Genomic DNA, 55,952 nt, shown 5'->3' with positions numbered 1-55,952 from the left:
AACAAGGTGTGGAAGTGATGTTCGGGTATCCGGGCGGGGCGGTGCTTCCAATCTATGATGCGCTCTTCACCGAACCTTCCATCCGGCACGTGCTGGTGCGTCATGAACAGGGCGCCGGACACGCCGCTGAAGGCTATGCGCGATCGACGGGCCAAGCCGGTGTGGCGCTGGTCACATCAGGCCCAGGCGCAACCAATATGGTGACGCCGATTACGGATGCGATGATGGACTCGATTCCAATGGTCGTCATCACCGGCCAAGTGCCGACGCATTTGATCGGAACAGACGCGTTCCAAGAGTGCGATACGGTCGGCATCACGCGCTGCTGCGCCAAACACAATTACTTGGTCACAGACGTCAATGAACTGGCGCGAACGATCCATGAAGCGTTCTTGATCGCGACAACCGGGCGACCCGGTCCGGTCGTGATCGATATTCCAAAAGACGTTCAATTCGCCAGCGGATCCTATGTCGGAAAAGACGGTATTCACAAAGCGACATATAAGCCGCAAACCGAGCCAGATCCGAAGGCGATCAAGCGCGCGGTGGAAATGATGAAACAGGCGCGGCGCCCGGTTTTCTATACAGGTGGCGGCGTCATTAATTCCGGCCCAGGCGCGAGCGAAGGTCTGCGCAAGCTGCAAAAGCTTACCGGATTTCCGGTCACCTCCACTTTGATGGGGCTTGGTGCGTTTCCAGCCAGCCATGAGGATTGGCTCGGTATGCTCGGGATGCACGGATCCTACGAAGCCAACAATGCGATGCACGATTGCGATTTGATGATCTGTGTCGGCGCGCGATTTGATGATCGCGTCACCGGCCGGATTGATGCATTCTCCCCGGGCTCAAAAAAGATCCATATTGATATTGATCCCAGCTCGATCAACAAAGTGATCCGCGCAGACGTGCCGATCATCGGCGATTCCGGCAAAGCCCTAGAGGCGATGATTAAAGCTTGGGGCAAAGCCAAATCCAAAGACATCTCGGATTGGAAAGCGCAGATCGATACCTGGCGGGCGCGAGATTGTTTTGCCTATGCGGCCAGCGAGACCGAGATCAAGCCGCAATACGCGATTGAACGGCTATATGAGCTGACCAAGGACCGCGAGACCTATATCTCAACCGAAGTGGGTCAGCACCAAATGTGGGCGGCCCAGCACTTCCATTTTGAAGAGCCAAATCACTGGATGACCAGTGGCGGATTGGGCACAATGGGATATGGCTTGCCCGCAGCGGTAGGCATTCAGGCGGCGCATAAGGACTCTTTGGTCATCGATATTGCCGGCGAAGCGTCTGTTCAGATGGTTCTGCAAGAAGTCTCAACCGCAGTGCAGCACAATTTGCCGATCAAAATCTTCATTCTCAACAATGAGTGGATGGGCATGGTGCGACAGTGGCAGGAATTGCTCCATGGTGAGCGCTATTCGCACTCTTATTCAGAGAGCCTGCCAGACTTCGTCAAACTTGCTGAGGCTTATGGTGCCTTAGGGCTTGAGTGCAGCGACCCAAAAGAGCTCGATGCCAAAATCCAAGAAATGATCGATTTTGATGGACCTGTGATCTTCGATTGCCGGGTCACCAAAGCCGAAAATTGCTTGCCGATGATTCCATCAGGCGCGGCGCACAATGAGATGATCTTGTCGGAGATCACGGGCGATGAAATCGATGAGGCTGGCCGAAAGCTTGTTTGATGTCATTTGGCCTCTTTCCGCTCGCCTTCGCCTCTGGCAGAAGCGTCCCCTGGCAGGCTGGGATCGTCAGAGGGATTGAGAACATGTTGGCATGGCTCAACAATCATATCGAAATTGTCGTTGCTGTTTTGTCGGCTGTGATCGCCGTCTTCGGCGCGTTGGTTAGTCGCAATGAAACGCGCAAACAGCGGGCGCTACAGATGGAGAATTTGCGCCATAGCATTGATGCGCAAAGCCTATCCTGGGGCAATGCCTGTATCGATACGCTGAATCGTGCGGCCATGTTTGCCCGCACACGCCAGCATCAAGCCAATGACCAAAGCTTCTTTCAGCAGCGCGTGAACATGCTGCTCGCCATCTCGTCTCTCGTCGAGCGCGGACGGTTGTTTTTTCCAAATATCGACCCAGGCAGCAAAGGCGGCGAAAAAGAGGGCGCTTATCGCGGCTCCCGGCCCCCCATCTTGGATGCCCTCATGTATGCCTATTATGAAGTGGAAGCACTGTCTCGTCAGGGCGGGCCGACTGCAGATAATAGCGCAGAATATATCGAAGACTGCCGCCGATTGCTGGTGTCAGAGCTGCAAGCCCATCTTGACCCGCGGCGCCGCGATACGGTGATCGATCGATATGATGATCAACGGCTCGATCAGCGCGGGGATGCTATTGAGCGCGCTGAGGCGCTTCTAACCACGCTAAAATCGCGTCGCCCGGGCGTGCAGTTCGGGGAACGCAAGGAGACCGTACAGTGAGCGATAGCCCAGCCAGTGCCTATGATATGAGCCATGTCGAAGCAGATGATGAGCGCCGCACCCTCGCGGTCATCGTCGACAATGAACCCGGCGTATTGGGCCGGGTCGTCGGGCTATTCTCCGCGCGCGGCTATAATATTGAGAGCCTAACCGTGGCCGAAGTGGATCGTGATCGCCACCGCTCGCGGATCACCATCGTGACTGCCGGGACGGCGCAAACGCTCGAACAAATCGAAGCGCAGCTTCTCCGATTGGTGCCCGTCGCCAGCGTTACCGATATCACGCGATCCAAGCGCGGCATCGAGCGCGAGCTTGCTTTGATTAAAGTGGCTGGTGAAGGTGAGAAACGCGTTGAAGCGTTGCGGATTGCCGAGATCTTTCGCGCCCGCGTAATCGATACGACGAATAAGAGCTTCATCTTTGAGCTCACTGGCGCCAGCGACAAGATCGACCAATTTTGCGCGTTGATGGACCCGCTGGGCCTGGTCGAAGTTAGCCGTACCGGTGTCCTATCGATTAAGCGAGGTGCCGAAAAAGGATGAGCTCACCGTTCGACCGCGATGTCTGGGCTATCTTTGGGATGCCGCTCGACAATGTCACTCTTGATGGGGCCGCGCGCCTGATCGAGCGGGCGGTCGAGACGCGAACGCGTTTGTCTTTCGTGACACCGAATGTGAATTGGATGGTCCGCGCGCTGAAAAATGACCACGCCCTGCGCCAAGTCATCAACGCTGATCTTAGCCTACCCGATGGGGCGCCTGTGGTTTGGCTGGCGCGTCAACTTGGGATGCCGCTAAAAGAACGCGTGGCCGGAGCGGATCTGTTTGAGCGGCTACGCACAGATGGATCAGAGGCGGCGCTGCCGATACGGATCTTCTTTTTTGGTGGACGCGACGGGGCAGCAGAAGCAGCGCACGATACCCTTGAGCGAGAGCAGGGGCGTTTGATCGCGGCCGGATGGCACAATCCAGGATTTGGAGACGTTGAGAGCATGAGCTCCGCCGAGATCCGCGAAAAAATCAACCAGGCCAAACCCGACTTCGTCATTGTCTCCCTCGGTGCTGCGAAAGGGCAAGATTGGATCGAACGCAATCAATCCGAACTCGACGCGCCGGTGATCGCTCATTTGGGCGCCGTCGTCGATTTTGTCGCTGGATCTGTCCGGCGGGCGCCGGGATGGGTATCGCGTCTGGGCTTAGAATGGGCGTGGCGGATTTGCGCAGAGCCCGCGCTTTGGAAGCGCTATTGGAGTGATGGCAAAGATCTTCTCGCGATCATTCATGGCAATCTGGGGCCGCTCAAGAAAGCATCTCGACCGAAACGTGACGTACAGCCCATAGAAGCGGCCTTTAATGGTTCCGCGCTTTCGCTGTCCGGTGATCTGGTGGTCGAGACCCGAAATGGATTGCGAGAGAGTTTGGCTCTGGCTGCTGAAAAACCAAGCGATTGCCAGCTTGATCTGACTTCAGTTCAAACAATCGATGCCTCAGCGCTCGGCCAGTTGCGAATGCTGGAGCAAAGCCTGGCGCGACGCGGTAACCGCCTCGAAATTTTACCTTCAACCGAAATTGAACCGGCCCTGCAGGCCGCGAGAATGACCCTCTAAGGAGTAATGTAGAGATGAATATTTATTACGAGCAGGACGCAGACCTGGCCCTGATCCAGGGCAAGAAAGTTGGTGTTGTTGGCTATGGCAGCCAAGGCCACGCCCACGCACTGAACTTGAAAGACAATGGTGTGGATGTCCGCATTGGTTTGCAGGCCACATCAGCGTCAAAGCCGAAAGCGGAAGCCGAAGGCCTGACCGTGATGAGCCCAAGCGAAATCACCCAATGGGCTGACGTCGTGATGATCCTGGTGCCGGACGAGAAACAAGCCGTCCTTTGGGCTAATGAGATCGAACCGCATGTCCGCGACGGTCAGCACATCATGTTCGGTCACGGCTTCAACATCCACTATAATCTGATCCGCCCGCCAGCCGGTGTGGATGTGTCTCTGTCGGCGCCGAAAGGCCCAGGCCACACGCTACGTGCGCAGTACCAGATGGGCTTTGGTCTGCCTGGCCTGGTTGCGATCCATCAAGATGCAACCGGTACGGCGAAAGATGTTGCGCTGTCTTACTCAAAGGGCATCGGCAATACCCGCGCAGGCGTCATTGAAACCTCGTTCAAAGAAGAAACAGAAACCGATCTGTTTGGTGAGCAGGCTGTTCTTTGCGGCGGAATTGTCGAACTGATCAAATCAGGGTTCGAAGTTCTAGTGGAAGCCGGATACAGCCCTGAAATGGCGTACTTTGAGTGTCTTCACGAAACCAAGCTGATTGTTGACCTGATCTATGAGGGCGGCATCGCGAACATGAATTACTCGATCTCGAACACGGCTGAATATGGCGAATATGTCTCCGGTCCTCGCGTCGTCGACAGCGAGAGCAAGAAAGCCATGAAGGCCGTGCTTGATGATATTCAGTCGGGCAAATTTGCTCGCGATTGGGTGCTCGAAAACCAAGCTGGCGCGCCATCTTTCTTGTCGATGCGGGCGCGCACCAATGACCACTTGATCGAAGAGGTCGGTGAGAAGCTTCGCGGTATGATGCATTGGGCGCAGAATGACCGTTTGGTTGATAAAAGCCGGAACTAGTATCAGCTGAATTAAACCCAAATATGGGGCCCGGCCTGCGCAGGTCGGGCCTTTTCTTTTTGGCGCTCTATGAATTGGCCTTCGGGATCCCTCTGAAGCGTTGACACCGCTGTCACATCGGCGCATACCGAGCCTGGAAAAACGATATAAAAAGGGAGCGGTATGGCGGAGTTTATTCCCGTTGGCTCGTTCGACATTGTAATATTTGGCGGCACTGGCGATTTGGCGCGCCGGAAGCTTTTGCCGGCCTTGTATCATCGCTGGGCGGATGGACAGATCCCCGAGGATTCTCGAATCATCGGTGTCTCACGATCGGAGATGGACGATCAGGCGTTTCGCGCGTTTGCCTTTGAGGCTTGCGAAGAGGCGACACCCGATAGTCTCAACAAAACGGAGTGGAAGAAGTTCGAGAAGCACCTTCACTATGTCGCTATGGACGCGACGCAGCCCGATGCGGATTGGGACGATCTGAAAAATCTGCTAACGATCCAAGATGATCGGCCGCTGGTTTTCTATCTGGCGGTAACGCCGAAAATCTATGTGCCGATCTGTGAAGCGCTTGGCAAAGCTGGGTTGAATGCGGGCACGTCTCGCGTGGTTCTTGAGAAGCCTGTCGGCACGGATTTGACATCTGCGCGCGCGATCAATGCTGGTGTCGGCGCCGTGTTTGCTGAGGAGTGTATCTACCGGATCGACCACTATCTCGGCAAAGAAACGGTTCAGAACCTGATGGTGCTGCGATTTGCCAACTCATTGTTCGAGCCGCTTTGGAATCGCACCGCGATTGATCACATTCAGATCACCGTATCTGAACATTATGGGGTCGGTGATCGGGTCGGCTATTATGATGGCTCCGGTGCTTTGCGCGACATGGTTCAAAACCATTTGCTGCAATTGCTATGCTTGATTGCGATGGAGCCGCCAAACTCGATTGATGGCGATGCGATCCGCACCGAAAAGATCAAAGTCCTTGAGGCACTCCGCCCAATCGCTGCAGAAGATGCCGGTGAAAAGACCGTTCGCGCGCAATATGTGAAAGGCGCTGTGGATGGTGAAGCGGTGCCGGGTTATATCGACGAGCTTGGCGAGAAAAGTAACACTGAAACTTTCGTGGCGATTGAAGCGGCGATTGATAATTGGCGCTGGGCGCGCGTGCCGTTCTATCTGCGCACCGGCAAAAGGATGAAGGACCGGCATTCAGAGATTGTCGTCCAGTTCCGGGATACGCCCCATTCGATGTTCGGCGGTATTGAGAGCCAATCCAATCGCTTGGTGATCAATGTCCAGCCCGATGAAGGCGTGAGGCTATATCTACAGATCAAGGAACCGGGGCCGGGCGGTTTGCGGATCAAATCGCTGCCGCTGAACCTGTCCTATGCGGATAATTTCTTGGTTCGTTACCCAGATGCCTATGAACGTCTTTTGATGGATGTCGTTCGCGGAAATCTCTCGCTGTTTATGCGCCGCGAAGAAGTCGAAGCGGCTTGGAAATGGGTGGACGGTTTGCTCGCTGCTTGGGAGCAGGCAGATGTGCCAATGCGATCCTATCAGGCAGGCCTTGAAGACGGACCGGTCGAAGCCCGGCTGATGCTTCGCCGAGACAATCGAGATTGGTGGGAGGCTTAAGCCCAATGACCAAAATCCATGACACCATCGCCGAGGTCACAGCGCGGATTGAAGCGCGCAGCAAAGACAGCCGCGCGGCTTATCTTGAGATGATCCGGGCCCGGCGTCCCTCCGGCTTTGCGCGGGCAAAACTGACTGAGGGCAATCTGGCGCACGCTTCTGCTGGGTGCGCGGTCATGGATAAAACGCAAATCCTCGGCAATGGCTGGCCCAATATCGGCATCGTCACGAGTTATAATGACATGCTCTCGGCCCATGCGCCGTTTGAAAACTATCCTGAGATTATCCGCGACGAGGCACGGAAAAATGTCGCCACCGCGCAAGTCGCAGGCGGCGTACCGGCTATGTGTGACGGGGTTACTCAAGGCCAAGACGGGATGGAGCTCTCGCTCTTCTCTCGCGATGTGATCGCGATGGCGTCTGCTGTGTCGCTGAGCCATGATGCCTATGATGCGGTCCTTAATCTCGGGGTCTGCGACAAGATTATTCCAGGTCTAGTAATTGCCGCCTTGCGCTTTGGCTGGCTGCCGCACCTCATGGTGCCAGCGGGGCCAATGCCATCCGGTCTGCCCAATCCAGAAAAGCAGCGTATCCGACAAGAGTTTGCCCTCGGCAATGTCGGTCGAGACGAATTGCTTCGCGCCGAATCCGAGAGCTATCACACCCAGGGCACGTGTACGTTTTACGGCACCGCGAACTCGAACCAGATGCTGATGGAAGTCATGGGCTTCCATATGCCGGGTGCGGCGTTTCCAAATCCCGGCACACCGCTCCGCGAGGCGCTGACGCGCGCGTCAGTTCGCCAAGCGCTCTCGAATTCGATTAAAGGCACCTATCGTCCGACAGGCGAGTTGACCGACGCGCGAACCTTCGTCAACGCACTGGTCGGCTTGATGGCGACTGGCGGGTCGACCAATCATGTCTTGCACATTCCGGCTATGGCCGCAGCGGCGGGATATGAGGTCACGCTGGAAGACTTCGCGGATGTCAGCAATGTGGTGCCTCTACTCTGCCGGATCTATCCAAACGGGCCTGCGGATGTGAACCATTTCCACGCGGCTGGCGGCATGGGGTTTGTGGTCGGACAACTTCTGAAGGCGGGCCTCCTGCAAGGGGACGCACAAGGCGCCTACGGTCCGATCAGCACATATTCACAAGAGCCTTGGCTTGATGGCGATGAGTTGAAATGGCGCGAAGCCCCGACCGAGAGCGGCGATCTTGATATTATCCGTCCGGTCGAAGATCCGTTCTCGACCTCTGGCGGGCTGCAGATGCTCGATGGGCCACTCGGGCGCGGCGTGATCAAGACCTCTGCCGTCAAAAAAGAGCGCCATACTACCGAAGCGCCCGCGCGTGTTTTCGAAAGCCAAGATGCAGTGAAAGCCGCCTTCCAAGCCGGAGAGCTTGATCGAGATGTTGTGATTGTGGTCCGCTTCCAAGGCCCAGCTGCGAATGGCATGCCTGAGCTGCACGGCCTGTCCGGCGCGATCGGCGCCCTGCACGATAAAGGGCATAAAGTGGCGCTGGTAACCGACGGCCGCATGTCCGGCGCGTCGGGTAAGTTTCCCGCTGCCATTCATGTCGGTCCAGAAGCCAGTCGCGGCGGCCCCCTCGCGCGGGTTCAGGACGGCGACATTATTCGACTGGATGCGGTTGAGGGACGGCTCGACTTGAATGTCGACGAACGCGAATTTGAAGGCCGCAAGCCGGTGCCGTTCCGGCCAAATATATCGTCCATGGGATTGGGTCGAGAAATGTTTGGCGGGTTCCGGTCTTCGGTCAGCAATTCAGAGCAAGGCGGCAGTGTCTTCTCAATGTTGGGGGAACATAGTGCCAGATAGTGTATTAGTCGGGGATATTGGCGGAACGAATGTGCGCTTTGGGCGCGCGCGCCTTGGCTTTGCTGGCCATCCCGAAGTTGAAGATATCACCGTTTTACCAGGAGATGATTTCGGCTCATTCGATGACGCGCTGCATGTCTATCTTGGCCAATTGGGGAATAACCGGCCGCACCAAGCGCTGTTTGCGTTTGCGGGTCCCGTGCGGGATGGCGTGGTCCGTCTCACCAATCGCAATTGGACAGTGAATAGTAAGGAGATCGCCGAGAAAACGGGGCTAGAACGCGTACGCCTTGTCAACGATTACGCGGCGATGGCGAGATCTATTCCGGAATTGGGGGATGAGAGCTTTCGGGTCCTCAATGCCGGACGCACACCAGATGAACGCGCGCCGATCTTAGTGGCTGGCCCTGGCACGGGGCTTGGCATGGCGACTCTTCTACCGGAAGGCGAACGCGGCTGGCGTGTGATGACCGGTGAAGGCGGGCATGCCGCTTTTGCGCCGCGCTCTGACCGCGAATGGGAACTCACCAAACGCCTCCAGCAGCGCCATGGATATGTCTCGAAAGAACTCGTCTTGTCGGGCTCTGGCTTAGATGCCGTGCACGAAGCGCTGTGCGATATTGATGGTGTTGATTGGGTCTGCACCCCGCCAGCGGAAATCATGCGCCGGGCTGCGGAAGGCGATCAGATCTCGAGAGATATTTGTGAAATTCGTGCCGGCGCCACGCTAGATGCGCTTGGCGATGCAGCCCTGATCAATGGAACGCGGGGCGGCGTGGTGATCACGGGCGGTGTGGCGGAGCGATTGGTGGAATGGTTGGCAAGACCCGCAGCACTTTCACGCTTCTTCGAGCGTGGACCCATGAGCCACTACATGGAACCCATTCCAATTCGGCTATTGATGCAGGGCGAGGCGGCGCTTATCGGAGCGGCAGCGCTACATTTTGATGAGGATGCCGACATATGATCAATCTCGCTAGTTTTCGTGAGGCCCTGCACGGCGCACCCATCGTTCCAGTTCTGACGGTCACCGACGTCGCGCATGCAGCGCCGCTCGCCTCAGCGCTTATCAATGGCGGCTTGCGCAGCGCGGAGGTCACCCTTCGGACGCCAGATGCGCTGGAAGTCATCACCGAGATGAAAGCCGCCGAGCCAAGCCTTGTTGTCGGGGCCGGAACCATCTGTTCAGAAGGCGACGTGGATGCAGCGCTGAAAGCGGGCGCAGACTTTTTGGTCTCACCGGGCGCCGGTCCCGAGCTGCTCAAGGCTTTGGCTTATCATGATGGTGTGATATTGCCGGGTGTTGCGACCGCAAGCGAAGCCATGGCGCGGTTTGAAGAAGGCTATGGTGTGCTCAAATTCTTCCCGGCCGAGGCGTCGGGCGGCGCGAACTTCTTGAAGGCTTTGGCAGCGCCGCTGCCGCATATCGATTTTATGCCAACCGGCGGCGTGAAACCGCATAATGCAAAAGACTATCTGTCGCTTCCGAATGTCATCGCGGCTGGCGGAACGTGGATTGCCTCACCAGCGGAAATGGAAGCTGGCGATTGGGCTGGAATCGAGGCCAAGGTTCGAGAAGCGGCGGAATTGGGCAAGGATATCTAGGATGAATAGGCGAGCAGAAGGGCTGCGAGGACGATGCGCGAAAATCGTGGCAACCCTAGGACCCGGAAGCTCAGCCCCCGGCACAATCCGATTGCTGGCCGAAGCCGGTGTCGATGTTTTCAGACTGAACTTTAGCCATGGTGAGCAGGAAAAGCACAAGCAAACCTGCGAGACGATCCGAAGAACGGAAGAATTGCTTGGCCGCCCAATTGCGGTCCTCGCCGATCTTCAAGGTCCGAAAATTCGCGTCGGCAAGTTTCCGGGTGGAGCCCTGAAGCTAGAGATGCGCGGCGAGTATGAGTTGGTCGTGGGGGCCGAAACCGATGCGCCCAACACGATCGCAGTGCCGCGCAAGGAAATCCTCTCGGTCTTGGAAGAGGGCGACACAATCCTCGCCGATGATGGCTTGTTGATCTTCACAGTGATTGAGGCGGGTAAGAGCCCGAAAGTTCGTTCCGAACTGCCCGGCGTGTTGAAAGACCGAAAAGGCTTCACAGTGCGCGGCAAAGCGCTGCCAGTACCAGCGCTTTCAGAAAAAGATCGGAGCGATCTCGCGTTCGCCCTCGAAATGGGGGTGGATATTGTCGCGCTGTCCTTCGTGCAAACGGCTGAGGACATTCAAGAGGCCAGGAGCTTGATTGGTGATCAGGCGATGATTGTAGCAAAGCTCGAAAAACCTGCGGCGATCGACAATTTGGATGCCATTGTAGACGCCACGGACGCGGTGATGATTGCGCGCGGCGATCTGGGGGTAGAGTTCCCGCCCGAAGAAGTGCCGCTGATTCAACGCCGTATTGTTCGTGTGTCTCGCAATGCGGCCAAGCCGGTTATCGTAGCGACGCAGATGCTAGAAAGCATGGTCGAGAACGCCGCGCCGACGCGCGCTGAGGCCAGCGATGTTGCCACAGCCATCTATCAAGGCGTTGATGCGGTGATGCTGTCCGCTGAGACGGCTGTTGGACGCCACCCGGCGACAGCGGTTGCGATTATGAACCGGATCATCCGTGCGGTCGAAAAGGCCGACGATTATCGCCAGGCGTTGGTGCAATATGATGGCGGCGGCGAGGCCTATGACGATGTCGACACCACCGCGACGGCCGTGATGGCAATCGCCGAACGCAACGACACGCCGCTCGCATTGCGGACCGGAGACATTTTCCGCCTCGCACAATTCTCTCGCGTTCGTGGTACCAAACCCATTCTTTATGGCTCACTTGACCAAAAGCGCCTGCGCCAAGCGCAGCTTTTATGGGGCGTAAACTCAGCAAATATGGCGCCGGGTGACGACTGGGCGCGCCGATTGATGAGCACAGCGTCGCTCGAAGGCCCTGTGACTTATGCGATGTGGCGGGGATGTGAAGGCGTATGGGCTTGGGAAATGGGCGTTGAGTCTTAAGCCCAGCTTCACGCGGCTGTGAGGTGATTGCCCTCTTTATTATCTCTGCGCGAATCCCCATAACCAGCGCTGAACTGATTTGCGCCTTAGAACAGGCAGATGGAGAGCGTTATGGCGGATACCGCTGGCGACACACGTCATACTGAGATTTTGATTATTGGCTCGGGCCCAGCCGGCTGGACCGCGGCCGTCTATGCTGCTCGCGCGATGCGCGACACGCTCGTCGTGGCTGGATCACAACCCGGCGGACAGCTGACCATCACGACAGATGTTGAGAATTATCCCGGATTTGCCGAAATCCAGGGCCCCGATCTGATGGAAAAGATGAAAGAGCACGCGCTGAAAATGGGCGCTAATCTGGCTGAGGATCACATTACGACGATCGATCTCGAGACTCGTCCGTTTAAAGCGGTTGGTGATAGCGGTACGGTCTATACCGCAGATGCCGTGATCATTTCGACTGGCGCTCAGGCCAAATGGCTCGGCCTTCCGAGCGAGCAAAAATTCCAAGGCTTTGGCGTTTCCGCCTGTGCGACCTGTGATGGCTTCTTCTATCGCGAGAAGGATGTTGTGGTCGTCGGCGGCGGAAACACAGCGGTTGAGGAAGCGCTGTTCCTGACCAATTTCGCGTCGAAAGTGATCTTGGTTCATCGACGCGACAGTCTGCGCGCCGAAAAAATACTGCAGCACCGTTTGCTCAACCATCCTAAGATTGAAGTGCGTTGGAATACGACGCTTGATGAAGTCGTTGGGGATGAAAACCCGCTCGGCGTCACGGCAGCGCGGTTGAAGAATGTCGAAACTGGCGCAGTCGACGACGTACCGGTGCACGGGATCTTCATCGCGATTGGACATGCGCCATCGACCGAACTCTTTGTCGGTAAGCTCGACATGCACGATAATGGGTATTTGATCACAGCGCCGGATTCCACGGCGACAAATATCCCGGGCGTGTTTGCTGCCGGGGATGTGACCGACGAGACTTACCGCCAAGCCGTTACGGCGGCAGGCATGGGCTGTATGGCGGCGCTCGAAGCTGAGAAGTTTCTCGATGAAGTGAACGCTCTGGAGTCGATTGCCGCGGAATAGCGGTCAGAGCATTTGCGCGGCGGTTTGTTCCGCTGCTTTCCAGTTTTTCTGATGAAGCTTCGCGCTGAGCCATTCGGCGCGTTGCTTCATCACGCCTTCAAGCTGGGATTCTGCTTGGCAATCGAGCGCCACGGATAGGACGGCATGAATCTCGTCCCGGTGGCGTTTGGCATTGAGCGCTGTCAGGGCTCTCGCATATTGCCAGTGAATAGCGGCATCGTCCGGAGCCGACTGAATGGCAGCCTGATAATGCGCACGCGCTTTGCGGACCGAAGCGCCCATAATCGAACCACCGATTGCCCCTCCGCGTCGGCGTACCTCCAAATGCCAAACAGCGAGAAACCCGTGTGCGTATTTATTGTCAGGGTCGTCGCGGAGGGCGGCCTCGGCGAGCCGTTTGGCCTCTTCGCCATAGCCAGTCCGCATCGCTGCACGCGTGGAGAGTGGACGTGCCTTTAAAGAAAGGGCGATGGCGAGTTGCAACCGGGCTTCGACATGATTGGGATCAAGCGCCAGCGCTTCTCGCGCATTTGCCTCAGCCGCATCCAATAAGTGTGGCGGAGGCGCGTAGTCAGGCGCGCTCACTGCTTCAGCGAGGAGGCTGCGGGCAGAAAAGGCTAGATTATCGGCGGTGGGCAGGGTCGCAGAAAGCAGAACAGCCTCGTGATATCGCCCTTCAGTGAAGGCAACCCGTTGCGCCTCATCCTCCGCCATGGCGGCCGGTGAGGCGAGGAGCAGTGCAGCGATAATCCACCTCATTTGAAGGAGGATAACCCGATTTCGATGACGGGCTAATCACAAATTCGCGTGGCGCGCGAAATCGGTCGGGGATCCAATTAGTATGCGTTTTCTAGACATTTCGAATATCTGAGGCGCCAATGAGGAATGGCAAAGGGTCGTTCCCCTATTTCAACGGAGCCTAGACATGGCGAAGAAAGACAAAAAAGAGAAGAAAGCGAAGAAGGCCGAGAAAAAGGCCAGAGCGCAATTCATGGGTGCAGCCATCGAAGCTAAAGGCTTTGACGTGGCGCACAAGATTTGGCTTGCCGGCGTTGGCGCCTATGGCAAAGCCTATGACGTTGCCACTGAAGGTGTTGGCAAAGTCAGCGGCCAAGGCGAAGTCATGTTTGAAGATCTCGTAGCTCGCGGCGAAGAAATCGAGAGCGATGTTCGCGCGCGCCTGACGTCTAACACTGCGATCGCGAAAATGACTGAGCAGATGGGCCGTGTTGCTGAAGAAGCTGCTAAGGTTCGTGGCCGTGTTGCGGAAGCAACTGGTGAAGCGACTGAAGTTGTTTCAAAGTTCCAGTCTGAGCAGCGTGAGCGTCTGGAAGCCCGCATGGAGCGCATGCGCGAAGCTCTCGGCATCAAGCAGTTTTCTTTGAAGTCTAAGAAAGCTGAAAAACTGCACAGCAAGCTCGATGAGCTTGAAGAGCAGGTTGCGGACCTTCGTGCCAATGCGGACGGCGCTGACGACAAAGTCAAAGCCCGCGTCGAGCGTTTGAGCGAAGAAATCGCGTCAGTTGGCGGAAAAGCTAAAAAGGCCAAGAAGGCCAAAAAAACCAAAGCTAAAGTGAAAGCTGCTCCAAAGGCTGCGCCTAAAGCGGCAAAAGCTAAAGCAGCCCCAAAAGCCACGACCGCTCCGGCAACGGACGAAAATGGCGGACTCAAAAAGCCACTGGGCAAAGCTGATGATTTGAAACTGATCAAAGGCGTTGGTGCGGTGCTTGAGCGTCGTCTTAACGATGCCGGCATCTATCACTTTTGGCAGATTGCGAAACTTCGCAAAGCCCAAATGGATTCTCTCGAAGGATTACTGCGTTTTCCAGGTCGTATGACCCGTGACAACTGGAAAGCTCAAGCGCGTGCCCTCGCAAAAACGGTTGCTGGTTAAGCCATACGTTTTTGTCATGCTGGACGGTATGGGTTTCCAAATCTCATACTTTCCGGTATGAACGCGCCTAGTAGAGTATCGGTAGAGTGTAGAGGGGAGGTCTTTTTGACCTCCCTTTTTCATATTCTACGGGCGGTTCAGCCGAGTTTTCTCATTGTCTCAAAAATTGATTCTATCGAATCGGAGCGCGCGCTTCATGCACGCCATTGCTGGACCCTGTTTCCGCGTTTTCCGGCTCTTCGTCAGCCATTGCCCGAACGAGAGAGACGAGCACGCCTTTGAGGCGTTCGTCTTTGATGCGGGCAAAACTGCGAACAAATTCCATCAGTAGGCGCGATGATCCAAGCTCGTCAAAATCGTCGCTGGAGGCATCAGACTTAACCGGGTCGAAGAACCAACCGGGTGATACTTCAAGCCGCGATGCGATCAAATAGAGGCGACCCGCGCTAACCCGGTTTGCGCCGGTCTCGTATTTTTGAATCTGCTGGTACGAAATCCCCAGGGACTCGCCGAGCTGATCCTGGGTGAGGCCCATCAGAATTCGACGACGCCGGATGCGGTCACCAACCAGGCGATCGACTTCACTCGCTGTCAAATAGGTGTTTTCTAGGTCTGTCATAGCGGCCTCGCGTGGGCGCACGGAATAGTGCGTACCCTCTCAGATGGAAAACTAGGTCGATCCAAGTTTGTGACAAGTATGTAAATCACAGTCACATTGCGGGTCTTGGCACAGTGTTGCACTTTACAAATTTCGCCCCGTGGGGAAACTGGCGCGAAACCAACAATGGGCCTTACATCTCATGCGTAAAGTACACTTCGCTCTGCTTACGACAATGGCTTCGGTGCTTGCAATCACAGCCTGCCAAAACTCCAATCGCCGTCAGGAATTGGCGTATGTCGAGCGTCCGGTTGAGCAGCTCTATGCGCGCGCTGTCGATGAGCTTGATCAGCGCGATTTCCAGCAATCAATTTTGCTGTTTAACGAGGTTGAGCGTCAGCACCCTTATTCAGAATGGGCGCGTCGGTCCTCGCTAATGTCCGCATTCGCATCTTACGAATCACGCGCCTATGACGAGGCGATTGCAACCTCGCAGCGTTATTTGTCGCTTAATCCCGCCGGGCAGGGGGCGTCTTACGCCTACTACCTGATCGCGGTGAGTTATTTTGATCAGATCATGGATGTTGGTCGTGATCAGAAAACAACTGAACTCGCGCGCGACGCCTTGCTTGATGTTGTGCGGCGCTATCCTGAGTCAGACTATGCCCGGGACGCAACGGTAAAGCTTGATATGGTTCGTGATCAGCTGGCCGGCAAAGAGATGGAAATTGGCCGCTGGTATCTTCGCCGTAACCAGCATTTGTCTGCCATCAACCGATTCCGTACCGTTGTCAGCGAGTATGAAACCACTAGCCACACACCCGAAGCGCTTCACCGTTTGGTTGAGGTCTATTTGTCCACCGGCCTCAAGCAGGAAGCGCTCGCGGCAGGGGCGGTCTTGGGATATAATTTTCCCGAAAGTGTATGGTATGAGTATTCATATCGCCTCTTGAGCGGGCAAGGCCTCGATCCAGAAGGGGCCACGGAAGCGCAAAAAAGAACGTGGCTTCAACGCCTTATCCCAGGTGGAAAATAGAGCTTGTTCTCATTTTGTTCTTTTGGTAATAAGGGCGCATGTTATATGCGCTTTCGATCCAATCTTTCGTTCTAATTGATCGTCTCGATCTCGAGGCGGCGGATGGTTTTACAGCCCTAACCGGTGAGACGGGGGCGGGTAAATCGATCATTCTGGATGCTTTGGGCCTTGTCATGGGTGGGCCGGCTGACCGGAAGCAAGTCCGCGTTGGTGCCGAACAAGCGAATATCTCTGCGGAATTTTTGTTGCCGCCGGCGCATCCGGCTTGGGATGTTCTGGCACGGCATGACCTTACCTTCGATCGCAATGAGATGCTGGTCCTTCGGCGGACCGTGTCGCAAAACGGCCCCTCACGCGCTTTCGTGAATGCACAATCAGTGGCAGCAGCGATTTTGGCTGAATTAGCAGAAGTCTTGGTCGAAATTCACGGCCAACACGCCGCCTCTAGCCTGATGCGGCCATCGACTCATTTGGAACTTTTAGACACCTATGGCGGGCTAGACACCCTTGTTGAAACGTGTCGGAAATCTTGGCTCGCTTTTGACGAAGCGCGAGCCGCTCGCCAGCAATTGGAAGCGGATGTCCAATCTGCGCGCGACCGTCAAGAATGGCTCACTTTCGCCGTCGAAGAGCTGTCGAAAATGGCGCCTGAACAGGGGGAAATTGAGGCTTTGACGACCCGTCGCGGGGCGTTGCTACAGACCGAGCGGATTACAGATGCGGTGGCCGAATCGACCAAGGCCTTGTCTGACCCGAAACTTGAAGACGCGCTGATGCGCGCTGCGAAGGCGGTCGACCGCATTGTCCGGATCCCGGGCCTTGAGAGTTTAGACGATAAGCTGCCCACGGTGGCTGGCGGCGCTTCGGAAGCGTTAGAGCGGACGCTGATTGAGCTTTCAGAAGCCCAATCCTGCGTGTCGACTTTGGCGCAATATGCCGAACATGATGCGACCCAGCTCACCATCGTCGAAGAGCGCTTGTTTGCGCTGCGAGCCCTTGCGCGGAAATATGACAGCCAGCCTGAGCATCTGGCTGAGACTCTCCAGAGGTTTCAACAGGAATTGGCCTTATGTGATTCAGATGCCGAGGCGTTTGAACAAGCGGTCCAATGTGAAACGGACACGCGAGCAAAATGGCAAGCCGCGGCGGACCGTTTAAGTAAGTCGCGGCAGCAAAAAGCGGTGCACCTCGAAAAAGATATTCAAGCCCAATTGGCACCTTTGCATCTGGGCCGAGTTCGTGTGCGCGTCGCCTTCTCACCCATAGGGGAAGACGATAGCGGGGCCCGCGGCTTGGAGCGCGCTGCGTTTGAAGTGCAAACCAATCCTGGCGCCAGCTTTGGGCCATTGAAGGCTATCGCGTCAGGCGGCGAGCTGGCGCGGTTCTCCCTCGCGCTGAAATGCGCTTTGAGCGAATCGGGCAAAGCCTGCACGCTGATTTTCGACGAGGCCGATCAAGGCGTTGGTGGCGCGGTCGCCGCGGCAATTGGAGATCGGCTCGGTGACCTCGCAACAGATCGGCAAGTCTTTGCCGTCACCCATAGTCCGCAAGTGGCGTCTGCGGCAGCCCGGCAATGGCGGGTGATGAAAGAGATGAATTCCAAAGATCAAGTTTTCACACATGTTGCGCAATTAGATGATGGCCAACGGCTTGAAGAAATCGCGCGAATGTTGTCAGGCTCCAGCATTACCAATGAGGCGCGCGCCGCCGCATTGAAATTGCTGGAGGCGGCATGAATGAAGAAATAGCGGTTGAGGCGCTGACTGAGGATCAGGCGCGCAAAGAGCTTGCGCGGCTGGTCACGGAAATCAAACTCGCTGATGCGTCTTATTATAGCGAAGACAATCCGCACCTCAGCGATGCAGAATATGACGCCTTGCGTCGCCGCAATCTCGCGATCGAGGCGCGGTTTCCGCATCTGAAACGCTCTGATAGCCCGAGTGACATTGTCAGCGGCGGAGTCAGCGATGGATTCGGAAAGATTGAGCATGGCGTTCCGATGCTCTCCTTGGACAATGCGTTCACCGATGAAGATGTCCAAGACTTTGCAGACCGTATCCGGAGGTTTCTTGGCCTCGAAGCGGATGAGCCGCTCGAAATCACTGCCGAGCCCAAAATCGATGGCCTGTCTTTGAGCCTCACTTACCAGGATGGAAAGCTCGAAAAAGCGGCCACGCGCGGCGATGGTCAGGTCGGTGAAGACGTTACCGCGAATGCCCGAACTTTGGATGATGTACCTGACACCCTTCTTGGAGAAGGGTGGCCGGCCCGGATCGAAATCCGCGGTGAAGTCTATATGAGCGATGAGGCGTTTGCAGCGCTCAATGAGGTCGAAGAAGCGGCGGGGCGCAAACTTTACATGAACCCGCGCAATGCCGCGGCGGGCAGCCTTCGCCAGAAAGATCCATCCGTGACCGCCCAGCGGCCGCTCAAATTCTTCGCCTATGCCTGGGGCGAGGTGTCGGAGTCATTTGCAGAAACCCAAGTCGACGCCGTGCGATCCTTGTCCAATTGGGGCTTTGACACGAATGCGCTGTTTCAAGCGCATGAGCGGGTTGAAGGATTGCTCAAGGCCTATCGCGATATGGTCGAACGCCGCGCCGGTCTGGGATACGATATTGATGGCGTCGTCTATAAGGTGAACCGCCTTGATTGGCAGCAACGGCTCGGAAAAGTCAGCCGGTTCCCGCGCTGGGCCATTGCTCACAAATTCCCCGCAGAGAAAGCGGTAACTGTTTTAGAGGCGATCGACATCCAAGTTGGGCGGACGGGATCGCTGACGCCTGTGGCGCGTCTGAAGCCGATCACGGTGGGCGGCGTGGTGGTTTCGAACGCCACATTACATAATGAAGAAGAAATCGAGCGGCTCGATGTCCGCGTCGGCGATCAAGTCGAAATCCAGCGCGCTGGCGATGTGATCCCACAAGTTTTGCGCGTGCTGGATCCAGACCGCGCGGATCGCTCCGCACCGTTTGAAATGCCGATGACCTGTCCCGAATGCGGCTCAGCGGCGATCCGCGAGGTCGATGATAAAGGCAAAGAAGACGTGCGTCGGCGCTGTACAGGCGGGCTCATTTGTCCGGCGCAAGCGATTGAGCGGCTCAAGCATTTTGTATCTCGCAAAGCGCTCGATATCGATGGCATTGGCGCCAAACAAATTGAGCTTTTCCATGAGCGCGGTATTGTCAGCGCCCCGCAACACATTTTCCAGCTTCCCATCCGAATCGAGGCGGCTGGATACCCGCCTTTGGCGGAATGGGAAGGCTTTGGCAGCGTCTCTGCAAACAAACTGTTCGCCGCGATTGATGAGCGCCGCAAAGCTCCATTTGCGCGCTTCCTGAACGGGCTCGGTATCCGGCATGTTGGCCAAACGACATCGGACTTATTCTCTCGGACCTTTGTGAAATGGGCGGAGTTTTGGAGCGCAGTCGAATCGGCGCGCGATCATCCCGAAGGTGAGGCCGAACAGGCGCTGGTCTCGATTGATGGCATCGGCGGCGCTGCGGTGGGGGCGCTGAAAGCGTTTGCCGCCGAGCCACACAATCAGGAGATGATGGCTGAGCTTATGCAAGAGCTAGACATCCAAGATGGCGAAGCACCCGCCAGCGAAAGCCCGGTTGCGGGGAAAACCGTCGTGTTCACCGGGACGCTGGAAGCCATGACACGCGATGAGGCGAAAGCCCGCGCGACGGCGCTCGGCGCAAAAGTCTCTGGTTCCGTCTCTGGGCGGACTGATATTCTCGTCGCGGGCCCAGGCGCCGGATCGAAACTGAAAAAGGCGCAAGATCTCGGCGTCTCTGTGATGACCGAGGCGGAATGGATCGAGCTGATCAGCGACCTCTAGAGGGGCTGACAGGCGGCCTGCATCCAGGTCGCGGCTTTGCCATCGATAAGCGGGCCGAGTTCGGTCATCACGCGCTGATGATAGTCATCTACCCAGTCGCGCTCTTCTTGAGAAAGCAGACTGATATCGATGAGGTCTCGCGCGAGTGGCGCGAAAGTTAGGCATTCAAAGCCCAACATGGCGCGATCGCCGCCCTCAATTTCTTCTGGCGGGGTGACATATTGCAGGTTCTCGATCCGGATGCCGTACGCGCCTTCTTTGTAAAAGCCCGGCTCGTTTGAGACGATCATTCCCGCCATTAGCGGAATAGCGTTCCACGCTTTTGCGATGCGTTGAGGCCCTTCATGCACGCCGAGATAGACGCCAACCCCGTGGCCGGTGCCATGATCATAGTCCAAACCAGCCTGCCATAAGGCGTGGCGCGCCAACGTATCGAGATGCGTGCCCGTCGTGCCGGCGGGGAAGCGCACGCGATCAAGTGCAATATGGCCCTTCAAAACCAATGTATAGTGGCGCCGCATATCCTCAGACGGCTCCCCAATCGCAACGGTACGAGTGATATCGGTGGTGCCATCAGGATATTGGCCGCCACTATCGACCAGATAAAGCGAGCCGCGCTCCAGCTTGCGGTTGGATGCGGACGAGACACGGTAATGGGGCAGGGCGCCATTTGGACCTGCGCCGGAAATGGTCTCAAACGACATATCTTTCATGCTCGTATCCACCGATCGGAAGTCGAGCAGTTTCAGAGCCGCGTCGATTTCGGTATAGGTGCCGGATTGGGCGTCGGTATCGAGCCAATGGAGAAAACGGGTTACGGCGACGCCATCTCGACGATGCGCGGCGGCTGTACCAGCGAGTTCCTCTGCATTTTTGCACGCTTTGGGGAGCAGCACCGGATCCGGCTGACGTACAAGCGTTGCCCCAGCCGCCTCTAAGGCTTGGAAGAACCATGCAGATGCCAGTGCCGGGTCGAGGCTGACAGATTTACCGCTCAGTTCAGAAAGGGCGTCAGGCAGGGTATCGATGGGCGCCAGTGTGACTTGATTGCCGAGATGTTCCCGTAAGCCTTCGCTTTCTTTGGCAGGGTCTGCGAACAAGGTTGCGCTGCCATCGCTGCGAACAATGGCCCGGGCAAGCGGCAGCGGCGAACAGGCGACATCGCCGCCGCGAATGTTGAAGAGCCATGCAATGCTCGCTGGCGCCGTGATCACTAAGGCATCCGCGCCGCTTTCTTTGAGCGATGTGGCAATTTCGGCGCGTTTTTCAGTTGCGCTTTGTCCGGCAAATTCGAGCGCGTGCGGTTCGATCAATGCGTGCGGTTGGTCAGGGCGATCCGACCAAGCGAGATCGACAGGATTGTCGGCGACGGCTCGGATTGTTGCTCCGGCTTTCGTGGCAGCCGTTTGGAAGGCCGCGACATCATTCGGTGTCATCAACGCGGCGTCATAGCCAAGCGTTTTTCCATTTAGGTCTTGTGCGCTCAGCCAGCCGAAGGGGCCGGGGTCTGGGACATGAACCCGCTCGAATAAATCATGGTCGGTTTGTTCCGCGGCTTGAATTGTGTAGCGGCCATCTGCGAAGAGGGCGGCGCGGTCCATCAAGATCATCGCGGAGCCAAAGGAGCCAGTAAATCCGCTCACCCAAGCCAGGCGCTCATTTGCATCGGGCAAGTACTCGTTTTGGTACTCGTCTTCATGCGGCACGTAAAATCCATCGAGCTGCAGGCGCTTCATCTCGGCGCGCAGTTTTGGAAGATTCTCGCGGCCAATCTGTGGGCCGCCTTTGACGTCAAAGTTCTGTTTCATGCGATTTGAATAGTCCTGAATGAAGCGAGGTGCAAAGCCGAAACTGAGCTATGCAATAATGCATGATAATTTACAGTTTTGTATATTCTTTTGCAACAATCATTACCTATATAGCGGTCACAATAAAAAACCTCCCAGGACGAGTATAATGAAAATCAACTCTATTTTGCGCGGCCATTCTGGCCTTCAAGCTTTCATTCCGAGCATTTCAAAAAATGTTCAGGAGATCATCCCTCATAGCGGCGTTACAATCGCTGTCAGCGATGAGGATCTGGCCGCTTCTAAACCACGGCTTTTGGCGACCCGAACGGCGCGCCACGCACGCCGCCTATCGCACTAAGCACTGCGCTTTAAGACTAAGGTCGACCAGCCGTCTTTGCGGATCCGTTTGACCAAAGATAGGCCGCGCCCGGTATAGGCGGCGCGGACCAAAGGTTCCTGTCGGGTCAAAAGGCCCGACAGGATGATGTGGCCACCAGGGGCTATCATCGGCACCAATTTTGGCGACAATCGTGTCAGCGGGCCTGCCAGGATATTTGCGAAAATTAGGTCATACGGCGCCACCGATTGAATGATCCGATTGGTCGCTCCGCGCGTGTGATACGTAACAAACTGATTTGCGACATTGTTTTTACGCGCGTTCTCATTGGCGACGGTTACGCTCTGTTTGTCGATTTCGGTGCCAATCGCGCGCTGGGCTCCCGTCTTTATCGCCGCGATGGCGAGCACACCCGATCCGGTCCCAACGTCCAAGACTTTCGAGGGCACGCCTGATTTCAATACATGCTCATAGCCCAGCAAACAGCCAAGCGTTGTGCCATGATGCCCTGTCCCGAAAGCGGGACCCGCTTCGATCAAGATATCGGTTTTGCCCGGTGCGGTTTGCGTAAGCGCGTGACTCCCGGCCACGATAAAACGCCCCGCACGTACGGGCGGCAAGCCTTCGAGTGACAGGGTCACCCAATCGCGATCCTCTAAAGCTTCGATGACGGGATTGAGTTCTGGGGCCACTTCGCGGATCAGCGCGGCGCTGGCCTCGGCATCTTCTTGCGTCTCAGAATAAGCGTCCAACCGCCAAGTGAGGCGCGTGTCTTCTTTCGCGTCAACGGCGCCTGCGGGAGACGGATCCGTCCAAGCAAGCGTATCCCAAGCGGTTTCTATGGCGGCGCGCGGCCCTCGAGCAGAGATTTGGTACATGCGCGCGGCCTTAGCAGGGCAATCAAAGACTGCCGAGTGGCGTTTATCGTTGGTGCGGGACCGCCATTTCCGGTCATAATGCGCCCACGCCCGGGCGCGGTCATCATGGCCATTGCCAGCCAGGGCATAGTCGCGCTCGCGCCGTTCATCGTGGGACAAGACGTGTTTGTGTTCGCGGCTGTGGTGATGGTGTGGGCGGCTGTGGTGATGATGCTGGTAATGGCTGTCGACGCGGATGATGCGCCGGTGCGCGGAATGGGAGACGTGCGGCTCGACGACGCGTGAATAGGTACGGCGCTCGATGACAGGGTGGGTGTAGCGTCTGACATAAGTTCGCGTGGAATGATGCGTTGCGCCTGAGAGCTCCACACTTGAATGGGTTGGGCAGCAACAGCTGCCACTCACCGAATAAGTCGTGATGTCATGGCTATGATGGCCTTTGGATCCGTGGGAGTGGCTGAATTGTTGAGCCAGGCTCGGGAGGCTGACACACAGCGCCGAGGCCAATCCAGCAAGAGCAAATCTGATCATTTTTCCCTCCATCATCCGCCAGTTTCGGCTTTACTCATTATGCTTAACACAAATGCGGGCGCTGCCCAGGGTGTCGACATCTATATGGCCAGCGAGCCGAAGCTCTGTATAAGGCGGGCATGACGAGAATATTGAATATTGCGATTGCCGGATGCGCCGGCCGGATGGGGCGCCAACTGGTCGAAGCCGCGCACTGCGCCGGACACAAAGTCTCGGGCGGAAGCGAGGCGCCAGGGTCTGACACGCTTGGCAAAGACCTGGGCGTTCTGGCAGGGCTGGAGCCTATCGGTGTGGCGGCGCAAACGGATATCGTCAGCGCGGCTCAGACGGCAGACGTGTGGATCGATTTTACGGTCCCTGCGGCGACGCTGGCAGCGCTTTCGGAGACAGGTGCCCCCGCTTTTGTGATCGGAACGACCGGATTCTCAGACGCAGAAGAGCGGCAAATTCAGGTCGCGTCCAAAACCGCGGCAATTGTCAAAGCGGGCAATTTTTCACTGGGCGTAAATCTGCTCGAGGCTTTGGTGAAACAAGCCGCGGCGCGATTGGGGACTGACTGGGATATCGAAATCCTGGAAACCCACCACAAGCACAAAGTGGACGCGCCTTCGGGAACAGCGTTGATGCTCGGCGATGCGGCGGCCGCAGGTCGCTCGAAATCACTCTCAGAGGTACGCGCAGAACCGTATAACGGTCCAGATGCACAACGCGTCCCAGGTGAGATCGGATTCTCCGTGCGGCGCACGGGCGGCGTGATTGGCGATCACGAAGTGACGTTTGGCTCAGAGATGGAGATCCTATCCCTCCGCCACACCGCTCTAGATCGGGCCGTATTCGCCTATGGCGCCATCAAAGCTGCTGAGTGGGTCGCGAGCCAGCCCTCCGGGCTCTACGATATGAGCGACGTGCTCGGTGTCTAAAGATAAGCCTCTGGCATAAATGGAATGTCGGTGTCTTCGGGGCTGGCGCCTGCGGCTGTCAGCATGGCGTGTACTTGTCCGCGGTGGTGGGTTTGGTGATTGAAGACTTGCATGATGCAGATCGCCCGCGGGCTCGTCATGCCGCGTTGTAGCGTCCCGGAATACCATTCCAGATCGCCGTCTAGGTCTGCTTGAGCCGCGCCATCTGCCCAATTGAGGAAGCGTTGATCCGCTGCCGCGCGCCGGTCTTTTAAGGCGTCCCAATCATTATAGAGCGGGACTTCTCGTGAGGTGCCGGTTGGGGCTTCCCAGTCAGAGAGGCGGCTCATCCAAAGCTCATCTGCCCAAAGCACATGGGACAGCGTTGCGTGGATCGATTGAAAGAAGCTGCCGCGGTCTTTGCGTCGCTCAGCGTCACTTAGGTCATTGGCGGCCGCGTAAATGCTCTCATTCTGCCAACGATTATAGCGCGCCATGCGCTGCACATATCCAGGATTGATCATGCTGGGAGTTTAGCGCTGTAGGGCTAGCCCGTAAACTTGCCGGAGCGTGGGAAGCCGCGCATCGCCACTTTGCCAGCCTGTGCCCGTTTGCCGATCCATTCGCGCCATTCTGGGAAACCGCGCATTCGGCCCGCACTATCAGTGACAATCAGACCATCTTCGGCATGGAAGACGATGACATCTGCCAGCTTATCGGTGCCGCGATAGTTTTGCAGTTTATTGCCCTTACCGCGCGACATTTCCGGCAGCTCATCAAGTGGGAAGATAAGCAGCTTTTTGTTCGTGCCAATCACTGCGACATGGTCGCCTTTGGCCAGGTCCACGCTCAGAAGTTTGCCGCCATCAGGGACGGAGACAACCGATTTCCCGGCTTTGCGGTTCGATTCGAGTTCGCCCTCTTGGACGACAAAACCATAGCCCGCATCCGACGCCATGATCCGTTTGCGTGATCCATCGAGCTTGAACATGCCGACAATGTCTACGCTGTCTTCGAGATCGATTGAAATTCGGATTGGCTCGCCATGCCCACGTCCGCCCGGGAGTTTATCGCAGGTGAGCGTGAAGGCGCGGCCATCAGATGACATCAAGATCAGCTTATCGGTCGTGTGCACTTCCTCTGAGAAGAGCAGGGCATCACCGTCTTTAAACTTCGCAGAGGCCAGATCGATGCCGTGGCCTTTCATGCCACGGATCCAGCCTTTGGTCGAAAGCACCACGGTCACCGGCTCTTTTGGCATTGAGGCTTCGAGCGCGGCGCCGACGTCAATGATCGGCGCTTCGTCAAAGTTCGCGCGGCGGCGACCCAGTTCGGTGTTCGGATCGAAGACTTTGCGGGCTTCTTTCAGTTCTTTTTTGACCTTGGTCCACTGACGCGCTTCTGAACCTAGAAGGGCGACAATATCGCTGCGCTCTTCACTCAGCGACTCGTGTTCCTTACGGATCTCCAATTCTTCAAGTTTCCGCAAAGCGCGGAGACGGAGATTGAGGATGGCTTCAGCTTGGATTTCGGTGATCCCGAACCGGTCGATCATAACCTGTTTTGGATGATCCTCCTCGCGGATGATCCGGATCACTTCATCAATATTGAGATAAGCGATCAAATAGCCGTCGAGCAGGTGGAGGCGTTTTTCGATCTTATCTAGGCGGAATTGTGAGCGACGCACCACGACTTCGCGTCGATGGTCGAGATAGGCGCGCAGCACTTGGCGTAGCCCCATAACTTGCGGCGCACCTTTGTGCAGCACGTTCATATTGAGGCTAAAGCGCGTTTCGAGATCACAGATCCGGAACAGGCTTTCCATCAACACGTCGGGTTCAACCGTCTTCGCGCGCGGTTCTAGGATGAGGCGAATATCTTCGGCGCTCTCATCCCGAACATCGGCGAGCAGAGGCGCCTTCTTGCTCTCAATCAAGTCAGCAAGGCGTTCGATCAGTTTTGACTTCTGAACCTGATACGGGATCTCGGTAACCACGACTTGCCAGGTGCCGCGACCAAGATCTTCGACCGACCATTTGGCCCGCATGCGGAAGCTGCCGCGTCCGGTCTCATAGGCGTCGAGGATCGACTCCTTCGGTTCGACAATCACACCGCCGGTTGGGAAATCCGGTCCCGGCATCACTTCGAGCAGCTCTTCTGTTGATGTGGTCTTACGATCGACGAGTAGCAGCGCCGCATCAATCACTTCAGCGACATTGTGTGGCGGAATGCTTGTCGCCATGCCGACCGCGATCCCGGTGGCACCATTGGCGAGGAGATTGGGGAAGCCAGCCGGCAGAACCACAGGCTCTTCATCATTCTCATCATACGTCGGTTTGAAATCGACTGCGTCTTCGTTCAGACCGTCGAGCAGCAATTGCGCTGCTTCGGTCATCCGGCTTTCTGTATAACGCATCGCAGCGGCGCTATCGCCATCAATATTGCCGAAATTGCCCTGACCATCGACCAAAGGATAGCGAACAGAGAAATCCTGGGCGAGGCGAACCATAGTGTCATAGATCGAGGCGTCGCCGTGCGGGTGATAGTTACCCATGACCTCGCCGACGACTTTGGCGCATTTGCGATATCCGCCGTCAGGATTGAGCTTCAGTTCGCGCATACCATACAGAATGCGGCGCTGGACCGGCTTCAAGCCATCGCGGACATCCGGCAGGGCCCGAGAGGTAATGGTCGACAGCGCGTAGGCGAGATAGCGCTTGGTGAGCGCTTCGCTGAGCGGTTCGTTGATAATGCGATCGTCTTCTGGTTCCAAAAGATCGGTCATGCGCACCTCTAAAGTCTGCGATGGCGTAGAATCGCCACACTGATGTACACGTTAACAGAAAACGCCGATTGGTTAACGAAGGAATACCATGCGTCATTGGCGACTGATTTTATTGGGATTGGCCGTCATAGGATTGGCGTATCTGGTGCACCGGTTTTTGCCGTACCAGCACAATCCGCTGCGCCCGCCAGACCTCACAGAGCCTCTTGGGCTTGCCACTTATGGGAAGCTGACAGATCTCAAATATGACGAGGCACTGTGCCGGGCCAAACTGGAGGAAGCGGGGGTCGAGTTTGAGGTGGTGCGCGCCGACGGCGCTGAAGCCCGATGTCCGCTGGAGGAAACGCTGAGCTTAAAGCGTTCCCTGACGCCGTTTAATGCGGCGCCATTGCGGATGACCTGTCATCAGATGGCGGCGTTGCACATCTGGGAGCGCAATGTGTTGCGACCCGAAGCTGAAAAGATCTTTGGTTCCCCGCTTCGGCAGATCCAAACTTATGGCTCGTTTAGTTGCCGCAATATCGCAGGCACCGGCGTGCGGTCACAGCATTCTTATGCCAATGCGATCGATATTTCGGGGTTTGTGCTTGAGGACGGGACGCAAATTAGCGTCCGGCAGCATTGGCGTGAGAAAAGCGATGCTGGAAAATATCTGTCCCGGGTTCACAAAAAGGCCTGTCGATTGTTTTCGACCACTCTCGGCCCAGATTATGACGCTGCCCATGCCGATCATTTTCATCTCGACATGGGCAGCGTTGAAACTTGCCGTTAAAACAAAGCTCTAAGCTTAGTCTTGCTTGCAGGTATATCCGTCTTCGGTAACTTTTTCGACTGTTCCTGGACCGCCGCAAACGCGCAGAGCGGTTTCGGTGTTGCGGGCAATCTCTTCAGAATCTGACCAGTCGCCTTCATCCACGTGAACGCAACCAACAAGACCAAGGAGGGCGACGCTCATGGCGCCAAAAAGTACTGTTTTCTTCATTATCAGCCTCTAATCTAATCTCTATCCCAGAACACATTTCTCCCATGCGCAGATGAGTCTGAACGAAAGTTGAATAGGGCGGGATTTAGCCAATCAATTTTGGCACTAAACGGGCGCGCGATGGCGGCACCGGTTTGTGGACCGCGGAGAATAGACGTTCTTCCAAGAAATAGCCGGTCAATTGCAAAGCGGCTTCAATGTCTTCGGCCATGGCGAGGGCGCGGGGGTCGAGCAGGAAGGATGGCAGCGGAAATAGCCGATCAACATAGTCTTCGGCCTCTGATCCGCGCACCGCACGGCCGGTTTTGGGAGACACATGCGTGAGGCCATCATTTGCTCCCGAGAGCGCGCATTTATCCAAATCGAGTCCGAACCCAAGCGCCGATAGCAATCCTAGCTCCCAGCGGGCATAAAGCGCTGGCCAAACTGGCCAGGTGTCGAGCGCGTCAAGCAGAATGACTGTAGGGCCAAAAAGAGTAGAGCCCGCTGCATCGCCTTCATCGACAGCGCCGCGGAGCAAGGCAGCGATCGTGTTAATGGCGGCTAAGGCCTCTGGCCGGTCGAGATATCGTCCGGCACGGCTGGTGATGACCTCCGCCACGGTAAATCGCCCCAATTGTTCCTCGAGCCGGCCAGACCAGCTGAGTTCCACTGTGTTGCCAGGTTCGAATTGAGCGCGTTTCTTCTTGCTTGCCCCGCCATAGACCAAGCCAGAACGGCGTCCGCGTGTGGCGGTAAGAACATCGAGAATCAGGCCGCTTTCGCCAAAGCGCCGCCCGCCTAGAATTAGCGCTTGATCACGCCACTCCATGCCGGGCCTCCTCCTTAGGCTTGCGGCTCATCCTGAGCGAAGTCGAAGGAGGAAGAGCAAAATCCAAACATCCTTCGACTTCGCTCAGGATGAGGTCTGGATGAAAGGCTCTTTTAAGCATCAAACTCCAAGCCGACCGATTGATAGGCCTCGCGTCGCTCCATCCATTTGGGGTCAACTTTGACGAATAGGAAGAGATGAACCTTCTGGCCCAAGAGCTCGGTTAGCTCTTCTCTTGCGGCTTTGCCGATCGCCTTGATCGCCGCACCGCCTTTGCCGAGGACCATGCCTTTATGTTGTTCGCGCGCAATGATGACGGCTTGTCGGATACGGACCGAGCCATTGTCGAACGGTTCCCAGCTCTCTGTCTCGACCATCAATTGATACGGTAATTCCTGGTGCAGGCGCAGCATCAGTTTTTCGCGGGTCACTTCTGCTGCCAAGAGACGCATGGGCAAGTCTGCGGTTTGCTCTGGCGGATAGAGGGCCGGGCCTTCTGGCATCCGTGACGCAAGTTTGGTGAGCAAAGGCGGGACGCCGTCTCCGTTCAGCGCAGAGATCATAAAGATGTCTTCATAGACGCCTGCTTCATTCAGCTCCGCCATGATCGGCAGCACTTTATCATGCGGGAATAGATCAATCTTATTCAGCGCCAGAAAGGCTTTCTGACCGGTCTCTTTCAGGGTTTCCATCACCCGGCGATCATCTTCGACAGAGAGCTTTTGCGCGCCACTGGCTTCGCCTGCTTGGTCAGCGACCCAGGCTGAGGCGTCGATCAAATGCACCACCGCATCAGCTTCTTCGGCGCCCGACCAAGCCGCTTTCACCATCGCTCGATCAAGTCGTTTCTTAGCGCGGAAAATTCCCGGCGTGTCGACCAGCACTATTTGCGCGTTGCCAGCGTGCGCGACGCCGCGGATCGGAAAGCGCGTGGTCTGTACTTTATGGGTGACAATCGCGACTTTGGTGCCGACCAAAAGATTGGTCAGCGTCGATTTCCCCGCATTCGGGGCGCCGATAATGGCGGTGAAGCCAGCATGGGTAATGTCTGCTTCAGACGGCAGGCTAGGATCTGTATCGCTCATGTTTTGTCCAGGAGATCGAGAAGGGCGCTGGCGGCGGCGCGTTCAGCTTCAGCTTTGTTACCACCTTTTGCAGTCGCTTCGCCATGGCCTTCAACAGAGGCTTTGACGGTGAAGACAGGATTGTGCGGTGGCCCGCTGGTTTCGATCGTTTCATATACGGCATACGCTGATTGATTTGCGCCGCACCAATCGCTCAATCGGGTTTTGGGGTTGGTGTTTGGATCGACAACGTCTTTGGTCAGGCTGTCAAAGGTCCAGCATTTTTTGATAAAGCGCTCGGCGGCATCGATCCCGCCATCCATATAAATCGCCGCGATCAAAGCCTCAATCGCATCCGCGACAGCCTTGTCATATCGGGCTGGCTTACTGGATTTCATGGTTGAATCCATGAACAGATAGTCGCGTAGATTGAGTGCTGTGCCCACATCTGCGCACGTATGCCCACTGACCAGATTGTGGAAGTGTTTGGTCATAAAGCCTTCGCGCTCTTTGGGGTATTTATTGATCAAGATCTCAGCCACGACGAGGCCGAGCACCCGATCCCCGAGGAATTCCATACGTTGATTGGAAAAGCTGGCATCGCCGCGAAACTCATCAATCAAGCTGGGATGGGTCAGCGCTTGGTTCAGCAGGGCGCTATCCTTGAAATGGTACCCAATGGCGGTTTCGAGTTGGCGCTGTTTCTCGCGGTTGAGGGTTGGCTGTTTCACAGCTTTCGCTGCCGCGCGGAGCCGAGTGCGCTTTGGTCGGGACGGACGTTTCATGCGGGCAGGGCCTCTATGATAACTTGCGCTTCGGCCCAAGGATGATCGTCAGTCATCGTTAGGTGAACGTGCGCAACAAGCCCCTCTGGCGTGATCTCTTCGAGGCGTTTTAAGGCGCCTTCTGTCAATTTTAGCGTCGGCTTGCCTGATGGCAGATTAACAACTTCCATCATTTTCCAATGAACCCCGCGGCGCGGAACGCCTGTACCGAGCGCTTTGGCGCAGGCTTCTTTGGCGGCGAACCGTTTGGCATAGGTTTCAGCGGTGAGACGGCGGCGACGCGCTTTGGCGATTTCGCCTTCGGTGAAGCAGCGTTTCTCAAACCGCTCCCCAAACCGTTCGAGCGAGCCTTTGATGCGCTCAATATTACAAAGATCATTGCCAATGCCGATGATCATGCGCGCGCCTCATCCATCAGCTGACGCATTTTCTGAATGGCGGGTTCCAGGCCCGCAAAAATCGCCTCGCCCATCAAGAAATGACCGATATTGAGTTCGGTGAGTTCTGGAATGGCGGCGACGGGCTGGACCGTATCATAAGTTAGGCCATGCCCGGCTTGCGGTTCAATTCCGATATCAACGGCGCGTTTGGCGCAGTCTGCGATACGCTCGAGCTCTGCGGCTGCGAGTTCTTCTTCGCCAGCGAGGCGCAGCTCGACATAACGGCCAGTGTGAAACTCGGTAATGTCCGCGCCCATTCTCTGGGCTGCGATGAGCTGAACCGGATCGGGTTCAATGAACAGGGAGACGCGGCTGCCATTCTCTTTGAGTGCCCGGATCATTGGCACCAATTTGTTGTGCTCGCGCGCCGCGTTGAGGCCGCCTTCTGTTGTGCGCTCTTCGCGCTTCTCGGGCACGAACATGACGGTTTCAGGCTTATAATCCATGGCGATGACATGCATCTCGTCCGTCGCCGCGGTCTCCATGTTTAGCGGTAAGCGCGTCGCGGCACGGATGGCTTGCAGATCTGGATCCATAATATGTCGGCGGTCTTCGCGTAGATGGAAGGTGATCCCGTCTGCGCCAGCCTTTGTTGCAACTTCAGCGGCGCGCGCGATGTCCGGATGAGAACCCCCGCGGGCGTTCCGGATGGTCGCGACGTGATCAATATTGACGCCGAGCCGAATGCGCCGCGTCATTGTTTTAGGCCTCGGCTGCCAGGCTTGTAGGCTGGGATCGCCGCAAGCTCGGGCGGCAGATCGTCCGCGTCATAGTCAGGAAACTTGATCGCCGCCAGCGAAACGAGATCGCAGCCGACATCGGCTTCTCCGCCGCTGCGATCAATGATGCAGGATCCGCCAACCACGGTGCCCGGAAGCTTGTTCAGGGCATCGACGGTTTCTCTAAATGACAATCCCGTGGTGACGATATCCTCGGCGATGAGCACGCGATCAGTCTCTGCGATTTCAAAGCTGCGTCTTAATTCAAAGACGCCCTCAACCCGTTCAACAAATACCGCACGACAGCCCAGATGCCGGGCCAGTTCATAGCTCGGAATCACGCCGCCCATGGCCGGTCCGACCACGACATCAATTTTGCCGAGGCGCGCTTTTACTTTCTCTGCCAAAGCTTCGCAGAGTTTGGAGGATAATTCAGGCTGCGAGAAAACCAGCGCTTTTTGCAGGAAAATCGGGCTGCGGCGCCCCGATGAGAGGATGAAATGGCCTTCTAAAAGCGCACCGGCTTCGCGGAACACCTGCAGCACCTGATCATTATTCAAATTCACTCTCCTCGATCCGCTCCACGCGCTCAACGACAGCGAGGGCGCGCAGCGCAGCTTTGATCTGTTCTAAATGGCGGAGGTCTTCAACTTCGATATCGAAGACAAGCTCCATAAAACCGGGCTCGCGGGCATGGGTCGAGACGCCGATAATATTCCCGCCAGCCTGAGCAACGACACTACATTGCTGCGCGAGGACGCCTTTACTGTCCGCCGCATTGATTGAGATCCGCCCAACCGCACGCACGCCGGATTTGGCGAGCTCAGTCCATTGCAAGTCGACCCAAAGCTCTGGCCGGTCATCAAATTCTGCGACAGTGCCGCAATAGATTGTGTGGACGACCAGGCCGCGATCCGGTTGGCGGAGACCAACAATCCGATCGCCTGGAATAGGGTGGCAGCATTCGCCCAAGTGCAAGGTTACGCCGGGGGTGAGGTTCTCACCGGCAATCATGCTCGAGGCATGCTCGTCGTCCAACGTGACTTTGTCAGCGGGCCCGTCTTTGACGAGTTCAAGGCCTGGGAAGGCGAGGTTTAAGATCCGATCCACCTCATCATGGCTCCGACCCAGCGCTTCGAACATGGCCTGAACCCCATCAAAGCCTGCGCGTTCGGATATTTTCCGCATATCCACGCTGACCGGATCAATCTCATGCTGGCGAAACGCGCGCTCAAGCATGTTGCGACCGAGATTGGCAAATTGCTTGGTCTCGAGTTCGCGGCGAAGTTTACGTTGAGCGGCGCGCGCCCGGCCCGTCACACAAAGTGTTTCATATCCAGGCAGCGGTCGTGGGTCTTCACGACGAACAATCTCGACCACATCGCCATTCTGGAGCGGCGTCCGCATATTGCGCGGTACGCCATTGATTTTCGCGCCGTCGCAGGTGTCGCCGATCGCCGTGTGAACGGCATAAGCGAAATCCAGCGGCATCGAGCCTGCCGGGAGCAGAACCAAGCGCCCATTCGGCGTGAAGGCGAAGACGTGGGTGCGATACATCTCCATTTTGGCGTGCTCGAGAAAATCCTCGGCATCACCGCCATGGGTGAGCAACTCACCAAACGCCCGCAGGTTGGCGGCTGGGTCAAGGCCCGCCGCACGCGAACTATCAATATCGAAGCCATAAGCGCTGTTTTTGTAATTCCAGTGCGCTGCGACCCCGCGCTCGGCAGTATTGTCCATTTCCGCGGTGCGGATTTGCAGCTCGACCAAGCGGTTCCCGCTGGCACGGACCGTTGTATGGAGTGAGGCGTAGCCATTCGGCTTTGGCACTGAAATAAAGTCTCGGAACCGGTCGGGGAGACACGCCCATTCGGTATGGAACGCGCCAAGGGCTTTATAACATTCTGGCGTCGTGTTGACGATCACGCGGAACCCAAAAATGTCGGCAACGTCTTCAAATGAAATCGATTTTTTCTCGAGCTTGCGCCAAATCGAATAGGGTTCTTTGCGGCGCCCTTTGATGCTGCACTCAATGTCCTCGCGTTCCATCACTTGGCGGATGGCGAGGCGAATGCGCTCAAGGTCATCTTTGTTGCGCGACTCGAGCGCCTCGAGTTGTGAGAGGATTTGCGCGCGTGCTTCAGGATTGAGATGTTGGAAGGACAGGTCTTCCATCTCAGAAGCAACATAGTGAAGGCCAATCCGACGCGCCAACGGGGCGTAAAGGTCCATCGTTTCACGCGCCACACGGCGGCGAGACTCTTCTTTTTTCTTATAATGGAGCGTCCGCATATTGTGCAGGCGATCGGCGAGTTTTACGAGCAGCACGCGGGTATCATTGACTGTGGCGAGGATGAACTTCTGGAAATTCTCCGCCTGTTTGCTGGCTTCACTTTGGTATTCTAATTGTCCGAGTTTGGTGACCCCATCGACCAGTTCAGCTACATCTTCGCCGAACTGAGTCTCGATCATCGCGAGATCGACATCGTCACAATCCTCGACTGTGTCATGCAACAGGCCCGCTAGGATGGTGGCTTGATCGAGACGGATGGAGGCGAGCAGAGTCGCGACCCGTACCGGATGAGAATAATATGGGTCACCGGATTGGCGTAGCTGGTCACCGTGCTTTTCGCGCGCAAAATCATAGGCGGCGTGCAGCAAAGCGCGATCCGCATCTGGCTGATAGGCCAAAACCATACCCGCCAGCTCTTCTTTGGTTAGAAAAGGCTCGTCATCACGTATCCCGCGCGGCGGCCTAGAAGCGCGCGACCGGTCTTCAGATTTGACGGTCGCAGTTGCCATTCACACCTACATTCGGTCGTCGCGGCCGGATTCCAGTTCGGCCTGGTAAGCGCGCATGACGTCTTCTTCGGTAGCAGCTGGGCCAGACTGAAGGGCGATTTGATCTGCTTCGCGCTCTTCCTCTTCGCCTGGGCGAACTTCTTGGAGTTCAGCAACGAGAGATTCTTTGACCACTTTCAGATCAATCGACTGTTCTGCGATTTCGCGCAGAGAGACGACTGGATCTTTATCATTGTCACGATCAACCGTAAGCGGTGAGCCTTCACGGATCATGCGCGAGCGCTGAGCCGCCAAAAGGATCAGATCAAAACGATTTGGGACTTTGTCGACGCAGTCTTCAACGGTCACACGTGCCATGTAAATCTCCTGTAGCCCGCCCTTATATGCAGTGCAGCACGCAAGCGCAACCCGGACTTGCATTGAAAAATGAGCTCATTTAGGCACGGCTGGCCTGCAGGTTCGAATAGCGAGACGATGAGGTCTAAAAAGATGACAAAAATCGCCGCCGAAGCGCCCAAAGATTGCGATCTGTGCCCACGTCTCCGCCAGTTTATCTTGGATCAGCGTGTCAAAGAACCGGACTGGTTCAACGGCGCGGTATCGAGCTTTGGAGACGAGCAGGCGAAGCTTCTGGTTATTGGTCTGGCGCCTGGGATGACCGGTGCGAACCGGACAGGTCGCCCATTCACCGGCGATTGGGCGGGGGACCTGCTCTATGCGACGCTCGGAAAATTTGGATTTACCCGCGGAACTTATGACCGAAGACCCGATGATGGCTTAACGCTAGAGGGCGCTATGATCACCAATGCAGTGCGCTGTGTGCCGCCTCAGAACAAGCCAGTTGGCGCGGAAATCAATCAATGCCGTCCGTTCCTGCAGTCTAGAATTGAGGCTCTGAGCCAAGTCAAAGTTCTGCTTTGTCTGGGCAAGATCAGCCATGATTCGACGGTTCGGGCGCTTGGGTTGCGCCTCAAAGACCACCCCTTTGGCCATGGATCGGAGTACAAGGTCGGAGATCTGACGCTGCTCTCAAGCTACCATTGCTCCCGCTACAACACCAATACGCGCCGCCTGACCGAGGAAATGTTCGAGGCCGTGTTTGCCCGAGCGAAAACCCTGATCGAGGCTTGAGCCTTGCGCGACGGCAAGAGCGCCATTAGCTATTGTTCGGGATCGAATTTATAGGGAGACTCCTCAATGACGCCGCTTCTGGTCGTGCTCGGACTTGTAGTCCTACTCGCGTTTTTCATTATCGGGATTTACAACGGCCTCGTCGCGAAGCGTCAGCGCTGTAATCAAGCGTTTGCGGATATCGATGTTCAGCTCAAGCAGCGCCAAAACCTTATTCCAAACCTGGTTGAGACGGTAAAAGGCTATGCTGCGCACGAGAAAGAAACGCTCGATGCGGTCATTCAGGCCCGGCAAGGAGCGGTCAGCGCGAATACGCCCGGCGAAATGGGCGCCGCCGAAGGCATGCTGGGCCAAGCGCTGGGACGTCTCTTTGCGCTCGCCGAAGCCTACCCAGATCTGAAAGCCAATGAGAACTTCAAGGATCTTCAGGACGAGCTGTCTGTGATCGAAGATAAGATCGCCGCCGCCCGCCGGTTCTATAACTCTGCGGTACAGGATTATAACACGGCGCGCGAACAATTCCCGGGCTCTTTGGTGGCTGGCAGCTTTAACTTCGAGCCGCGCGAATTCTTCGATCTTGGCGAAGATCGCGTGACCATGAGCACGCCGCCAGAGGTTAAGTTCTAGGACTTCCCTAATGAGATCTAAGCTCGAAACGCCGTTCGCCATATTGACGATGGCGGCGGCGCTTTTGCATTTTGCCGGTGAGACCTATTATCACGTCCTCTATGGCCAACCCTTACCCGCCTATCTCGTTGATTTGATCGCGATTGGGCTGATGCTATTAGGGTCGGGCAGCTCGCTCTTGCGCCGCGAGATCAGTTCAGCCGGATGGATTGCCGCTGGATGGGCATTCACGCTCTGTTTGAACTATCGTTCTTACTTCAATCGCGTCTATCAAAAGCAAGCTGGCGGGGAGTTGGACGAGCCTTCCGTGGTGCTCACCATTCTCGGCGTGACTTTGGTGACGAACGCCGTTGCGTGCCTGTTTGCGCTTTGGTTGGCGCGTCCGCGCAAAGGCTGAGCGATCTATCCTGCGATGGAAGGAAGCCAGGTTGCGAGGGCTGGGATCGCGGCGACCAAGCCGATCATGATCAGCTGCAATCCGATAAAGGGGATCGCGCCGCGCCAAATATCCATCGTCTCAACCCCTTCGGGCGCTGCGCCGCGTAGATAGAAAAGCGCAAATCCAAAGGGCGGCGTCAGGAAGCTGGTCTGAAGGTTGAGCGCCATCAAAATTGCGAGCCAAACCGGGTCCGCGCCTAGGATGATCAGAGGCGGCGCAACGATCGGAACGACGACGAAAACAATCTCGATAAAGTCGAGAAAGAAGCCCAGAATGAACATGACGAGCATGGTGATCGCAAGCGCGCCCCAAAGCCCGCCTGGGATACTGGTTAGCAAGGCCTCAACATAATGCTCGCCGCCATAAGCGCGGAACACCAAGGCGAATAGGCTCGCGCCGATCAGGATCAGAAACACCATGCTGGTGATTTGAACGCCGGATGTCAGCGCGCTGCCAAACTGTTTGGCGCGGATCAGAACGCGCGCCGCGGAGAGGAGACCGCCCAAAAAGACCAAGCTCAGCACGCCAGCGAATATGATGCCGATGAGGTCTGTGGTTGGAAGATCTTCCCGATTGACTCGAAGGTCCATCATATTGGCCAAGAAGCCGAGAATGATAAGGCTGATAAAGGCGCCCCAAATGCTGCCCAAGTCGCCCGTTTTGCCGTAGTCTGGCGCGAGCCGCAGACCGGCCAAGAGTAAGGCGCCGCCAGCACCGATGGCTGAGGCTTCTGTCGGTGAGGCGAGGCCGCCCAGGATGGAACCGAGCACTGCAATGATCAAGAGCAGAGGGGCGCCAAGACTGCGCGCGATTTCTGCGGCTTTCAGCGGCTCGGCATCATCGTCGAGCTTCGCGGCGGGGCTGGCGCTTGGGTTCAAGATCGCTGTGATGACCAGATAGAGCAGATACAGCCCAACCAGCATTAGTCCGGGTAAAAGCGCACCAGCAAACAAGTCACCAACCGAAACAACGCCCGCGCCGCCACCCGACCGCATAGCGGCCGATTGATTGGCGTTCGAAACCGCGTCGGCTAGCAAGATCAAGACGATGCTTGGCGGGATAATCTGTCCCAGTGTGCCGCTGGCCGCGATGGTTCCGGTTGCCAGTTTAGGGTCATAGCCCTGGCGCAACATGGTTGGCAGGGCGATCAGAGTCATGGTGATCACAGTGGCGCCTACAATGCCAGTGGACGCAGCAAGCAGCGCGCCAACAATGACCACGGCATAGCCCAATCCGCCGCGCACCCGCGCCAGCAAGCGGCTGGCAGTCTGAAGCAGATCATCCGCCACGCGCGACCGTTCTAGAATGACGCCCATCAGCACAAAGAGCGGGACCGCAATCAGAACCTGGTTTTCCATCGAGCCAAGAATTCGGCTCGGGAGGTTACGCAAGATCGGCAGCGGGATGAGCCCGAGCTCGACGCCAATCATCCCGAAGATGAGCGCGACGCCGCCTAAGGTCAGCGCAACCGGATAGCCCGCGAGCAGCGCCAAAATCGCTGTTAAAAACATGCCGAGGGCGAGGATCAGTTCCAATTCCATCAGACAGCGCCTCCGGGTTGAGGGGCTTCAGAGGGTTCGGCTTCCAGACCGCGAACAATCAATGCAGATTTCAACGCCTGGCTCAGTCCCTGTGAAATCATCAAAACGGCAAAGACGGGGACCAGTGTTTTGAACAGATACTGGATCGGCAGTCCGTCGCTTTCATTGAATGGCTCAAGATCGAGCCAGGTCCGCGCGATGAGGCCTGAGGCTGAATAGAGGATGAGAACGCCAATCGGTGCAATAAACACAAGCGCGCCAAACAGTTCGATAGCCGCTCTGGTGCGGGGGCCAAAACGCGGGCGCAATATATCGACGCGGACATGTCCATCATCGCGCAATGTCGCCGCTGCTCCGAGCATGAAGATCATCGCGAAGGAGAAGATCACACTGTCATTCAACCAGCTAAAGCTGAGCCCAAAGACATAGCGAAGCAGCACCGCAGCGAGCTGGATTAGGATGATTAAGAACGCCGCCGAGACCGCGAAGGCCATCGCGATGCCGCTGATCCGGTCGATGACCCGGCTGACCAGTTTGGAAGGGCCTGCAAGCGGCCCTGGTAGCGCGAGCAGAGCCAGCGGCAAGACTAGCAATGGCATCATGACATAGCCTGCATAGCGCAGACCAGTTCCTACGAGTGATACAAAGGTCTCCATGAGCCCGCCCGGTTATGCCCCTTTGAATGTTCTCTGTTTAGAGTTCGCGTGACGCCAAATATGGCCCATCTGAAATACTTGCCCATCCCCGCATCTTTTTCAGCGCGTCTTCGAAGCTTTCATAGATTCGCCGCTCTAGATCACCGCCCGATCCCGCATCGCTGCGCACGTCGGCAGAGGCTTCTTTCATGCGCGCCATGACCTCATCAGGGAAGCGGCGCAGCTCGACGCCTTCTTCGTTGACGAGTTTTTCGAGATAAACGCCGTTCTGATAGGTGAACTCTCCGACCGACAAATGGTTCACCTCATTACAAGCGCTGCGAATAATCGCTTGCTCGGTCGGGGTGAGGCTGTCCCATTTATTGCGGTTGATGCCAACAGCGAGGGCGCTTCCCGGTTCGTGGAAGCCTGGGCCGTAATGGTATTTTGCTTCGCGATGGAAGCCGAGGAAATAGTCATTCCAGGGGCCTACCCATTCGGTGGCATTGATCCGGCCAGTTTGCAGCGCTTGATAGATCTCGTTGCCGGGGAGCGCCTCGGCGGCACCGCCTAGCGCTCGAATAACGTCACCACCAAGCCCTGGGATGCGCATTTTAAGCCCGCGAAGATCGTCTAGGCTGTTGATCTCTTCACGAAACCAGCCGCCCATTTGGTGCCCAGTATTGGCGCCTTGGAAAGCGATAATGCCATATTGGCCAGACAGTTCTTCCCACAGAGCTTGTCCGCCGCCAAAGTCGATCCAACCCATGATCTCGGGTGCGGTCATGCCCATCGGAACAGCGGTGAAGAAATTGTAGGCTTTCGACTTTGATTGCCAATAATAGTCCGCGCCGTGATACATATCGGCGTTGCCAGAGGCGACCGCGTCGAAGGCCTCAAACGCTGGGACCAGTTCGCCCGCCGCATAGACGTTTACTTCCATCTGTCCGTCTGAGAGCACGTTGATGCGATCTGCAACCCGTTGCGCGGCGATGCCAAGCCCTGGCAGGTCTTTTGGCCAAGTGGTGGTCATTGTCAGGCGTGTTTTGCGGCGGCGCACAGCGGGTGAGGCAACGCCATCGCCTTCGCTGGTTGATTGGCTACATGCGGTTGCGGCAAGGCCTGCTGCGCCGAGTGTGGCCGCACCTAATAGCTTTCGGCGGTCAATCATCCGGTTTCTCCTGTGGAATTATTGATCATCTTCTAAGGGGCGCCAGCGTCCGCCATCAAGCACCTCAAGCGGTTTGAAGCGCCGCTTGTAATCCATTTTCTCGCTATCTTTGATCCAGTATCCCAAATAGAGATGCGGCAGGCCGAGTTCGCCTGCATGCTGGATATGATCTAAGATCAAGTAAGACCCCAAGCTTCGACGGCGCATGGCTGGATCGAAAAACGTGTAGACCATGGAAAACCCGTCCCGCAGCACGTCTGTCAGCGAGACAGCGACCAGCGGCGCGTCTTCCTTGTCGCCAATGCGATATTCAAACATCAAAGTCTGAACCGGACTGTCATTCACCATCGCGCAAAACTCGCGATAGCCCATGTCGGACATGCCGCCGCCATCGTGTCGGCTGCGGAGATAACTCTTGAGCAAACGGAAATGCTCACGACTGGCCCGCGCTTCGACGGGTTTACGCACCAGATCAGAGTTCGCGCGAATGACTCGGCGCTGGTTCCGGCTCGGCACAAAGTTCGGTACATCAACGCGTACAGACCGGCACGCATTGCAGGTCGGACAGGCGGGCCGATAGGCCACGCCTTGGCTGCGCCGAAAGCCTGCGCGGCTTAGCTGATCATGTAAGGCGTCTGGATTTTCTTGGGTGAGATGGGTGAAGCCCTTGCGCTCAAGCTGACCTGGCAAACAGGGGCAGGGCCTAGCGCCTGTTACGTAAAAGCGCAGCCCGTGCCGGATGCCCGGAAGTAGAAAGAGCGACTCATCTAACTTCATATCGGTATTTTACGCATCTAAAGGCCAAAGCGCCAAGGGGCGATGATGGTAAACGCCGCCCACATTAAGATCACAAGTGGCCCGCCAAATCTCAAAAAATCCCCAAATCTATAGTGTCCTGGACCCATAACCAGCATATTTGTCTGATAGGCAATGGGTGTCGCGAAGGCACAGTTTGCGGCGTAAATAACCGCCAGTAGGAATGGAAACGGATCCGTTCCGATCTGTTCTGCCGCTGAAATCGCGATCGGTGTGAACAGAACAGCGGTGGCCGCATTGCTTAGAATATTGGTTAAGATCGCCACCGCGAGGAAGATGGCCGACAAGACCGCCAGTGTACCATATGGCGATGCCAGGAGCACGACCAGTTCTGCCAGCATTTTCGCAGCGCCCGTGCTTTCTAGAGCCGCCCCCATCGCGAGCGCAGCCGCGATGACGAGATAGATTCGCAAATCAAGCGATCGCGCGGCTTGTCGATGGTTCAAACACTGCAGCAGGATCATCAGCGTCGCTGCGACGATGGAGGCCAGGGTAATCGTTGCCAGGCCCGTCGCTGCGGCAATGACCATGCCGACCGTGATGAGGCGCGCAACTTGCGCGCGGGTCGTCGTCGGAAACTCGCTTTGCGACCATTCCAACAAGATCAGATCGCGGCTGGTGCGGAGATCTCGAAAGGCGCTGATTGGGCCGCAAAGTAAAAGCGTGTCGCCGGCTTCTAATCTGATCTCGCCAAGCTTGGTGCGGATCATGCGGCTGCGCCGTTGAATGCCCAGTGTCACAGCGCGGGTGAGGCGGCGGAAGCCAAGCATTTCGACGGTCCGCCCAGCCATGCGGGAGCCCGGGGCAATCACCGCTTCGACCAGGCCAAGTTGGCTTTCACCGGTATCATCGGTCTCCGGGACCCCGGTTTGCCAAATATCTTCAAGCATCGCCGGTTTATCGGAGAGAAGATCTGTCAGGGCTTGCCGGGTCGCCGCCACAATGACCAGATCACCTGGTAGGAGCCGGACCTCATCATAAGGCGGCAACAAAGCGCGTTCGCCGCGCTGGATCATCCGGACCGTCATGTCTTTGAGGTCGGGGAACATGCCCGCGATGGCTTCTTTACCGTCTAGAAAATGGCCTGGTGTGACTTCAAATTGTGCGACGAATTGCTTGCCGGACTTCATCATCGTTTCGGTGAAGTCTTCGCGGTTCGGCAACAGCACGCGTGAGGCAATCAAGATGTAGACCATGCCAACGCCGGCGAGCATGAGGCCAAAAACCGATTGATCGAAAAAGCCGAGCTGTTCGGTCGTCAATCGCTCATACGCATCCGCAGCAAGAAGATTTGTGGACGTCCCAATTAGCGTCGTCATCCCGGCAAAGATTGAGACAAAGCTGAGCGGCATCATCAAACGCGACGTCGACGCGCCCATTCTGGCCGCGATCGCCGACATAATCGGCAAGAACATGATCACAACCGGCGTATTATTGGTGAAGGCGCTGATGAAAAAGACGGCTAGAAACGCGCCGAGCAGTGTGAGCGCGGGGCGCCGATCATAAGACCTCACCAGCGCTTTGGTGGGGCCTTCAAGCGCGCCGGTTTGGAACAGGCCTTGCCCGACGACCAGAAGGGCCATGATCGTGATCAAGGCTGGATTGGCGAAACCGGATAGCAAGACCGCAACGGAGATCTCGGAGCCGTCTGAGGCTGTCGCACCCGGCAAGCTGAACAAGAGGAGAAGCGCCGCGATCACGCAGATCGAAACCAGCTCCATCGACCAGCGATCGAGCATATAAAAGATGATAGTCACCCCAACGGCCGCTAGGCTCGCCCACATGGGCCAATGAGCCAATAAGTCTGCGGTCATTCCGCCTCCTGGATGATTCTCGACATGGCCTTCTGATTAGGCGGTCTTGTCGCGAATGACCAGAACTATTGAGATACGACGATTGGCGGCATCTTCGGGGGCATCCTGTAGAAGCGGCTGGGTATGGGCGAGACCGGCGACACCGAGAATGCGGCGCTCTTCGACGCCCGCTGCCATCAACAATCGACGGGCAGAATTGGCACGATCGGCGGACAATTCCCAGTTCGAATAGCCCTGAGTAAGGCTTGGATGAGAATCAGTATGCCCTTCGATCGTGACCGGAAGGTCCAGCATCGCGATCGCACGCCCGGCGAGATGGGTGAGGCGTTCGCCCGTAGGATTGAGGCGACCATCGCCAGTTTCAAATAGCGGCCGTTCAGCCATGTCTGAGAGGTCGATGCGGATGAAGTCTGGGTCTTCGGTGATCCGGACCGAGGCGCCGAACGCCGCCAGCGCCGGATCGCTGCGCAATTGAGCGGCGATGGTTGACGCAAGCGGTTCTTCGATTGAAGCGGTTACCAGCTCGGTGGTTTTCTCAGAGCCAAATTGCTGTGCAAGGTTTTCGCGTTCGCCAGCAGAGATGCCGTGAATGATCCACATGATGAGGAAAAATGCACAAAGCGCGGTTAGGAAGTCTGCATAAGCGAGCTTCCAAGTCCCCATCTTGCGGGCGGACGCAGCGGGCCTTCTGCCCCGAGTGCGCCGGGATGAATAAGCAACAGCCATATTTTTCCCTATAGACCCTTCTGGTCTGGTGACGTGCAATAGTGCATCAGGGTGAATATCCGTTTTGAACCGGTTGTTGGATTTAAATGAAATTTATTCGATTTAATCGGTGTTTAGGTTGAGGAGAGTGCGAATGGCGCGCGTGGCATTTTTGGGATTGGGTGTGATGGGGTATCCCATGGCGGGGCATTTGGTGGCGGCGGGGCACGAGGTCACCGTGTGGAACCGCACCCATGCCAAAGCAGAAGCCTGGGCGAAAGATCATAAAGGCAGCGCCGCCGGATCGCCTGCTGACGCGGTTTCAGACGCTGAGTTTATTCTGCTTTGCCTTGGCGATGATCCTGATGTTCTCGCGGTTTATGATGCACTCGAACCAAATATCAGCTCTGGCGCGGTGATTGTTGATCACACGACGGCCAGCGCAGGGCTCGCGCGTTCTTTGTATGCCCGAGCCGCACAGAAAGACGCGGCTTTTGTTGATGCGCCGATCTCGGGCGGACAGGCCGGGGCCGAGAATGGACAGCTTACCATCATGTGCGGCGGCGACGCTGAGGCGTTCGGAAGAGCCGAACCGATCATGATGGCTTATGGAAAACGTATGACCTTGATTGGCGATAGCGGTGCCGGGCAACTGGCGAAATCGGTGAACCAGATTTGCATTGCGGGGATTGTTCAAGGCCTCGCAGAGGGCATGCACTTTGCCGATGAAGCGGGGCTTGATGTCGCGAAAGTTATCGAGGCGATTAGCGGCGGCGCGGCGCAAAGCTGGCAAATGGAAAACCGCTGGGAGACCATGCGGGACGGCCATTATGAGCATGGCTTTGCCGTCGACTGGATGCGCAAAGACCTGCGTATCGCGCTAGATACCGCACGAGAGAATGGCGCCAGCCTGCCGGTCACGGCGATGGTTGATCAGTATTACGCGGACATCCAGGCGATGGGCGGTCAGCGCTGGGATACGAGCAGTCTTCTCGCGCGCATGGGACGTAAGCCAAACTAGATGCGACGCCTCGATCTTCATATGCGCGAAGGCGAAGCCTATGAGACAGCTTTGCGCGCCATCCGAGCGGCGGACCCGATTGATTATGTTGTCGTCCCGCTAGAGCAACAGGATCGGCGATTGATACTTGTCTTCCTTCGTGACGGCACGCGACAAACCCTGGTGGATAATTTGCAAGCCTGTTTGGAAGGCGAGAAAGACTGGCGGATATCGCTAGTGCCCATCGAAGCGACCGCACCGGCGATCCCCGAAGACAAAGACCTCAAAAACAAACGCGCCAACCAACGCAAATTGGCGCTCCGCGAAGAGATTTATCAAGACGTGTCCACCGATGCGAAGCTGGACAGAGACTTTTTGATCTTCGTGGTGCTCTCAACCATCGTGGCGGCGATTGGCCTTCACTCAAACAGCGTTGCTGGCGTGATCGGCGCCATGGTGATCGCGCCGCTTCTAGGGCCGATTCTTGGCTTCTCGCTCGGCGCAGCGCTCGGTGACAGAGACTTGTTGTTTGGGGCAGCGAAGACGCTGGGCGTTGGGATTGCTGTGGCTCTGGGGTGCGCCATCCTGATTTCCTTCATCATTCCCGTGGATCTTGAAAGCCGAGAATTGATGTCACGGGCGGAAGTTCGCCTCGATGGCATGGCACTCGCGATCGCTGCTGGAGCTGCCGCGGCGCTGTCGCTCACAAGAGGCGCGAACGCGACTTTGGTCGGGGTCATGGTGGCGGCTGCGCTTTTACCGCCCGGCGCCGCGATCGGTCTGTTTATCGGCGCGGGTGAATACGCCTTAGCGTCGCGCGCTGGCCTGTTGCTGTCGCTGAATATCGCAAGCTTAGTGCTGTCTGCTTTAGTTGTGTTCCGATTGCGTGACATCCGACCGCGCACCTGGCTTGAAAAGAAAGGCGCAGACCGGGCAGTGGCGATCAATATGGCGCTTTCGGTTGTGCTGTTGCTGATCGCGATTGCGCTGATTCTTGTGCTCGATCTGGGCGATACGGTATCCATCGGCTAAGCTCAGGAATGGGAGTGTAGAATGGCGAAAACAGAAAACAAAACGCAGGTCACGAAAGTCGATCCAAAAGACTTCGTCGCATCAGTTGAAAACCCGAAAAAGCGCGCAGACGCTGAAGTGCTATTGGAGTTTTTTGACCGCGTGACGGGCCTAAAGGCGAGCATGTGGGGCCCCAGCATTATCGGTTACGGGCGCTATCATTATAAATATGAAAGCGGACGCGAAGGGGAGTTCATGCTAACGGGCTTTAGTCCGCGCAAAGCCAATTTGGTGTTCTACATCATGCCCGGCTATCGCTCAGACGAGATGCAGGACATGCTGGCTCGCCTTGGAAAGCACAAGCTTGGAAAGTCGTGCCTTTATGTGAACAAGCTCGCTGATATCGACATGGATGTGCTGGAAGAAATTGTCCTCGATGGCGTCGCTTATATGCGCGAGAAATACGAAACCTGGGATGAGTGACCGACAAGAAATTATCGCTTATTGGCTCGTTCCAGCGGACCAGGATGCAGCGCGCTTTCAGGCCGTGGTCGATGCGCTCGCCGATCAACAAGGCGCGCCGCGGTTTCGGGCGCATCTTTCATTCGGGTCTGTGATCGGAGAAGAGCCTGAATTGGGCGCGGTCTTGGAGCAGCTCAGCGGCCTGACGCTTAATCCGATCGAGATTGCACAAACGCCAAGTTTCACGATGTCACTCTTCGTGCGGTTTGCACCAACCGAGCCACTTCTCGGCGCGCGCAAGCTTTTGGAAGAGAGCCGTAGTTTTCAATCCAGCCGCGATTTTGATCCGCATATCAGTCTTGCTTATGGGGAGCCGAAAGATCTGGGCGCGCTCAAACCGGAGATGGACGACTTGTTGCAAGCGCCGGTACGGTTTGATTGGTTGATTGCCACATCGATTTGGTTGCCGGTGGAGACATATGCCGATATCGCGCGCTGGAAGCAGCGATCCGAATATCAGATTCCGTAATCTTCCTAGGCGGTCCGCGCGGCTTCGATTTTCTTAGCAAAGCCCGGCGCGCCATAGCACCGCACAGAAAGCGTGCCGATAGCGGTTTTGACGTCTATGATTTGCGTGCCGATGCCAAATCGGGTTTCGACGGATGTAATGCTGCGCAAGGGGAGAACTACGCTCAGCGAGTCTGGATCCTGGTGTAGGGCGCGATTGAACCCATTGGGATGAAACTCGACAGCATCCTCAGTCAAATAGGCTGTGCCGCCGACCCAAAGTCCGCCCATCAGTTTCTTCATCGCATTGGTGCCCAGGCGCCCGCCAGCCCCCATGAAGCGCTGCGCGCGATCGCCGATTTCCGCATCTTTCATAAGCGCGTTGACCATTTTCTTGGCGATGACGTTTTCCGGTTTCGACATATTTACCTCTTCTCTGCAGGCATCGTAGCACTGAACCTCACCAGGGTGAAATCCCTGTCGGGTCTGACAGGTGATCTCCTCGGACACGTCGCTAGGGTCGAAATTTCACGCAGACAATTTAGACAGGTTCGGACCATGACACTTGGAAAATCTACGCTTCTCACTCTCGCATTGGTTGCGGGCGCTGCGATCGCGCCGGCGTCGGCGTGCGATATTACGGACCTGCCGTGTTGGGATGGCGGAAAGTGCAATATTAAGTTCAAGAATCACACAGCCAAATCGAGTGGTGAGGGTGATCCGAGCGTGTCTCAGTCTTCCTCTGCACAGACCATTCGCGTTACCGCGAAAACCAGCGACGGTAAGAAGACCGGCAATGCGTTTTCGATCACGGCAGGAGCCAGCAAAACCATGAACCTTGAAAAGAAAAAAGACTTCTCATTTGTCCGGATTACGTCCGAAAATTCTGGTGTTCACGCGATCAGCATGCAGTGCGGCGCGATCCGAAACACGCTGCTCGGTAACGGCAATTGCAATATTTATTATGGGTTCGAGCCGTCCGTTCGATCGACGCTGGCTTACAGTTGCGACAATGGCGCGGTGACCGGGCCTTACTAGGTCAAACGCTGCGCTGCGGTTTCCGCAAAATAGGTGATGATGCCGCTCGCGCCTGCGCGTTTAAAACTGAGCAATGTCTCCATCATCACTCGGTCGCCATCAATCCAGCCATTTTTAGCCGCCGCTTGGATCATCGCGTATTCGCCGGAGACCTGAAAAGCGAAGGTTGGAATTTGGAACGTCTCAGAGACGCGACGGACGATGTCGAGATAGGGCAGGCCAGGTTTGACCATGACCATGTCCGCGCCTTCTTCGATATCCATCGCGACTTCTCGCAATGCCTCGTCACTATTGGCGGGATCTTGTTGATAGGTCTTCTTATCGCCAATCAGCGCGGTCGCAGAGCCAATCGCCTCGCGATAAGGGCCATAAAACCCGCTCGCATATTTCGCGGCATAAGACAGGATCAGCGTATTTGTGTAGCCATTTTCTTCAAGCGCTGCGCGGATTGCGCCGATACGGCCATCCATCATATCGGACGGCGCCACCACATCCGCGCCAGCCTCCGCTTGAACCAAAGCCTGCTCAACGAGGACCGCACTCGTTTCATCATTGAGGACGTAGCCCGTTTCGTCAATCAGTCCGTCATGGCCGTGGCTGGTGAAGGGATCGAGCGCGACATCGCAGATAATTCCAACCTCAGGCGCAGCATCTTTCATCGCTTTGATGACCGTTGGGATGAGGCCATCTGGGTTGAGGCTCTCGCTGCCTTCATCATCCTTATGCGCCGGGGTGATATGCGGGAAGATGGCGATCGCGGGGATGCCAAGATCGCTCGCCCGTTTTGCCGCTTTGGCGGCTTCAGCGACGTTTAGCCGTTCCAAGCCGGGCATGGCCGAGACCGGGATCCGGCCTCCCTCACCATCATGCACCACCATAGACCAAATTAAGTCGGCAGGCGTCAGCACGTTCTCTGCGGTGAGGCTGCGGATCCAGCTCGATTGCCGCAGGCGGCGCAGACGGGTGGCGGGGAAAGATTGGTTGAACGGAATGCTCATGCGGTCTCCGGCTTTGGGGCGCCAAATCGAAACAGCGCACGGCGAACTTTTCGGCGCATAAAGCAGCGCTTGGTCACGTCCATAAACGGTCTCTGCGCATCTTCAATCTCTAGCATATAAGGCTCGAGCTTATCGTACGGAATTTCTTTGAACCCCATGGAGGCATAAAAGGGGCCGTTCCATGCGACATCGCGAAACGTCGACAAGCTGACATGGGGGAGTTTCCGCAACTCGGTCTCTGTGAGGACGCGGATCACGAGCGCGCGACCAATTCCCTTTTTGCCATGATCCGGATGCACGCTGACCTGGTCGAGATAGAGCCCGTTGCCGCGCAATCGGATCAGTGCGAAGCCAACGGCCCAACCATGTTCGTTACGCGCGACGAAGACATTAAATAGCGGAATTTCTTTCTCAAACACCTCAGCCGGGACATGATCAGCGAGGGCGTCCTCACCCAGCAAACCCGTTTCCGCGAAGAGGGAAGAGGCTGCCTTATCAACTGCAATAAGAGCAGGAATATCATCGAGCTCTGCAGCTGTGATAGAATATCCTTCCGGAAGGTCAGACATTGACGAACGAATCCCCTATGGCATCTCTTCCGCCTAATAAACATAAAGAAGGCTAATTGCTATGACTACTCGCCTGACAGAAGAACAGGTTATGATTCAGGATATGGCGAAGCGATTTGCCGCTGATCATCTGGCGCCACATACTCAAGACTGGGACGCGCAAAAACACTTTCCGATCGACGTGATCAAAAGCACTGCAGAGCTTGGCTTTGCCGGCATCTATGTCGACGAGGCTGTGGGCGGCTCGGCGCTCGGTCGGCTGGATGCGGCTTTGATCTTTGAGCAACTGTCTTATGGCGATGTTTCGACCGCCGCCTTTATCTCAATCCACAATATGGCGAGCTGGATGATTGACCGGTTTGGGTCTGACCAGCAACGCAAGGCTTGGTTGCCGAAACTAACCTCGATGGAGCTTGTTGCGTCGTACTGTCTAACCGAGCCTGGGTCAGGCTCGGATGCGGCAGCGATGAAAACGACCGCGGTTCTCGATGGTGACGCCTATGTGCTGAATGGCTCGAAACAGTTTATTTCCGGCGCCGGCACCAGCGATGTTTACGTCTTGATGGCCAAAACGTCCGACGAGGGCGCGCGCGGTGTCTCTGCTTTTATTATTCCGCTCGACACGCCGGGCCTGAGTTTTGGCGCGAATGAAAAGAAAATGGGCTGGAACTCGCAGCCGACCCGGCAGGTCCTGCTTGATGATGTCCGGGTTCCCGTCGCCAATCGGATTGGGGAAGAAGGGCACGGCTTCAAATTCGCGATGGCCGGGCTCGATGGCGGGCGTTTGAATATCGCGGCGTGTTCCTTGGGTGGGGCGCAACGCGCGCTCGACAAGGCGCTCGACTATGCCAAAGAGCGCCAACAATTCGGTCAGCCGATCGCAAATTTCCAAGCCACGCAATTCAAGCTCGCCGACATGGAAACAGAACTCCAAGCGGCGCGGGTGATGCTTTATGAAGCGGCCGCAAAACTCGATGCAAAAGCGCCGGACGCCACCCGCTGGTGCGCGATGGCGAAACGGTTTGTTACCGACACGGGATTCAAAGTGGCGAACGATGCGCTGCAAATCCATGGCGGCTATGGCTATCTCGCCGAATATGGCGTCGAACAGATTGTTCGCGACCTGCGCGTGCACCAGATCCTAGAGGGCACCAATGAGATCATGCGCGTGATTGTCAGCCGGGATATGCTGAAGGGATAGAGTATTGCGGTCCCGCTGATCGAGCTTCGCGGCGTCGAAACCACGCCTTGATCGACGCAACGGAAGGTTCTTATAACTCCTCGTGAGTTTCCGATAGATGAGGCCCGAGGAGGAAATGAGAAGATGGAAATACGGACTGTCGATGGGTTAGGCGCTGAGATTACTGGCGTCGATATCAAGAATCTGAGCGCGTCTGAGTTTGATGCGATCCGTGATGCTTTCGCCGAGCATGGCGTCATCTTTTTCCGCGATCAAGATACAAAGGAAGATGATCATATCGCTTTTGCTGAGCGGTTTGGTGACATTAATATCAACCGCTTCTTCGCCGCGCATCCTGACTATCCGCAGATTGCTCTGGTCGCCAAAGAAGCGGATCAGAAAGACAATATAGGCGGCGGTTGGCACACCGATCATTCTTACGATCATGAGCCTGCGCTCGGGTCGGTTCTTGTTGCGCGCGAGCTGCCCGAAAGCGGCGGCGACACCATGTTTGCCTCTATGTACAAAGCATATGAGGCGTTGCCTGATGCGCTCAAAGAAAAAATCGAAGGGCGCAAAGCGGTGCATTCGGGAAAGCATATTTTTGGCGAAGGGCCGGACAGCTATTACAACACATCCGATGCCGGCTCGCATGATGAGGGCACCAACCGGATCGGCAATTCGGCTGCGGCCGATCAGCTAACGGACCCTGAGCATCCGATCGTCATCACGCATCCCTTGTCTGGCAAGAAAGCGCTCTATGTGAACCCGGCATTCACGCGAGAGGTCGTGGGCATGGAGAAAGCCGAGAGCGAAGAATTGCTCTCAGAGCTCTATACACACGTCTTCACCGGGCATGATTTTCATCACCGGTTCAAATGGGAGCCCGGTTCGATTGCGATGTGGGACAATCGTTCGACCTGGCATTGGGCGCTGAACGATTATCAAGGCCAGCGCCGGATCATGCACCGGATCACCATTGATGGCTGTCCGCTCAGCGCTTAGTCGCGCAGGTCGTTTAGGGTTTTCGCGATCTCGAACAAATTGACCCCCGCACCGACTGTGAAGACCCGATTTCCTCGGGCCTTAGAGACATATTGAGCATGATCGGCCCTGACATAAACTGTGTCAGAGAGATCGAATTTCGTGCCGAACCCAAAGGCCGGTCCGTGAAATTGTTCGACATCTCGATTACCGTCGTGGGTCAGATTGACTGTGCTGAGTTCAAGCGATCCATAGCCAAGACGTCCATGCGCGGACAGTCGTTCGCTCAACGGCGCGCTGACGCGCCCGAACACCGCAGCGTGCGATCGTAACTTGATATCGAGATCCGAGCTTTCGGTCACATCGTGAATTACCGTCGACCCCGCGCCGGTCATCAGTTCACCTTCGATCGCCAAAAATTCGTTGAGTTCGTAGCCAGCACGCGCGCCTAGCGTGAGATAGTCGAGCTCGGGCACTCGGTCTTGAGCATCCGAACCAAAAGTGTCGAATCCGCCAACCAAGCCTTCAACATAGACTTCCTGTGCGAAGGCGGTGGGGGGCAGTGCGCACAGTATTAGTGCGGCAACTAGCGTTCGGGTCGAGACCTGCATAATCAGAACCTTTCAAGAATTCAGTTTTACGCAGTGCGGTGAGCTTATCGAGCTGCCCCTGATCTTCAAGACCTATCCCGACTCTAAAATCTCAGGCCTGCGCCAATGGCGAGAGAGTCAGACTCGAGCAGGCCGGTATCATATCGCGTGGCGTCGCCTCGGATATAAATCTTATCGGTGAGGTCGAACGATGCGCCGAGGCCATAGGCGCCGCCATCTAGAGAGTCGGATACCTCTCCTAACGAGCTCGTAAATTCAAATTCTGTAGAGGCATAGCCAATCCGGCCGTACAGGTTCAAGCGTTCGCTGACCGGTATCGAGAAACGACCGAATATCGCTGCATTGTACTGCAAAGATATTTCTGTCACGACGGGAAATGCTGCGAACTCTTCGTCATCTAAGCCGGTTTGCAGTTCACCTTCGAGGCTGAAATTTTCATTGAACGAATATCCGCCACGTGCGCCGATCGTGCCGAAGTTCAGATCCGAAACGCCAGCGACACCCGCAGCTTCATCCGTGTTGAAAGCTGAGGCAAAGCCTTCCGCGTAGAAATTTTCCGCAGAGGCTTGAGGGAGGACCACGATTGCGACCATGGCCGCCGAGAGAAGGAGTTTATGAGGCTGCATTACAGATTGCCTTTTGCAATAGTTGTAACGCAGCGCCCCCGCCCTAGGAGGTGCCTGGAACCAGCTCAAGTTAACAAACGGACACGCGCCCTAAGAAAATGTTAGATACGATATCGCAATGAAATCAGCCTAAGCGATTGCGCCGCCATCGAGTACAATCGTGTGGCCGTCCACCCATGCGCCGGCTCGAGATGTTAGGAAGATGGCTGTGCCAGCAATGTCCTCAGGCTCGCCTGCGCGGCCACGAGGAATTTGCGCCACGGCCATTTTGTAAATCTCATCATTGCTGACAGCAGCTTTGGTCATATTGCTTGGGAAAAAGCCCGGCGCGATGGCATTCACATTGATCTGATCTTTCGCGAGATCGGTGGCCAGGTGTTTGGTGAGGTGAACCACACCCGACTTACTCGCTGAATACGCATAAGCCGGCATGCCCGGATTATCGAACCCGTGGATCGAGGCGATATTCACAATGCGAGCAGGATCTTCCTGCGTTCCATTCTTGCGCAGCAGCGGCAGGCATTTCTGCGTCATGAAGAACATGGATTTGATATTGATCGTCATCACTTTGTCCCAGCCATCTTCTGGGAAATCATCGATCGGCACGACCCAATTGGCGCCCGCATTATTGATTAGGATGTCGATATGGTCTTCGCGGTCTGAAACCTCGGCGACGAGGCGTTCAATGCCTTCAACGCTGGAGAGGTCTGCTTGGATGGGAATACAGGTGCCATATTCCGATAGCTCTTCGGCTTTTGCCATCAGAGGACCTTCTTTACGGGCCGAGATATAGGTTTTCACGCCATTCTCGACGAAGCCGCGCGCGATCATCGCGCCGATGCCGCTGGAACCGCCGGTGACGATTGCCGTTTTACCCGAAACATCAAACAGAGCTTTCATATGCCTCTCCCAATTTTGTTTCTGCTAAGCTGGAGTAGGTGCCGACCAATGTCCATCTTCACCGAGCGTGAAATGCTGCTAAACCGCGCGGGCTGAAAGTTTAGGGTGGCCGCTGGCCTTGAATTCGCCTACGCACCCGCTCGACTTCCCCGCAAACTTGACCCGTAACTTTGAGAAGCGCGCATGGCCCGTACGACATTTTCTGCCTATGCAGACCGTATTAATTTGACCAATTGGGCGCAGACCCAGCGCGCAACCTTCACGCCGAGCCGAATTAAGACCGAAGTGCTTGCGGGTCTCACGGTCGCTCTGGCCTTGGTGCCGGAAGCAGTAGCCTTTGCGTTCGTTGCAGGTGTGGAGCCTCTGGTTGGGCTTTATGCGGCTTTCCTCGTTGGATTGATCACTGCCGTCATCGGTGGCCGACCGGGCATGATCTCGGGCGCAACCGGCGCCTTGGCGGTCGTCATGGTCGCCCTAGTGGCCCAGCATGGCGTGGAATACTTGTTTGCCACCGTCGTTCTGATGGGCATCCTACAGGTTGGGGCAGGGGTGTTTAAGCTCGGTAAGTTTATCCGCCTGGTGCCGCACCCGGTCATGCTCGGCTTCGTCAATGGCTTGGCGATCGTGATCTTCTTAGCCCAGCTGGGACAGTTTCAAGTGCCAGGCACGGCGACAGCTGATGGTCACAGCTTCTTACCAAATGGCGATTGGTTGCCGGGCGGGGAAATGGCGATCATGTTGTCTCTGATCGGTGTCACCATGCTGATCATTTGGGGGCTGCCCAAGCTCACAAAAATCATCCCTGCGCCCCTCGCTGGGATTGCAGTCGTGGCTGCTCTGGTCATTGGGCTAGGCATCAATACCCCCGTTGTTGGCGATCTTGCCAGCATTCAAGGCGGGCTGCCGAGCTTCCATATGCCAGTGGTGCCGCTCAATCTTGAAACGCTTGAAATCATCCTGCCCTACGCCGTGATTCTGGCGGCGATTGGCCTGATCGAAAGCCTACTGACACTCAATCTGGTTGGCGAGATCACCAATCAACGCGGCGGCGCTTCTCAAGAATGTGTGGCGCAAGGCACGGCCAATGTCGTGACCGGCTTCTTCGGAGGTATGGGCGGCTGTGCAATGATTGGTCAGTCGATGATCAATGTAAAATCGGGGGGGCGGACCCGCATGTCGGGTATCTCTGCGGCTTTGTTTCTGCTCGCCTTTATTCTGATCGGCTCGCAATGGATTGAAATGATCCCGCTCGCCGCCTTGGTCGGGGTGATGTTCATGGTCGTGATCGGCACGTTCGCTTGGAACAGCTTGCGGATCATGTCCAAAATCCCGTGGACGGACGCGTTTGTCATCATCCTCGTGACCGCTGTGACGGTCTGGAAAGACCTCGCTGTTGCGGTGGTTGTCGGCGTCATTGTGAGCGCGCTGGCTTATGCGTGGAACAATGCAAAACGGATCCGCATCATTCAGCGCGACTCCATTCGCACCCCCGGCGCAACGGTGTATGAGATTGAAGGCCCGCTTTTCTTTGGCTCAACTGAGGGCTTTGCTGAACTGTTTCACCCAGACGAAGATCCTGATGTGGTGATTGTCGACTTCATGCGCTCACGCGTGGTCGACCAATCTGCGCTCCAGGCGATTGAAGACCTGGCGGCTAAGTATGAGGCGAAAGGCAAGACGCTGAAGCTGCGTCATCTTTCAAAAGACTGTCATACCCTGCTGAGCAAAGCCGGTCAGTTGATGGTCGATAGTGTCGATGACCCCGATTATGAGATCGCAGCCGACTATAATGTCCGCACTGGGATTTTTGGCGGCGGGCACTAGCGCGCTCTAGACCGCCCGGCGTCGCCACGCTAACGCCATGGCATGACAGATTCAGTTCTTACCAAAAACGAGGGTGGTGTCGGGTACATCACTCTCAATCGCCCTGAAGCCTTGCACGCGCTCAATTTGGAAATGTGCGAGACCATTCTTGCCGCCCTGCGCGTTTGGGCGCTCGATCCGAGTGTTCAGATCGTGATGATTGATCACGCAGACGGAACGCGTGGGTTTTGTGCGGGCGGCGATATCGCCATGCTCCGTGAAAGCGGTATCAGTGATGGCAAAGCGGCGCGCGCCTTCTTTGCCGAAGAGTATCGCATGAACGCGGCGATTAAGGCCTTCCCGAAGCCTTATCTCGCCATCATGGACGGCGTCACGATGGGCGGCGGGGTCGGACTATCAGTGCATGGGTCGCACCGGATCGCCACAGAGCGGACTTTGTTTGCGATGCCGGAAACGGGGATTGGCCTATTTCCAGATGTTGGTGGCGGCTGGTTCTTGCCCCGGCTTAAAGGGGAGCTCGGCACATGGCTGGCG

General features: G+C 56.4%; 57 protein-coding genes (2 of these 57 cut by a window edge). 30 read left to right on the top strand and 27 right to left on the bottom strand.

Annotated elements, in window-relative coordinates; all coding sequences use genetic code 11:
- The 11 genes from MY069_RS01975 to trxB form a co-directional block, all read left to right on the top strand.
- Nucleotides 1-1,691: the 3' portion of an acetolactate synthase 3 large subunit gene (locus MY069_RS01975; RefSeq protein ID WP_482795400.1), read on the top strand. It extends 82 nt beyond the left edge of the window; only the last 1,691 of its 1,773 coding nucleotides appear in the window; its start codon lies off the left edge, out of view; it ends in the stop codon at nt 1,689-1,691.
- On the top strand, nt 1,691-2,440 hold the full coding sequence (locus MY069_RS01970) for a hypothetical protein (RefSeq protein ID WP_482795399.1): 750 nt from the start codon (nt 1,691-1,693) through the stop codon (nt 2,438-2,440). Before MY069_RS01975 ends, MY069_RS01970 begins: the two co-directional genes overlap by 1 nt.
- A gap of 26 nt (nt 2,441-2,466) precedes the next feature.
- Nucleotides 2,467-2,982 (top strand): acetolactate synthase small subunit, encoded by a 516-nt coding sequence (ilvN, locus tag MY069_RS01965; protein WP_482796740.1) that lies wholly within the window; start codon nt 2,467-2,469, stop codon nt 2,980-2,982.
- Entirely contained in the window at nt 2,979-4,046 is a 1,068-nt protein-coding gene (locus tag MY069_RS01960; RefSeq protein ID WP_482795398.1) for a WecB/TagA/CpsF family glycosyltransferase, read from the top strand. Before ilvN ends, MY069_RS01960 begins: the two co-directional genes overlap by 4 nt.
- Before the next feature lie 14 nt (nt 4,047-4,060).
- On the top strand, nt 4,061-5,077 hold the full coding sequence (gene ilvC, locus MY069_RS01955) for a ketol-acid reductoisomerase (RefSeq protein ID WP_482795397.1): 1,017 nt from the start codon (nt 4,061-4,063) through the stop codon (nt 5,075-5,077).
- Nucleotides 5,078-5,239: 162 nt separating this feature from the next.
- Nucleotides 5,240-6,703, top strand: coding sequence for a glucose-6-phosphate dehydrogenase (zwf, locus tag MY069_RS01950; RefSeq protein WP_482795396.1), 1,464 nt, complete (start codon nt 5,240-5,242; stop codon nt 6,701-6,703).
- A 5-nt stretch (nt 6,704-6,708) separates the two neighbouring features.
- Nucleotides 6,709-8,544 carry a phosphogluconate dehydratase gene (edd, locus tag MY069_RS01945; protein ID WP_482795395.1) on the top strand — a complete coding sequence of 612 codons (1,836 nt, stop codon included), beginning with the start codon at nt 6,709-6,711 and terminating at the stop codon, nt 8,542-8,544.
- Nucleotides 8,534-9,511 carry a glucokinase gene (locus MY069_RS01940; RefSeq protein ID WP_482795394.1) on the top strand — a complete coding sequence of 326 codons (978 nt, stop codon included), beginning with the start codon at nt 8,534-8,536 and terminating at the stop codon, nt 9,509-9,511. The genes edd and MY069_RS01940 overlap by 11 nt, the downstream gene beginning before the upstream one ends.
- Complete coding sequence (eda, locus tag MY069_RS01935; protein ID WP_482795393.1) at nt 9,508-10,149, top strand: bifunctional 4-hydroxy-2-oxoglutarate aldolase/2-dehydro-3-deoxy-phosphogluconate aldolase; 642 nt, start codon at nt 9,508-9,510, stop codon at nt 10,147-10,149. Before MY069_RS01940 ends, eda begins: the two co-directional genes overlap by 4 nt.
- 1 nt (nt 10,150) lies before the next feature.
- Nucleotides 10,151-11,545, top strand: a complete 1,395-nt coding sequence (gene pyk, locus MY069_RS01930; protein ID WP_482795392.1) for a pyruvate kinase — start codon at nt 10,151-10,153, stop codon at nt 11,543-11,545.
- A 111-nt stretch (nt 11,546-11,656) separates the two neighbouring features.
- Nucleotides 11,657-12,634: a thioredoxin-disulfide reductase gene (gene trxB, locus MY069_RS01925; RefSeq protein WP_482795391.1), complete on the top strand. Its 978-nt coding sequence runs from the start codon at nt 11,657-11,659 to the stop codon at nt 12,632-12,634.
- A gap of 3 nt (nt 12,635-12,637) precedes the next feature.
- On the opposite strand, the gene MY069_RS01920 is transcribed toward trxB, so the two are convergent.
- A complete protein-coding gene (locus tag MY069_RS01920; RefSeq protein WP_482795390.1) occupies nt 12,638-13,393 on the bottom strand; it encodes a hypothetical protein in 756 nt (251 codons plus the stop codon).
- A gap of 166 nt (nt 13,394-13,559) precedes the next feature.
- Between MY069_RS01920 and MY069_RS01915 the strand changes: the two genes are divergently transcribed.
- Nucleotides 13,560-14,528: a hypothetical protein gene (locus MY069_RS01915; RefSeq protein ID WP_482795389.1), complete on the top strand. Its 969-nt coding sequence runs from the start codon at nt 13,560-13,562 to the stop codon at nt 14,526-14,528.
- 172 nt (nt 14,529-14,700) lie between these two features.
- On the opposite strand, the gene MY069_RS01910 is transcribed toward MY069_RS01915, so the two are convergent.
- A complete protein-coding gene (locus MY069_RS01910) occupies nt 14,701-15,147 on the bottom strand; it encodes a helix-turn-helix domain-containing protein (RefSeq protein WP_482795388.1) in 447 nt (148 codons plus the stop codon).
- Nucleotides 15,148-15,328: 181 nt separating this feature from the next.
- Between MY069_RS01910 and MY069_RS01905 the strand changes: the two genes are divergently transcribed.
- The 3 genes from MY069_RS01905 to ligA are packed head-to-tail and all read left to right on the top strand — an operon-like array spanning nt 15,329 to nt 20,006.
- Nucleotides 15,329-16,162 carry an outer membrane protein assembly factor BamD gene (locus MY069_RS01905; RefSeq protein WP_482795387.1) on the top strand — a complete coding sequence of 278 codons (834 nt, stop codon included), beginning with the start codon at nt 15,329-15,331 and terminating at the stop codon, nt 16,160-16,162.
- 38 nt (nt 16,163-16,200) lie between these two features.
- Nucleotides 16,201-17,898 carry a DNA repair protein RecN gene (gene recN, locus MY069_RS01900; RefSeq protein WP_482795386.1) on the top strand — a complete coding sequence of 566 codons (1,698 nt, stop codon included), beginning with the start codon at nt 16,201-16,203 and terminating at the stop codon, nt 17,896-17,898.
- Nucleotides 17,895-20,006, top strand: coding sequence for an NAD-dependent DNA ligase LigA (gene ligA / locus MY069_RS01895; RefSeq protein WP_482795385.1), 2,112 nt, complete (start codon nt 17,895-17,897; stop codon nt 20,004-20,006). Before recN ends, ligA begins: the two co-directional genes overlap by 4 nt.
- Here the strand turns inward: ligA and MY069_RS01890 are convergent.
- Nucleotides 20,003-21,814, bottom strand: a complete 1,812-nt coding sequence (locus tag MY069_RS01890; RefSeq protein ID WP_482795384.1) for an aminopeptidase P family protein — start codon at nt 21,812-21,814, stop codon at nt 20,003-20,005. The genes ligA and MY069_RS01890 overlap by 4 nt on opposite strands.
- A gap of 148 nt (nt 21,815-21,962) precedes the next feature.
- Between MY069_RS01890 and MY069_RS01885 the strand changes: the two genes are divergently transcribed.
- Nucleotides 21,963-22,154, top strand: coding sequence for a hypothetical protein (locus tag MY069_RS01885; RefSeq protein ID WP_482795383.1), 192 nt, complete (start codon nt 21,963-21,965; stop codon nt 22,152-22,154).
- On the opposite strand, the gene MY069_RS01880 is transcribed toward MY069_RS01885, so the two are convergent.
- Nucleotides 22,151-23,542: a 50S ribosomal protein L11 methyltransferase gene (locus MY069_RS01880; protein ID WP_482795382.1), complete on the bottom strand. Its 1,392-nt coding sequence runs from the start codon at nt 23,540-23,542 to the stop codon at nt 22,151-22,153. The two genes, MY069_RS01885 and MY069_RS01880, sit on opposite strands and share 4 nt — an antisense overlap.
- Nucleotides 23,543-23,661: 119 nt before the next feature.
- Between MY069_RS01880 and dapB the strand changes: the two genes are divergently transcribed.
- A complete protein-coding gene (dapB, locus tag MY069_RS01875) occupies nt 23,662-24,462 on the top strand; it encodes a 4-hydroxy-tetrahydrodipicolinate reductase (protein ID WP_482795381.1) in 801 nt (266 codons plus the stop codon).
- Here the strand turns inward: dapB and MY069_RS01870 are convergent.
- Both MY069_RS01870 and parC read right to left on the bottom strand, forming a co-directional pair.
- Nucleotides 24,459-24,965: a DinB family protein gene (locus tag MY069_RS01870; RefSeq protein WP_482795380.1), complete on the bottom strand. Its 507-nt coding sequence runs from the start codon at nt 24,963-24,965 to the stop codon at nt 24,459-24,461. The two genes, dapB and MY069_RS01870, sit on opposite strands and share 4 nt — an antisense overlap.
- A gap of 23 nt (nt 24,966-24,988) precedes the next feature.
- Nucleotides 24,989-27,226 (bottom strand): DNA topoisomerase IV subunit A, encoded by a 2,238-nt coding sequence (gene parC, locus MY069_RS01865; protein WP_482795379.1) that lies wholly within the window; start codon nt 27,224-27,226, stop codon nt 24,989-24,991.
- A gap of 88 nt (nt 27,227-27,314) precedes the next feature.
- Here parC and MY069_RS01860 point away from each other — a divergent pair, with 88 nt between their 5' ends.
- Nucleotides 27,315-27,998, top strand: coding sequence for an extensin-like domain-containing protein (locus MY069_RS01860; RefSeq protein WP_482795378.1), 684 nt, complete (start codon nt 27,315-27,317; stop codon nt 27,996-27,998).
- A gap of 15 nt (nt 27,999-28,013) precedes the next feature.
- On the opposite strand, the gene MY069_RS01855 is transcribed toward MY069_RS01860, so the two are convergent.
- From MY069_RS01855 to rpoZ, 9 genes are all read right to left on the bottom strand, one after another.
- Nucleotides 28,014-28,208, bottom strand: a complete 195-nt coding sequence (locus MY069_RS01855; RefSeq protein WP_482795377.1) for a hypothetical protein — start codon at nt 28,206-28,208, stop codon at nt 28,014-28,016.
- 85 nt (nt 28,209-28,293) lie between these two features.
- Entirely contained in the window at nt 28,294-29,019 is a 726-nt protein-coding gene (gene recO, locus MY069_RS01850; RefSeq protein WP_482795376.1) for a DNA repair protein RecO, read from the bottom strand.
- A 113-nt stretch (nt 29,020-29,132) separates the two neighbouring features.
- Entirely contained in the window at nt 29,133-30,104 is a 972-nt protein-coding gene (gene era / locus MY069_RS01845; protein ID WP_482795375.1) for a GTPase Era, read from the bottom strand.
- Nucleotides 30,101-30,868: a ribonuclease III gene (gene rnc, locus MY069_RS01840; RefSeq protein ID WP_482795374.1), complete on the bottom strand. Its 768-nt coding sequence runs from the start codon at nt 30,866-30,868 to the stop codon at nt 30,101-30,103. The genes era and rnc overlap by 4 nt, the downstream gene beginning before the upstream one ends.
- Entirely contained in the window at nt 30,865-31,266 is a 402-nt protein-coding gene (gene acpS, locus MY069_RS01835; protein ID WP_482795373.1) for a holo-ACP synthase, read from the bottom strand. The genes rnc and acpS overlap by 4 nt, the downstream gene beginning before the upstream one ends.
- A complete protein-coding gene (locus MY069_RS01830; protein ID WP_482795372.1) occupies nt 31,263-32,006 on the bottom strand; it encodes a pyridoxine 5'-phosphate synthase in 744 nt (247 codons plus the stop codon). Before MY069_RS01830 ends, acpS begins: the two co-directional genes overlap by 4 nt.
- On the bottom strand, nt 32,003-32,587 hold the full coding sequence (gene pyrE, locus MY069_RS01825; protein WP_482795371.1) for an orotate phosphoribosyltransferase: 585 nt from the start codon (nt 32,585-32,587) through the stop codon (nt 32,003-32,005). Before pyrE ends, MY069_RS01830 begins: the two co-directional genes overlap by 4 nt.
- Entirely contained in the window at nt 32,580-34,829 is a 2,250-nt protein-coding gene (locus MY069_RS01820) for a RelA/SpoT family protein (RefSeq protein ID WP_482795370.1), read from the bottom strand. The genes pyrE and MY069_RS01820 overlap by 8 nt, the downstream gene beginning before the upstream one ends.
- Nucleotides 34,830-34,835: 6 nt before the next feature.
- Nucleotides 34,836-35,186: a DNA-directed RNA polymerase subunit omega gene (rpoZ, locus tag MY069_RS01815; RefSeq protein ID WP_482795369.1), complete on the bottom strand. Its 351-nt coding sequence runs from the start codon at nt 35,184-35,186 to the stop codon at nt 34,836-34,838.
- Between the two features lie 132 nt (nt 35,187-35,318).
- On the opposite strand from rpoZ, the gene MY069_RS01810 reads away from it, so the two are divergent.
- From MY069_RS01810 to MY069_RS01800, 3 genes are all read left to right on the top strand, one after another.
- Complete coding sequence (locus tag MY069_RS01810) at nt 35,319-35,960, top strand: uracil-DNA glycosylase (protein WP_482795368.1); 642 nt, start codon at nt 35,319-35,321, stop codon at nt 35,958-35,960.
- Between the two features lie 66 nt (nt 35,961-36,026).
- Nucleotides 36,027-36,587 carry a LemA family protein gene (locus tag MY069_RS01805; protein ID WP_482795367.1) on the top strand — a complete coding sequence of 187 codons (561 nt, stop codon included), beginning with the start codon at nt 36,027-36,029 and terminating at the stop codon, nt 36,585-36,587.
- Nucleotides 36,588-36,597: 10 nt separating this feature from the next.
- On the top strand, nt 36,598-36,984 hold the full coding sequence (locus MY069_RS01800; protein WP_482795366.1) for a hypothetical protein: 387 nt from the start codon (nt 36,598-36,600) through the stop codon (nt 36,982-36,984).
- Nucleotides 36,985-36,989: 5 nt separating this feature from the next.
- Here the strand turns inward: MY069_RS01800 and MY069_RS01795 are convergent, their stop codons facing one another.
- From MY069_RS01795 to MY069_RS01770, 6 genes are read right to left on the bottom strand one after another with little or no spacing between them, the layout of a single operon-like run.
- Nucleotides 36,990-38,567, bottom strand: coding sequence for a TRAP transporter large permease (locus MY069_RS01795; protein ID WP_482795365.1), 1,578 nt, complete (start codon nt 38,565-38,567; stop codon nt 36,990-36,992).
- A complete protein-coding gene (locus MY069_RS01790) occupies nt 38,567-39,223 on the bottom strand; it encodes a TRAP transporter small permease subunit (protein ID WP_482795364.1) in 657 nt (218 codons plus the stop codon). The genes MY069_RS01795 and MY069_RS01790 overlap by 1 nt, the downstream gene beginning before the upstream one ends.
- Before the next feature lie 37 nt (nt 39,224-39,260).
- On the bottom strand, nt 39,261-40,373 hold the full coding sequence (locus MY069_RS01785) for a TRAP transporter substrate-binding protein (protein ID WP_482795363.1): 1,113 nt from the start codon (nt 40,371-40,373) through the stop codon (nt 39,261-39,263).
- A gap of 18 nt (nt 40,374-40,391) precedes the next feature.
- Nucleotides 40,392-41,150 (bottom strand): arginyltransferase, encoded by a 759-nt coding sequence (locus tag MY069_RS01780; protein ID WP_482795362.1) that lies wholly within the window; start codon nt 41,148-41,150, stop codon nt 40,392-40,394.
- Nucleotides 41,151-41,167: 17 nt separating this feature from the next.
- Nucleotides 41,168-43,003, bottom strand: a complete 1,836-nt coding sequence (locus MY069_RS01775; protein ID WP_482795361.1) for an SLC13 family permease — start codon at nt 43,001-43,003, stop codon at nt 41,168-41,170.
- Nucleotides 43,004-43,039: 36 nt separating this feature from the next.
- Nucleotides 43,040-43,729 carry an OmpA family protein gene (locus tag MY069_RS01770; protein WP_482795360.1) on the bottom strand — a complete coding sequence of 230 codons (690 nt, stop codon included), beginning with the start codon at nt 43,727-43,729 and terminating at the stop codon, nt 43,040-43,042.
- A 133-nt stretch (nt 43,730-43,862) separates the two neighbouring features.
- Here MY069_RS01770 and MY069_RS01765 point away from each other — a divergent pair, with 133 nt between their 5' ends.
- From MY069_RS01765 to MY069_RS01750, 4 genes are read left to right on the top strand one after another with little or no spacing between them, the layout of a single operon-like run.
- Entirely contained in the window at nt 43,863-44,729 is an 867-nt protein-coding gene (locus MY069_RS01765) for an NAD(P)-dependent oxidoreductase (protein ID WP_482795359.1), read from the top strand.
- Entirely contained in the window at nt 44,730-45,740 is a 1,011-nt protein-coding gene (locus tag MY069_RS01760; protein ID WP_482795358.1) for a TIGR00341 family protein, read from the top strand.
- A 21-nt stretch (nt 45,741-45,761) separates the two neighbouring features.
- Nucleotides 45,762-46,202, top strand: a complete 441-nt coding sequence (locus MY069_RS01755; RefSeq protein ID WP_482795357.1) for a DUF1801 domain-containing protein — start codon at nt 45,762-45,764, stop codon at nt 46,200-46,202.
- Nucleotides 46,195-46,710 carry a hypothetical protein gene (locus MY069_RS01750; RefSeq protein ID WP_482795356.1) on the top strand — a complete coding sequence of 172 codons (516 nt, stop codon included), beginning with the start codon at nt 46,195-46,197 and terminating at the stop codon, nt 46,708-46,710. Before MY069_RS01755 ends, MY069_RS01750 begins: the two co-directional genes overlap by 8 nt.
- Before the next feature lie 5 nt (nt 46,711-46,715).
- Here the strand turns inward: MY069_RS01750 and MY069_RS01745 are convergent, their stop codons facing one another.
- Nucleotides 46,716-47,111, bottom strand: coding sequence for a hypothetical protein (locus MY069_RS01745; RefSeq protein ID WP_482795355.1), 396 nt, complete (start codon nt 47,109-47,111; stop codon nt 46,716-46,718).
- A 135-nt stretch (nt 47,112-47,246) separates the two neighbouring features.
- Between MY069_RS01745 and MY069_RS01740 the strand changes: the two genes are divergently transcribed.
- Nucleotides 47,247-47,726, top strand: coding sequence for a hypothetical protein (locus MY069_RS01740; protein WP_482795354.1), 480 nt, complete (start codon nt 47,247-47,249; stop codon nt 47,724-47,726).
- Here MY069_RS01740 and hemB read toward each other — a convergent pair.
- Together hemB and MY069_RS01730 are read right to left on the bottom strand one after the other, a co-directional pair.
- Nucleotides 47,723-48,724: a porphobilinogen synthase gene (gene hemB, locus MY069_RS01735; protein ID WP_482795353.1), complete on the bottom strand. Its 1,002-nt coding sequence runs from the start codon at nt 48,722-48,724 to the stop codon at nt 47,723-47,725. The genes MY069_RS01740 and hemB overlap by 4 nt on opposite strands.
- A complete protein-coding gene (locus MY069_RS01730) occupies nt 48,721-49,293 on the bottom strand; it encodes a GNAT family N-acetyltransferase (RefSeq protein ID WP_482795352.1) in 573 nt (190 codons plus the stop codon). Before MY069_RS01730 ends, hemB begins: the two co-directional genes overlap by 4 nt.
- A 61-nt stretch (nt 49,294-49,354) precedes the next feature.
- Between MY069_RS01730 and MY069_RS01725 the strand changes: the two genes are divergently transcribed.
- A complete protein-coding gene (locus tag MY069_RS01725) occupies nt 49,355-50,494 on the top strand; it encodes an isobutyryl-CoA dehydrogenase (RefSeq protein WP_482795351.1) in 1,140 nt (379 codons plus the stop codon).
- A 123-nt stretch (nt 50,495-50,617) separates the two neighbouring features.
- On the top strand, nt 50,618-51,478 hold the full coding sequence (locus MY069_RS01720; protein WP_482795350.1) for a TauD/TfdA dioxygenase family protein: 861 nt from the start codon (nt 50,618-50,620) through the stop codon (nt 51,476-51,478).
- Here MY069_RS01720 and MY069_RS01715 read toward each other — a convergent pair.
- From MY069_RS01715 to MY069_RS01705, 3 genes are all read right to left on the bottom strand, one after another.
- Complete coding sequence (locus MY069_RS01715; protein ID WP_482795349.1) at nt 51,475-52,068, bottom strand: porin family protein; 594 nt, start codon at nt 52,066-52,068, stop codon at nt 51,475-51,477. The genes MY069_RS01720 and MY069_RS01715 overlap by 4 nt on opposite strands.
- An 83-nt stretch (nt 52,069-52,151) precedes the next feature.
- On the bottom strand, nt 52,152-52,694 hold the full coding sequence (locus tag MY069_RS01710; RefSeq protein WP_482795348.1) for a porin family protein: 543 nt from the start codon (nt 52,692-52,694) through the stop codon (nt 52,152-52,154).
- A 129-nt stretch (nt 52,695-52,823) separates the two neighbouring features.
- Entirely contained in the window at nt 52,824-53,594 is a 771-nt protein-coding gene (locus tag MY069_RS01705) for an SDR family oxidoreductase (RefSeq protein WP_482795347.1), read from the bottom strand.
- Nucleotides 53,595-53,777: 183 nt separating this feature from the next.
- Between MY069_RS01705 and MY069_RS01700 the strand changes: the two genes are divergently transcribed.
- Complete coding sequence (locus tag MY069_RS01700) at nt 53,778-55,418, top strand: SulP family inorganic anion transporter (protein WP_482795346.1); 1,641 nt, start codon at nt 53,778-53,780, stop codon at nt 55,416-55,418.
- Between the two features lie 42 nt (nt 55,419-55,460).
- A protein-coding gene (locus MY069_RS01695) for an enoyl-CoA hydratase/isomerase family protein (RefSeq protein ID WP_482795345.1) crosses the window boundary here: on the top strand, nt 55,461-55,952 show its beginning. The gene runs 570 nt beyond the window's last position; 492 of the gene's 1,062 nt are visible here — the first part of the coding sequence; it begins with the start codon at nt 55,461-55,463; the stop codon falls past the right edge of the window.

The organism is Hyphomonas sp. ske169, from assembly GCF_056850855.1.
This window is presented reverse-complemented; position numbering and strand designations above follow the sequence as displayed.

Bases quoted from the DNA above. Each gene is read 5' to 3' on its own strand.
- MY069_RS01745 (WP_482795355.1), bottom strand. From the start codon at position 47,111: ATGTCGAAACCGGAAAACGTCATCGCCAAGAAAATGGTCAACGCGCTT.
- MY069_RS01920 (WP_482795390.1), bottom strand. From the start codon at position 13,393: ATGAGGTGGATTATCGCTGCACTGCTCCTCGCCTCACCGGCCGCCATG.
- parC (WP_482795379.1), bottom strand. From the start codon at position 27,226: ATGACCGATCTTTTGGAACCAGAAGACGATCGCATTATCAACGAACCG.
- pyk (WP_482795392.1), top strand. From the start codon at position 10,151: ATGAATAGGCGAGCAGAAGGGCTGCGAGGACGATGCGCGAAAATCGTG.
- MY069_RS01910 (WP_482795388.1), bottom strand. From the start codon at position 15,147: ATGACAGACCTAGAAAACACCTATTTGACAGCGAGTGAAGTCGATCGC.
- edd (WP_482795395.1), top strand. From the start codon at position 6,709: ATGACCAAAATCCATGACACCATCGCCGAGGTCACAGCGCGGATTGAA.
- ligA (WP_482795385.1), top strand. From the start codon at position 17,895: ATGAATGAAGAAATAGCGGTTGAGGCGCTGACTGAGGATCAGGCGCGC.
- ilvN (WP_482796740.1), top strand. From the start codon at position 2,467: ATGAGCCATGTCGAAGCAGATGATGAGCGCCGCACCCTCGCGGTCATC.
- MY069_RS01795 (WP_482795365.1), bottom strand. From the start codon at position 38,567: ATGGAATTGGAACTGATCCTCGCCCTCGGCATGTTTTTAACAGCGATT.
- trxB (WP_482795391.1), top strand. From the start codon at position 11,657: ATGGCGGATACCGCTGGCGACACACGTCATACTGAGATTTTGATTATT.
- MY069_RS01960 (WP_482795398.1), top strand. From the start codon at position 2,979: ATGAGCTCACCGTTCGACCGCGATGTCTGGGCTATCTTTGGGATGCCG.
- MY069_RS01730 (WP_482795352.1), bottom strand. From the start codon at position 49,293: ATGTCTGACCTTCCGGAAGGATATTCTATCACAGCTGCAGAGCTCGAT.
- MY069_RS01705 (WP_482795347.1), bottom strand. From the start codon at position 53,594: ATGAAAGCTCTGTTTGATGTTTCGGGTAAAACGGCAATCGTCACCGGC.
- MY069_RS01720 (WP_482795350.1), top strand. From the start codon at position 50,618: ATGGAAATACGGACTGTCGATGGGTTAGGCGCTGAGATTACTGGCGTC.
- MY069_RS01710 (WP_482795348.1), bottom strand. From the start codon at position 52,694: ATGCAGCCTCATAAACTCCTTCTCTCGGCGGCCATGGTCGCAATCGTG.
- MY069_RS01880 (WP_482795382.1), bottom strand. From the start codon at position 23,542: ATGATCAGATTTGCTCTTGCTGGATTGGCCTCGGCGCTGTGTGTCAGC.
- MY069_RS01970 (WP_482795399.1), top strand. From the start codon at position 1,691: ATGTCATTTGGCCTCTTTCCGCTCGCCTTCGCCTCTGGCAGAAGCGTC.
- MY069_RS01860 (WP_482795378.1), top strand. From the start codon at position 27,315: ATGCGTCATTGGCGACTGATTTTATTGGGATTGGCCGTCATAGGATTG.
- eda (WP_482795393.1), top strand. From the start codon at position 9,508: ATGATCAATCTCGCTAGTTTTCGTGAGGCCCTGCACGGCGCACCCATC.
- MY069_RS01905 (WP_482795387.1), top strand. From the start codon at position 15,329: ATGCGTAAAGTACACTTCGCTCTGCTTACGACAATGGCTTCGGTGCTT.
- MY069_RS01870 (WP_482795380.1), bottom strand. From the start codon at position 24,965: ATGATCAATCCTGGATATGTGCAGCGCATGGCGCGCTATAATCGTTGG.
- hemB (WP_482795353.1), bottom strand. From the start codon at position 48,724: ATGAGCATTCCGTTCAACCAATCTTTCCCCGCCACCCGTCTGCGCCGC.
- MY069_RS01800 (WP_482795366.1), top strand. From the start codon at position 36,598: ATGAGATCTAAGCTCGAAACGCCGTTCGCCATATTGACGATGGCGGCG.
- MY069_RS01885 (WP_482795383.1), top strand. From the start codon at position 21,963: ATGAAAATCAACTCTATTTTGCGCGGCCATTCTGGCCTTCAAGCTTTC.
- MY069_RS01855 (WP_482795377.1), bottom strand. From the start codon at position 28,208: ATGAAGAAAACAGTACTTTTTGGCGCCATGAGCGTCGCCCTCCTTGGT.
- MY069_RS01700 (WP_482795346.1), top strand. From the start codon at position 53,778: ATGGCCCGTACGACATTTTCTGCCTATGCAGACCGTATTAATTTGACC.
- MY069_RS01755 (WP_482795357.1), top strand. From the start codon at position 45,762: ATGGCGAAAACAGAAAACAAAACGCAGGTCACGAAAGTCGATCCAAAA.
- MY069_RS01725 (WP_482795351.1), top strand. From the start codon at position 49,355: ATGACTACTCGCCTGACAGAAGAACAGGTTATGATTCAGGATATGGCG.
- MY069_RS01770 (WP_482795360.1), bottom strand. From the start codon at position 43,729: ATGGCTGTTGCTTATTCATCCCGGCGCACTCGGGGCAGAAGGCCCGCT.
- ilvC (WP_482795397.1), top strand. From the start codon at position 4,061: ATGAATATTTATTACGAGCAGGACGCAGACCTGGCCCTGATCCAGGGC.
- MY069_RS01740 (WP_482795354.1), top strand. From the start codon at position 47,247: ATGACACTTGGAAAATCTACGCTTCTCACTCTCGCATTGGTTGCGGGC.
- MY069_RS01765 (WP_482795359.1), top strand. From the start codon at position 43,863: ATGGCGCGCGTGGCATTTTTGGGATTGGGTGTGATGGGGTATCCCATG.
- MY069_RS01790 (WP_482795364.1), bottom strand. From the start codon at position 39,223: ATGGAGACCTTTGTATCACTCGTAGGAACTGGTCTGCGCTATGCAGGC.
- MY069_RS01760 (WP_482795358.1), top strand. From the start codon at position 44,730: ATGCGACGCCTCGATCTTCATATGCGCGAAGGCGAAGCCTATGAGACA.
- MY069_RS01820 (WP_482795370.1), bottom strand. From the start codon at position 34,829: ATGGCAACTGCGACCGTCAAATCTGAAGACCGGTCGCGCGCTTCTAGG.
- MY069_RS01715 (WP_482795349.1), bottom strand. From the start codon at position 52,068: ATGCAGGTCTCGACCCGAACGCTAGTTGCCGCACTAATACTGTGCGCA.
- zwf (WP_482795396.1), top strand. From the start codon at position 5,240: ATGGCGGAGTTTATTCCCGTTGGCTCGTTCGACATTGTAATATTTGGC.
- MY069_RS01780 (WP_482795362.1), bottom strand. From the start codon at position 41,150: ATGAAGTTAGATGAGTCGCTCTTTCTACTTCCGGGCATCCGGCACGGG.
- MY069_RS01775 (WP_482795361.1), bottom strand. From the start codon at position 43,003: ATGACCGCAGACTTATTGGCTCATTGGCCCATGTGGGCGAGCCTAGCG.
- recO (WP_482795376.1), bottom strand. From the start codon at position 29,019: ATGGAGTGGCGTGATCAAGCGCTAATTCTAGGCGGGCGGCGCTTTGGC.
- MY069_RS01805 (WP_482795367.1), top strand. From the start codon at position 36,027: ATGACGCCGCTTCTGGTCGTGCTCGGACTTGTAGTCCTACTCGCGTTT.
- MY069_RS01750 (WP_482795356.1), top strand. From the start codon at position 46,195: ATGAGTGACCGACAAGAAATTATCGCTTATTGGCTCGTTCCAGCGGAC.
- MY069_RS01785 (WP_482795363.1), bottom strand. From the start codon at position 40,373: ATGATTGACCGCCGAAAGCTATTAGGTGCGGCCACACTCGGCGCAGCA.
- era (WP_482795375.1), bottom strand. From the start codon at position 30,104: ATGAGCGATACAGATCCTAGCCTGCCGTCTGAAGCAGACATTACCCAT.
- MY069_RS01810 (WP_482795368.1), top strand. From the start codon at position 35,319: ATGACAAAAATCGCCGCCGAAGCGCCCAAAGATTGCGATCTGTGCCCA.
- dapB (WP_482795381.1), top strand. From the start codon at position 23,662: ATGACGAGAATATTGAATATTGCGATTGCCGGATGCGCCGGCCGGATG.
- MY069_RS01890 (WP_482795384.1), bottom strand. From the start codon at position 21,814: ATGAAACAGAACTTTGACGTCAAAGGCGGCCCACAGATTGGCCGCGAG.
- rnc (WP_482795374.1), bottom strand. From the start codon at position 30,868: ATGAAACGTCCGTCCCGACCAAAGCGCACTCGGCTCCGCGCGGCAGCG.
- MY069_RS01830 (WP_482795372.1), bottom strand. From the start codon at position 32,006: ATGACGCGGCGCATTCGGCTCGGCGTCAATATTGATCACGTCGCGACC.
- acpS (WP_482795373.1), bottom strand. From the start codon at position 31,266: ATGATCATCGGCATTGGCAATGATCTTTGTAATATTGAGCGCATCAAA.
- rpoZ (WP_482795369.1), bottom strand. From the start codon at position 35,186: ATGGCACGTGTGACCGTTGAAGACTGCGTCGACAAAGTCCCAAATCGT.
- MY069_RS01915 (WP_482795389.1), top strand. From the start codon at position 13,560: ATGGCGAAGAAAGACAAAAAAGAGAAGAAAGCGAAGAAGGCCGAGAAA.
- recN (WP_482795386.1), top strand. From the start codon at position 16,201: ATGTTATATGCGCTTTCGATCCAATCTTTCGTTCTAATTGATCGTCTC.